A 56,355-nucleotide genomic window follows, 5' to 3' on the forward strand; every position below is an offset into this window, starting at 1 on the left:
CCCCTCCCTCCGCCCTCCACTCTCGCGCTCCCCGGCGCCCGCCCCCCCCCCCCCGCGCCCCCCCCCCCCCCCCCCCCCCCCCCCCCCCCCACCACTCCACCGAGAGTGATCGGATGACCGTCCCCGGCCGCGCTCTCCCCGTTGCTCGTGTTGCGCTCAACGGGCCCCCAGCCATTGGCCGTTGACATCCACGGAAGGTCACCGAGGTACGAGGTGCCCGCAGGGGGAGCGATCACCACGGACGCGGTGAACGGCAGGGTGCTGGTGACGCGCGTACCGCTCGGTGAGCGGTAACTCGCCTTCAACGTAAGTTCGTACGACCCGGTGGGCGTCCCGGCGGGAGCCGTCACCGTCCACTTCGTGCGCAGCGTCCGGCCCGTTCGTACGGCCTTGGCGGTCGTCGACGACTTGGCCCGCACCTTCCATCCGGCGGGCCCGGTCAGGCTCACCGAGACCCGCTCGGCGGTCGTACGGCCGAGGTCGGTCACCGTCGTCGTGAGCGGGGTCGCGGTCGCCGCCTGGACCAACGGGGCGCTGTCCAGGCCGAGTTCGACGGCGGGCGGGTTCTTGACCGACTGACGGTCGGCGACGACCCGTACGAGGACCGTGCCGTGGGCTGGGACGGTCGCGGAGATCGTGCCCGCGGTGTTGTAGCTCCTGTGCTGCCAGAGGTCGCGGAGGGTGTAGGCGCGGGCATTAGGGAGGCCGACGGCCGTGGCGGTGGTGGCGATGCGCTGGGCGCTGCCGGACTCGTTGAAGAGCGCGACCGTGCGGCTGCCGTCCTTCATCTCCTTGGCGACGACCCAGCGTCCGCCCTCGGAGGTGACAACGTTGCCCTGCTTGCCCAGCGGGTCCTGGTCGACCGCGATGACCTCCTTGTTGTCGAGGATGTCGAAGGTCGCGTCGGTCGCCTTGCGCAGGTCCGAGCCGATGAGGAGCGGTGCGGCCATGATCGACCACATCGAGAAGTGGGAGCGGTACTCGGTGTCCGTCATCCCGCCGTTGCCGACCTCCAGCATGTCGGGGTCGTTCCAGTGCCCGGGTCCCGCGTACGGCGCGAGGGGGAGGTTCTGCTTGAGGATCGACAGCATCGAGCCCCAGTTGTCGCTGATGTCACCGGTGGTGCGCCACAGGTGACCGACGTCCGAGGCCCACTCCCAGGGCTTGTTCTCGCCCCATTCGCAGATGCTGAAGACGATGGGCCGGCCGGTCGCCTTCAGTGCGTCGCGCATGGTGGTGTAGCGCGACTTGGCGTCCACGCCTTGGTTGTTGCAGTTGTCGTACTTCAGATAGTCCACGCCCCAGTCGGCGAACTGCCGCGCGTCGCTGTACTCGTGGCCCAGGCCGCCCGGGAACCCGGCGTCGTTGCAGGTCTTGGTGCCCGCGCTGGTGTAGATGCCGAGCTTGAGTCCCTTGGAGTGCACATAGTCCGCGACGGCCTTGATGCCGTGCGGGAAGCGGACCGGGTCGGGGACGAGCCGGCCGTCGGCGTCACGGGAGGGCAGGGCCCAGCAGTCGTCGAGGTTGACGTACTGGTAGCCGGCCGCCTTGAGGCCCTTTGCGACGAACAGGTCCGCGATTCCCTCGACCATGGACTCGTTGAACTCGGCACGGCAGTTGGTGGAGTTCCAGTTGTTGAAGCCCATCGGAGGGGTGAGCGCCTGACCGTCGGCCAGGGCGGGGGAGGCGGGGTTCTGTACGGGAGCGGCGATCGCGGGAGCGGCGAGGCCCGCCGCGCACAACAGTCCTGCTGCGAGCGCTCCTGCCACTCTTCGGCGGGGTGTGCGGGTGTGGGGATGACGCATGGTGACCTTCCTCCGGACTGGCGAGAGATGGGATCACTTCCTGTGCGTGCCATGTGCGCGATTACGTTAGGACGTGTCCAACTCTGTTGGAAGAGGTGCGTATTGATTGTTCGACTTTCCATCCCATGACTTTTGAACACGTTCAACTTTCTGCGCTAGGCTCACTCCCGAACAGAAGGGGGAGCCCAGTGAAGATCGTCATTCCCGGTGGTACGGGACAGGTGGGCGCGATCCTCGACCGCGCCCTGACCGAGGCGGGCCACGAGGTCGTCGTCCTCACCAGGCGGCCGAAGCGCGAGGGCGAGGTGTGGTGGGACGGTGAGCACCTGGGCTCCTGGGCCCGGGAGATCGACGGCAGTGACGTCGTCATCAACCTGGCGGGCCGCAGCGTCAGTTGCCGCTACACCCCCGCCAACCTCAAGGCCATGATGGACTCGCGCGTGCACTCCACCCGCGTCGTCGGCGAGGCCGTCGCCGCCGCCGCGCACCCGCCGCGCGTCTGGCTGCAGATGAGTACGGCCACCGTCTACGCCCATCGCTACGACGCCCCCAACGACGAGGCCACCGGCCTGATCGGCGGCGCCGAACCGGGCGTCCCCGACTACTGGGCGTACAGCGTCGAGATCGCCAGGAACTGGGAGCGCGAGCAGGAGCGCGCCGACACCCCGCACACTCGCAAGGTCGCCCTGCGCGCCGCCATGGTGATGAGCCCCGACCGGGGCGGTGTCTTCGACGTGCTGCTCGGGCTGGCAAGGCTGGGGCTCGGCGGTCCGGTCGCGGGCGGCGCCCAGTACGTCTCCTGGATCCACGACCAGGACTTCGTCCGTGCCGTCGAGTTCCTCGTCGCGCGCGACGACATCGCCGGGCCGGTCAACCTCGCCGCCCCGGGGCCGCTCCCGCAACGCGCCTTCATGCGCGTCCTGCGCGCCGCCCGGGGCATCCCCGTGGGCCTGCCCGCCACGAAGTGGATGGCCGAACTGGGCGCCTTCGCGCTGCGCTCGGACACCGAACTCCTGCTCAAGAGCCGGCGGGTGGTCCCGGGGCGGCTGCTCGCGGAGGGGTTCACCTTCGACCATCCGCAGTGGCCCGAGGCGGCCGTGGATCTCGTACGACGGTCGCGCGGCGGAGCGGTTTCCACCCGGCGGCCGGTCCGGGCGTGACCCCGGCGCGCTTCCTCAGTTGAACGGGGCATGAAGAAGCGCAGCATGCTGGCCATCGCCTCCCTCGCCACCGGTTTCGTCGTCGCCGCGATCACTCCGTCGCACTCCCACGACCACGACGTACTCGGCGATCTCAACGTCAAGGACACCGTGGGTTCCATGGACCACCTCGTCAGCGACGGCAGCCTCGCCGTCGACGAGGGCGCCCTCGGAGAGAACAGCTGATACCGGTCCAAAGCCAACGGCGCCGGTGCCTCGTCGGAGGGGGTACCGGCGCCGTCGTATGTGCGCTCTCAACTGGGGCTGGTTTCCGTGGCAGGGTGGAACGGGCAAGCCTCAGGGGGCCAACAGAAGAGGGGGACCTGTGACCGTCGTCTGGATCAACGGCGCGTTCGGTGCAGGCAAGACCGCCACCGCACGGGAACTGATCGACCTGATCCCGAACAGCACGTTCTTCGACCCCGAGATCATCGGAGGGGCACTTCCGAACCTGCTCCCGGCCAAGCACCTCGCGGAGGTCGGCGACTTCCAGGACCTGCAGATCTGGCGACGGCTCGTGATCGAAACGGCCGCCGCCATGCTCGCCGAACTCGGCGGGACCCTCGTCGTCCCGATGACCCTGCTGCGCCAGGAGTACCGCGACGAGATCTTCGGCGGTCTCGCGGCCCGCCGGGTCGCGGTCCGGCATGTTCTCCTTGCACCGGCGGAAACGATCCTGCGCGAGCGAATAGCCGGCCGGGAGATCCCACCGGACCTCCCCGACGGCGAGCTGCGGATGCAGCAGTGGGCGTACGACCACATCGAGCCGTACCGCGCCGCACTCGCCTCCTGGCTCACCGCCGACGCTCATCTCGTCGACACCAGTGCCCTCACCCCGTACGAGACGGCCTGCCGGATCGCCGACGCGGTCGGCAGCGGTACCGTCCCGGTCTGCGACATCGTGCAGACCCCGGAGCCCACCTCCGAGACCGTCGCGGCCGGCGTGCTCCTCTTCGACGAGCAGGACCGGGTCCTCCTCGTCGATCCGACCTACAAGGCCGGCTGGGAGTTCCCCGGTGGCGTCGTCGAATCCGGCGAGGCGCCCGCCCGGGCCGGCATGCGCGAGGTCACCGAGGAGACCGGCCTCGTCCTCGACGACGTACCCCGGCTGCTGGTCGTCGACTGGGAGCCACCCGTTCCGCCCGGCTACGGCGGCCTGCGCCTCCTCTTCGACGGTGGCCGGCTGGGTGCCGCCGAGGCGGACCGACTGCTGTTGCCCGGACCGGAGTTGCGCGGCTGGTGCTTCGCCAGTGAGCAGGAGGCCGCGGACCTGTTGCCGCCGGTCCGCTACGAGCGTTTGCGGTGGGCGTTGCGGGCCCGGGAACGCGGGGCCGCGCTGTATCTGGAGGCGGGCGTACCGCTCGGGTGACGACACGTCAATTTGCGGTCTGATCAACGATGTTGAACGGGACTTTGCCTTTTCGGGGACACCACCTGGCGATTTTGCGGGGCATGGGTCATTCCGATAGCAAAGCGAGGGCGAATTGTCGCCGTCCCGGTATGAACAGGAACGTGAAGAAGGTACATCGGAGCTCTAACGTCTTTGCGCAGCTCAGTTCTCTCGCGGCCGTCGGCCGCCTCGACGGGACCGGACATTTCGCCGGTCGAAGGAGAGGAACATGCGCGCGCCATCCTCGGCCCTCACCCGGGCCCTCACCCTCGCCGCCGGGCTCACCCTGGTGCTCACCGCCTGCAGCAGCGGCGGTGGGGGCGGCGGCCCGAGCAAGGGCAGCTCGGCCGGACTCACGTCCTGCAACACCGTGGGCAAGGCCAACACCTGCAACTCGGCAGCCACCAAGTCCGGCGGAACGTTCACCTATGTGCTGGAGAAGAACATCCAGCAGTGGAACGTGCAGGACGTCAACGGCAACACCTTCGAGAACGCCGAGGCGATGGAGGTCGTCCTGCCTCAGGTGTTCATACCCCAGCCGGACTTCACCGTCACTCTGAACACCGACCTGGTGACCTCGGCGACGCAGACCAGCACCAGCCCGCAGACCATCGTCTACAAGATCAACCCCAAGGCGGCGTGGAACGACGGGACGCCCATAACCGCCGACGACTTCGTCTACTACTGGCGCACCAACGACGGCAAGGACTGTCCGCCGCCGCCCGCCAGCGACTCCACGCAGACCAAGGGCTGCCTGCCCCAGAGCACCGCGGGCTACGACCGGATCAAGTCCATCACGCCGTCCGACAACGGCAAGACCTTCACCATGGTGATGTCCAAGTCGTACTCGGACTGGAAGTCGCTGTTCGGCGGGGGCTATCCGCTCTACCCGGCCCACACCGCCGAGAAGATCTCCGGCGCCAAGGCCGGTGACGCCGCCGCCATGACGGCCACGCAGATGGCGCAGGCCTGGCAGTACTTCCTGAAGACGCCGCCCACCAAGTACCCAACCGCGGGCGCCTACAAGATGCAGCAGTGGGTCGACAACGACCACGCCACCTACGTGCCCGACCCCAAGTGGACCGGTGCGAAGAAGGCGACCCTCCAGCGGCTGATCTTCAAGGTGATCTCGGACGCCACCCAAGAGCCAACAGCGTTGAAGAACAACGAGGTTCAGGGCATCTACCCGCAGCCCGAGGTGGACCTGGTCAACCAGGTCAAGGACATCCCCGGCGTCACCTACACCATCGGCAACGGTCTGACCTGGGAGCACTTCGACCTGAACCTGCACAACCCGGTGATCGGCAAGTATCTGGCGCTCCGGCAGGCGATGTTCACCGCGATCAACATCAAGGACATCATCGCCAAGACGGTCGGTCAGTTCGACCCGGCCGTGAAGCCGCTCGGCAGCCACAACTTCGTTCCCGGGCAGGCCGGTTACAAGGACCTGGTCACCAGCACCGGCCAGGGGTCGGGCGATCTGACCAAGGCCAAGAAGTACCTCACGGACGCCAAGTTCACCGGGGTGGGCACGGCGTTGAAGACGCCGGACGGCAAGGCCGTCGGACCCTTCAACTGCCGTTACACCACCGGCAACCAGATCCGGCAGAGCGAGTGCCAGATCCTGCAGAGCAACCTGGCGAGCCTCGGCATCAAGGTCACCATCAAGCCGATCGGCGCCGCCGACCTCGGCACGGTCCTCGCGGGGCACCAGTACGACATCATCGTGTTCGCGTGGGTCGCGGCACCGTTCCCGACCAGCAACGCCCAGCAGAACTGGTTCACCGGCGGTGGCGGCAACTTCGGCGGCTACAGCAACAAGACGGCCGACTCCATGATCTCCCAGGCCGTGGGCGAGACGGACGCGACCAAGGCCGCGGCCCTGCTCAACCAGGCCGACCAGCTCATGGTGAACGACGCCTACGTCCTGCCGCTGTACCAGAAGCCGACGTTCCTCGCCGTGCAGACGCGGTTCGTGAACATGCGGAACAACGCCACGAACGTGGGCCCGGCGTACAACACCGGCGAGTGGGGCCTGAAGAAGTAGCCCCACAGCCTGGGAGAACAGCTCCACCGGCACGCCCGTCGAGCCCGGCCCCGGCGACACCGGGGCCGGGCCCCGACCAGGGACGGCATCCCCGAACCGCCGGCCTCCGAGAGAAGACCGCATGCTCGCCTACACCGTGCGCCGCATCCTCGTCTCCATACCCGTCCTCATCGTCTCGACGTTCATCGTGTTCCTCGTCGTCGTCAACTCCGGCGACCCGGTGGCCAATTTCGCCACCTCACGCCAACCCGCCCCCAGCAAGGCGGCGGTGGCCGCCTTCGCCCGGCACATCCACGCCAACCAGCCGGTGATGGAACGCTATTGGAACTGGATCACCGGCGTCCTGCACGGCGACTTCGGCCCGTCCGTGCAGGCCAACCTGGACATCGGGCACGACCTGTTCACCCGGTTCAAGGTGACCATCACCCTGGTCGCCGCCGCGATGATCCTCGCGCTGATCATGGCCGTCGTCTTCGGCGTGTTCAGCGCCATCCGCCAGTACTCCGCCGCCGACTACACCATCACCTTCTTCGGCTTCCTGTTCCTCGCCATGCCGGTGTTCTGGTTCGCGGTCCTGCTCAAGCAGGCCGGAATCTGGTTCAACGAGAAGACCGGCAGCCAGTTCCTCGGCACCATCGGCGAGAAGTCCCCGTACCTCGAAGTCGACACCACCTGGAACCAGTTCACCGATCACGTGGGCCACCTCATCCTGCCCACCATCACCCTCGCCCTGGTCTCCTTCGCGTCCTGGACCCGCTACACCCGCGCCTCCATGCTGGAGGTCCTCAACAGCGACTACGTACGGCTCGCCCGCGCCAAGGGACTTCGGCGCGGCAAGGTGATGATCCGGCACGCGCTGCGCACCGCCCTCATCCCGCTGGCCACCGTCACCGCGCTCGACATCGCGATCATCCTGGGCGGCGCGGTGATCACGGAGACGATCTTCCAGTGGCACGGCATGGGCGAGATGCTGGTCCAGGCGGCGACCACGCTCGACGTCTACCGCACCATGGCCTGGCTGCTGCTCTCCGCCGTCGTCGTCATCGGGTTCAACCTCATCGCCGATCTCCTCTACGCCGTACTCGACCCGAGGATCCGCTATGACTGACATCGAGGCACCGGGATCAGCGGGCACTCAACTGCCGCCCCGCGACCGCGAGTTCACCGTACGGCGACGCACCCAGACCCAGCTGGTGCTGCGCCGATTCGTGCGGCACCGCGCCGCGATGGTCAGCCTGGTCGTGTTCGTGCTGATCGTGCTGTGGGCGTTCATCGGCCCGCACCTGTGGCACTACTCGTACGAGAAGTACACCGAGGACAACTCCAAACCGCCGTCCTGGAAGCACCCGTTCGGCACCAACTCCTCGGGATACGACGCCTACGCACAGGTCATGCGCGGCACCCAGACCTCACTCAAGATCGCCATCATGATCGCGCTCGGGTCCACCCTGGTGGGCGCGATCTGGGGCGCCATCGCCGGTTTCTACCGGGGCATCGTCGACGCGGTCATGATGCGCGTCGCCGATCTCGTGCTGACGCTGCCCCTGTTCGCGATCGCCCTGGTCATCTCCTCGCGCACCGGCGGCTCCTGGTACTGGATCGCCATCGTGATCGCCGGACTGACCTGGGCGTACGTGGCCCGGGTGGTGCGCTCCTCGGTGCTGTCGCTGCGCGAGAAGGAGTTCATCGAGGCGGCGCGGGCGCTCGGCGCCTCCGACGTGCGGATCATCTTCCGGCATCTGCTGCCCAACGCCCTCGGCCCGATCATCGTCAACGCGACGATCCTGGTGGCGACCGGCATCCTCACCGAGACCGCGCTCTCCTTCCTGGGCTTCGGCGTCCAACCGCCCGACACCTCCCTGGGGTTGCTGGTCTCCCAGGCGCAGACCGCGGTCGACACCCGGCCCTGGCTCTTCTACATCCCCGGCGCGTTCATCATCGCCATCGCGCTGACCATCAACTTCATCGGCGACGGACTGCGCGACGCCTTCGACCCCCGGCAGCAAAGGGTGCGACAGTGACGACCACGAGTCATGGAGTGCGCGAGGTCCCCGTGACCTCCGCCGTGCTCGAAGTCGAGGACCTCAGCGTGGAGTTCGGCACGGAGGACGGGACGGTACGGGCCGTACGCGGCGTCGGCTACCGGCTCGACCGCGGCGAATCGCTGGGTATCGTCGGCGAGTCGGGATCCGGGAAGTCGGTCACCGCCCTCGCCGTGATGGGACTGCTGCCGACCGGCGCCAAGGTGCGCGGCTCGGTCCGCTTCGAGGGCACCGAACTCCTCGGCCTGTCCGACGCGCGCCTCTCCGACCTGCGCGGCAGCGGCATCGCGATGATCTTCCAGGACCCGATGACCTCCCTCAACCCCGTCTACGACGTGGGCTACCAGATCAGCGAGACCCTGCTCCGCCACAACCCCGAGATGAAGCACAAGGACGCCCGTAGACGGTCGATCGAACTGCTCGGCACCGTCGGCATCCCCAGCCCCGAACGGCGCGTCGACAGCTACCCGCACGAGATGTCCGGCGGGATGCGCCAACGCGTCGTCATCGCGATCGCCATGGCCAACGACCCGGACGTAATTATCGCCGACGAGCCGACCACCGCCCTCGACGTCACCGTGCAGGCGCAGATCCTCGAAGCCCTGGAGACCGCCCGCGCCGAGACCGGCGCGGCCCTCGTCCTCATCACCCACGACCTCGGTGTGGTGGCCGGCCACACCGACCGGGTCGCGGTCATGTACGCCGGCCGGATAGTGGAGACGGGGTCGGTCGAGGACATCTTCTACACCCCGCGCATGCCCTACACCCTGGGCCTGCTCGGCTCCCTGCCCCGCCTCGACCGCGAGGAGGCACGCCTCACCCCCATCACCGGCTCACCGCCGAGCCTGCTCAACCTGCCGCCCGGCTGCCCCTTCTCGCCCCGCTGCCCGATGCGCCGGGACGTGTGCGACACCGACGAACCCGTCCTGCGCAGGGCGGGCGGAGCCCTGCACCTCAGTGCCTGCCACTTCGCCGACGAACTCGTCGACACCGGTGCCGATCAGGTCTTCGACGCGGTCGGCGCGGACACCGAGGCCCTGGCCCGCTTCGCCGACGCGGCGCCCGCCACGAACCCCGAGGAGGACCCCGTATGACCGCGCCCGCGCAGGCCGACACCCCCCTGCCGCCGCTGCCCGGCCACGGCGGCACCGGCGAACCGGTCCTCCAAGTCCGCGACCTGGTCAAGCACTTCCCGGTCATGTCCAAGGGCGTCGTCCGCCGCCGCGTGGGTGACGTGCACGCCGTCTGCGGAGTCTCCTTCGACCTCTACGAGAACGAAACCCTGGGCCTGGTGGGGGAGTCGGGTTCCGGCAAGACCACGATCTCCCGAACCGTCCTCGGCCTGGAACGGGCCACCGCGGGCCAGGTCCGCTATCAGGGGCATGAACTCACCGAGCTGAGCAGACGTCAGATACGGCCCCTGCGAAGGGAGTTGCAGATCGTCTTCCAGGACCCGTACGCCTCGCTCGACCCCCGGATGACCGTCCACGAGATCGTCGCCGAACCGCTGCGCATCCACGGGCGGTACGGGTCCGGGGCGGGCGCCGAGGTGAGCGAACTCCTGCGGCTGGTCGGACTCAACCCCGAGCACGGCAACCGCTTCGCCCACGAGTTCTCCGGCGGCCAGCGTCAACGCATCGGCATCGCAAGGGCGTTGGCGCTGCGCCCGAAGGTCGTCATCCTCGACGAACCGGTGTCGGCCCTCGACGTGTCGATCCAGGCGGGCGTCCTCAACCTGCTGATGGACCTGCAGAGCGAACTGAGCCTGTCCTTCCTGTTCGTCGCCCACGACCTGTCGGTGATGCGGCATGTCGCCGGCCGGGTGGCCGTCATGTACCTGGGCCGCCTGGTCGAGATCGCCCCCGCCCGTCAGCTCTTCGCCCGCCCGGCGCACCCGTACACCCAGGCCCTGGTCTCCGCCATCCCGCTGCCCGACCCGCGCAAGGAACGCGCCCGGAAGCGGATCACCATCCAGGGCGACGTCCCCAGCCCGGTTCGGCCGCCCAGCGGCTGCCGCTTCCGCACGCGCTGCCCCAAGTTCGCGAACCAGCTGACCGAGAGCGAACGTACGTCCTGCGTGGAGGAGGTGCCGGCGCTGGTCGACCGGGGTGGGGGGAACCCGGTCGCCTGCCACTACGCGGAGAGTGTGGAGCTGTTGTAGCCGAGTTCCTCGGCGGACGGGTACGGCGTCAGCCTGCACTCGTCCATGAAGCGTCGGTTGAAGTCACCCACCGTCAAGGCGAGTTGGGCGTACCGGGAGATGAGTTCGGCGGCGGCCTCGGGGATGCCCTCGGGCCGCTTGCCGTCGTCGGCGCACGCGCGGATGAACTCCAGGCGTTCGCCCGGCCCGTAGCCGTATTGGTCGACCACGAGCCAGTGCACCAGGTAGGAGAAGGCGTAGGCGCGGTCGTAGTGAAGGTGGTTGTCGTAGAAGTCGCGTTCGTCCGCGGCGAGCCGGAAGCGCGGGGAGAGGGCGAGGCCGTAGTCGGCGAGGTAGAGCTGCTGCCCGTCGGTAAGGATGTTCCCGAAGTGGACGTCGAAGTGCAGGAGTTGCCGCTCGCGGAGGAAGCCGGTGACTGCTTCGAGGCCCTGCTCCACGAGGGCGCAGGCAGTGTCGGGGGCGTCGCCGCGCAGCTGTCCGGGGAGCCAGTCGTGGAGGGTGTGCGGCAGGTGTTCCATGAACAGCGTCAGGCTCGCGGACGCCGTGCGCAGGGCCTCGATGTGCTCACGTCCGGTGCCCCAGTAGGCCACGGTCCGCTCCACGTCGGCGAGTTCGTCGGGCAGTGGCTGGTCCGGGTCGGGCAGGACCCGCCAGTGATGCAGCAGCGGGAAGCCCGCAAACCGGTCGGACAGCACCCAGTTGGTCGTCATCTCGTGGACGGCCAGCTCCCGCCAGACGCCGAACCCCGGACTGGGGAGCGCGCCGATGCCGTAGTGGCAGTAGGCGGGCGCCCCGAACACATTGGCCGTGGACCGTACGTTCTCCGCCCGCCGCTCCACATCCGTGAGCGGCATCCGCTTCACGAACACCTTTCTGCCGTCCACCTCGACCAGCGCCGAGCGCCCTCCGATGCCGGACCCCAACGGCGTTGCCGCGTCGACCAGTTCGGCGAGCTCGTGGTCGGAGAGGCGGGCGAGGGACGTGGCGATGTCGCTGTGGGCGGCGAGGCGCGCGGTGCGGGACATGCCCCCATCCTCGTTCAGGCGGCGCCGAGTCGGACGGTCATCTCCACGGTCACCTCGTCGTCCGCGCCGAGACCGCGCGGCTTCCGCACCGCGTTCTTGAGCGGCAGCAGGTAGCCGCCGTCCTTGGGGAAGAGCGAGGTCGTGAACACGGCTTCGCCGATCCGCGCCTCGACGGGGATCACTCCCCAGCCGTACGAGGCCAGGGTGGCGACCTCGCGTATGTCCGCCGACTCCTCGTCCGGCACGGGGACGAAGTAGTACGGCGCGGGGCCGCGCCACTCGATCACCCGGCCGGTGAAGACGAACCGCATGGACGCGCTCAGCTGCCCGCGTAGTTCTGGAGGAACACCGCCTCAGCCACCGACAGCCGCTCCAACTCCTCAGGGGACACGCTCTCGTTGACCGCGTGGATCTGCGCCTCGGGCTCGCTGAGGCCGATGAGGAGGATCTCCGCCCGCGGGTAGAGCGCGGCGAGGGTGTTGCACAGCGGGATGGAGCCGCCCTGGCCGGCGTACTGCATCTCCTGGCCGGGGTAGGCGACCGCCATCGCGTCGGCCATCGCCGTGTACGCGGGGCTGGTCGTGTCGGCGCTGAAGGGCTGGCCCTGGCCGATCTGTTCGGTGCTGACGCGGGCGCCCCACGGGGTGTGGGCCTCCAGGTGGGCCTGGAGCAGCTTGGTCGCCTCCGTCGAGTCGACGCCCGGCGGGACGCGGAGGCTGACCAGCGCGCGGGCGCCGGCCTGCACGGAGGGGGTGGCGCCGACGACCGGCGGGCAGTCGATGCCGAGGACCGTGACGGCCGGGCGCGCCCAGATGCGGTCGGCGACCGCGTCGGAACCGATCAGCTCGACGCCGTCCAGCACCTTGGCGTCCTGGCGGAACTGCTCCTCGTCGTACGACAGTCCGTCCCAGGTCGCGTGGGCGGCGAGCCCGTCGACGGTCGTCGAGCCGTCCTTGGCGCGCAGCGAGTCCAGGACGCGGATCAGCGCGGCGAGCGCGTCGGGCGCGGCGCCGCCGAACTGGCCCGAGTGCAGGTTGCCTTCGAGGGTGTCGATCTGGACGCGCACCAGGGTCATGCCGCGCAGGGTCGAGGTGACGGTGGGCAGGCCGAGGCGGAAGTTTCCCGTGTCGCCGATCACGATGGTGTCGGCGGCCAGGAGTTCGGGGTGTTCCTCGGCATACCGCTCCAGGCCGCCGGTGCCCTGCTCCTCCGAGCCCTCGGCGATCACCTTGACGTGCACCGGGATGCCGCCGTTGGCCTTGAGGGCGCGCAGGGCGAGCAGGTGCATGATCAGGCCGCCCTTGCAGTCGGCGGCACCGCGCCCGTACCAGCGGCCGTCGCGCTCGGTCAGTTCGAAGGGCGGGGTCGTCCAGGCGGACTCGTCGAGCGGGGGCTGTACGTCGTAGTGGGCGTACAGGAGCACGGTCTTCGCGCCCTCGGGGCCGGGCAGGTAGCCGTAGACCGACTGTGTGCCGTCGGGGGTGTCGAGCAGGGCCACGTCCTGGAAACCGTCGGTGCGCAGCGCGTCGGCGACCCAGTTCGCGGCGCCCTCGCTCTCGCTCTTCGGGAACTGGTCGAAGTCCGCCACCGACTTGAAGGCCACCAGCTCGCCGAGCTCAGTTCTTGCCCTGGGCATCAGCGAGGCGACGGTCTCGGCGACCGGATTCGACGACATGGGCACGCTCCTTGTGGGTGCGACGTTGTACGAATGATGCCGTCGATCCTCCCACAACGGCCTGTGGCGATGTCCGCCGTAGGATGCGGGGGACAGGTGCGGCAGCGGCTTGATCGGGAGCAGTAGACCATCGTGAGCAGCGAGAACTCTTCGGCGGACGACGTGCAGCGGGTGTGGGACGTCGTCGTGGTGGGCGCGGGACCCGCGGGGGCCTCGGCCGCCTATGCGGCGGCCGTCGCGGGACGGCGTGTGCTGTTGCTGGAGAAAGCCGAGTTGCCCCGCTACAAGACGTGCGGCGGCGGCATCATCGGCCCCTCGCGGGACTCCCTGCCACCCGGCTTCGACCTGCCGTTGAAGGACCGGGTGCACGCCATAACGTTCTCTAACAACGGGCGTTTCACCCGCACCCGCCGGTCCCGGCAGATGCTGTTCGGGCTGATCAACCGGCCCGAGTTCGACCAGCAGCTCGTCGAGCACGCGCAGAAGGCGGGCGCCGACCTGCGCACCGGCGTCACGGTGACACGAGTCGAGCAGCACGGCTCGGCGGTGCCGGACCGCCGTACGGTCGCCGTGGTGCTGAGTGGCGGCGAGACGGTCCTCGCGCGGGCCGTCGTCGGCGCCGACGGCAGTGCCAGCCGCATAGGAGCACACGTCGGGGTCAAGACCGACCAGGTGGACCTGGGCCTGGAGGCGGAGATCCCGGTGCCGGAGACCGTCGCCGAGGACTGGAAGGGGCGGGTGCTCATCGACTGGGGCCCGATGCCCGGGAGTTACGGCTGGGTCTTCCCGAAGGGGGACACGCTCACGGTCGGAGTGATCTCCGCGCGCGGTGAAGGCGCCGCCACCAAGCGGTACTTGGAGGACTTCATCGCCCGGCTCGGCCTCGCCGGCTTCGAACCGAGCATCTCCTCCGGGCACTTGACCCGCTGCCGGGCGGACGACTCGCCGCTCTCGCGCGGGCGGGTGCTGGTCTGCGGGGACGCGGCGGGACTCCTGGAGCCGTGGACCCGGGAGGGCATCTCGTTCGCGCTGCGCTCGGGACGGCTCGCGGGGGAGTGGGCGGTGCGGATCGCCGAGGCGCACGACGCCGTGGACACCCGCCGCCAGGCGCTGAACTACGCGTTCGCGATCAAGGCGGGGCTCGGCGTGGAGATGAGCGTCGGCAAGACCATGCTCGCGGCCTTCGAGCGGCGCCCCGGACTGTTCCACGCCGCCCTCACCGGCTTCCGGCCGGCCTGGAAGGCCTTCATGGACATCACCCGGGGTTCGACGACGCTGGGCGAGCTGGTGCGCAGCCACCCGATGGCGCAGCGCGCGCTGACCGCCTTCGACCGCAGGACCGCGGAGCCGGTGGAATCCGCGGAGGGTGAGGCCGGCTCCTGACCGCGAGGTCAGCTCCTGACCGTGACGTGGAAGACGGGGTGGTCGGGGGCGATCCGGCGCAGTTCGTCGTCGGAGGAGTCGGGGCCGACTCCTCCGAAGAACACGCCGACCTCGGCCTTCCAGCGCTTGAGGTAGGCGCGCAGCAGCGGCACCTTGTCGTCGCCGGTGACCTCGGTCGCGGTGAACACGTCCACCTTCTTGCCGAGCCGCAGCTCGCCGCCGCCCGCCGCGCGCATGTTGTGCGTCCACTGGACGTGCCCGCGCGGGGCGACGAGGTACTGCTGGCCGTCCACCGTCAGCAGGTTCACGGGGGTGGTCCGCCACTCGCCGCTCTTGCGGCCGCGGACCGCCAGCACCCGTGAACCCCAGACACTGAGGCCGCGGCGGGTGAACCAGGCGACGGCGCGGTTGAAGACGTTGACCGTGAACCAGCCGGGCTTCTGGACATGCGTGCTCATGACGACTCCTGGGTTTCGGAGAGCGCGGCTCCCTTTTGTGAGCACTGCTCTCGCTCTCGGGAACAGTCTGCACCGGTTCGGCGATCCATTGCAAGAGCGGTGCTCTCTTTTTTGTTCGCCGCTCTCGTTTGTGTGCACTGATCTGGATCCATGCCACACTTGCCCGTATGAGCACCACACAAGGCGCCCGCGCCCGAGCCAGGATCGAGGTCACCGCGGCCATCAAGGACGAGGCGCGCAGACAGCTCGCCGCCGAAGGCGCCGCGAAGCTCTCGCTGCGCGCAGTGGCCCGTGAACTGGGCATGGTCTCCTCCGCCCTGTACCGGTACTTCCCCAGCCGCGACGACCTGCTGACCGCTCTCATCATCGACGCGTACGACTCCCTGGGCGAGGCCGCGGAGACCGCGCACTCCGAAGTCGCCGACGCCGCCCCGCTGCTCCGCTGGACGACCGTGTGCGAGGCGGTGCGCACCTGGGCCCTCGCGAACCCGCACGAGTACGCGCTGATCTACGGCTCACCGGTCCCCGGGTATGTCGCCCCCGAGACGACCGTCCCGTCCGCCGCCCGCGTCGCCCTCCTCGCCATCGGCGCCGTCCAGGACGCCCACCGGGCCGGCACCCTCACCGAGCCCCCGCTCCCGCCCGGCCTGCACCCCGAGGCGGACCGCATGATCGCGGACTTCGCCGGCGGCCTCCCGCGCGGGTCGGCCATCGCCCTCGTCGCGGCCCTGGCCGAGGCCTACGGCCTGGTCAGCTTCGAACTCTTCGGCCAGTTCCACCGCGTCGTCGAGGACCGCGAGCAGTTCTTCAACCACGCGGTACGACGCCTCGCGCTCGGGGTGGGGCTCACGGAAGGCTGACCTGGGGGACGTACTCCCGGGGAAGTACGCGTGATCACCCCGTCCGGCTGACGCCCCCGGCGCCGCTCGGCGTCTAGCGTGACGTGCATGGACGAGCAGCGCGTACGCGGCGCAGGACCGCCCCAGTGGTGGCGCCACGGACCGCCGTGGGACGGGGCGTCGGCTCCGACGCGGTGGCCGTGGCGCTCCACGCTGCTGGTCACCGTGGTCGTGCTGATCGGCAGCAGCTTCGCCTCGCACAGCCAGCCCGATCGCGTCCCACTCGACCCCTACGCGCGCGTGCTGCTCATCTTCGGCTCGGTGCTGCTCCTGTGGCGCCACCGCTACCCCGTAGCGGTGGCCTTCGGGACCGTGCTGGCCGCCGTGCTCTATTTCGGTGCCGGATACCCGTACGGCCCCGTGTTCCTGCCCGTCGCGCTCGGCTGCTTCGGCGCTGTTGTCGCCGGGCGCCGCTGGGCGGCGTGGACCGCGCTCGGCGCGCTCTGGGTTTCGCACCTCCTGATCGCGCACTGGCTCTACCGGTGGCTGCCCCCGCAGCACGACCACGCGATGCCCTGGGGCCGTGAACTGGCCGTCGCCACCTGGCTGGTGGCCGTCGCCGCGATCTCCGAACTGGCCCGCACCCGCCGCGACCAGTGGGTCCGCGAGCGGGCCGAGCGCGCCGAGGCGGCCCGCCGCCGCGCCGACGAGGAGCGGCTGCGGATGGCCCGCGAACTGCACGACGTCCTCGCGCACAGCATCTCCGTCATCAACGTCCAGGCGGGCGTCGGCCTCGCGCTCCTCGACTCCGACCCCGAGCAGGCCCGTACGGCCCTGACCACCATCAAGGCCGCCAGCAAGGAGGCGCTCGGCGAGGTCCGCCAGGTCCTGGACAGCCTGCGCACCCCCGGCGACGCGCCCCGGGCCCCGGCCCCCGGCCTCGACCGGCTGCCCGAACTGGTGCAGCAGGCGGCGAGCGCGGGCCTCGCGGTGGAGGTCGAGGGAACGCCGCCCCGCCTCCCGCCCGGCATCGACCTCGCCGCCTTCCGCGTCGTCCAGGAGGCCCTCACCAATGTCGTACGGCACTCGGGTTCTCGGCACGCGCGCGTGCACGTCGACCACGATGCCCGGGAGCTGCGGCTGCGCGTCGACGACGACGGGCCCGCGACCGGTGCGGAGGCCGGGGGCAGCGGCAACGGGCTGGCCGGGATGCGGGAGCGGGCCGCCGCGCTCGGTGGCACCATCGAGGCGGGCCCGCGCCCGGACGGGGGCTTCCGGGTGCTCGCCGTACTGCCGTTGAAGGTCACACCGAAGGAGGACGACCGGTGATCCGGGTACTGCTCGCCGACGACCAGTCGCTGGTCCGCGCCGGGTTCAAGGCGCTGCTGGACGCGCAGCCGGACATCGAGGTCGCGGGCGAGGCCTCCGACGGTGAGGAGGCGGTGCGCAGGGTGGGCGAACTGCGCCCGGATGTCGTCCTGATGGACATCCGCATGCCGCTGCTCGACGGCCTTGCGGCCACCCGGCGTATCACCGCGAACGGCGACTTCAAGGACGTGAAGGTCGTCATGCTGACCACCTTCGAACTCGACGAGTACGTCTTCGAGGCGATCCGCTCCGGCGCCTCCGGCTTCCTGGTCAAGGACACCGAACCGGACGAACTCCTGCGCGCCGTAAGGGCGGTGGTCGACGGCGACGCACTGCTGTCCCCCGGAGTGACCCGCCGGCTGATCGCCGAGTTCGCGGCCCGCTCCAAGGAACCGGCGACGGCCGACGCCCTCACCCAACTCACCGAGCGGGAACGGGAGGTGATGGCCCTGGTCGGCATCGGCCTCTCGAACGAGGAGATCGCCCGTCGCCTGGTCGTCAGCCCGCTCACCGCGAAGACCCATGTCAGCCGCACGATGGTGAAGCTGGGCGCCCGGGACCGGGCCCAACTGGTCGTGCTGGCCTACGAGTCGGGGTTGGTCCGCCCCGGCTGGCTGGGCTGACCCGCCGCCTGCCGATAGCGGTACAGCACGGTCGCCACGCGCACGAAGAACACGACGGGCAGCAGCACGAGCCCCGCCCATGTCAGCACTGCCTCCACCGTGCCCGGCAGCGCGAACAGCCACACCGGACCGGCGACCGCCCCGAACACGACGACAGCCGCGAACACCGCGCTGACCAGCGCGTACCCGATCTCGACGGTCATCGCGTCCCGCTCGGCCTGTGTGCGCCGTCCCCCGGTCATGCTCATCCCACGAGTCTCACACGTGTGCGCCCGACGGAGCAATCGGCTCCGCCGGGCGCACACTCGGGGAGGCGTCCCCCTAGTCGCGGACCGAAACGCGATCCGCTTCCGCCTCCTTCACAGTGGACCTGGCGACCACGATGGTCTGTTGGTCACGTCGGCCGCGCAGTCCCGGCAGGGTGATCAGCAGCCCGGCGAGCGCGATGAACGTCACCACGATGAGCCCGGGCCGGTAACTGTCGAGCACCGCCTGCGGGGTGGCGTGCGCGGGGGCGTGCGCGGTGACCACGGCCGTGACGACGGCCAGGAAGATCGCGCCGCCGACCTGCACCGAGGTGTTCAACAGCCCCGAGACCATGCCCTGTTCGTGGTCCTCGACCCCGTTGGTGGCCTGGATGTTCAGCGAGGGGAAGACCAGCGCGCAGGCCGCGCCGATCAGCAGCATCGACGGCAGGATCACCGCCGCGTATCCCGGATCGAGGCTGACCCGCAGGAACAGCGCGTACCCGACGACCATCAGCGCGAAGCCCGTAGCGATCAGCCGCTGTGTGCCGAACCGGTCGACGATCGAGCCGACCTTCGTCGAGGACACGGCCACCACCGCCCCGGCCGGCAGAAAGGCGAGCGCGGTGTGCAGCGCGGACCAGCCGAGCAGCGACTGCATGTACAGCGTGACGAGGAACTGGAATCCGACGTACGACCCGAAGAACGCCATCGCGCCGAGCTGGGCGCGGATCTGGTTGCCGGAGCGCAGCACACCGAGCCGGATCAACGGCCCGGCGGAGCGCCGCTCGACGTACACGAAGACGCTCAGCAGGACGGCAACCGCCAGGAAGGACAGGAGAGTTCGGGCCGATGCCCATCCGGCGTCGGGAGCCTGTACGACGGTGAAGACCAGCAGCAGCATCGACGCGGTGCCGAGGACGGCGCCGGGGACGTCGTAGCCGTTGTGGTCCTTCTCGCGCTCACTGCGCGGCAGCAGCTTCAGGCCGGCGAGCAGGGCGATCAGCGCGATGGGCGCGGGAAGCAGCATGGTGAGCCGCCAACTGGCCTCCGTGAGCAGGCCGGAGAGCACCAGGCCCATCGAGAAGCCGGTGGCCGCGCAGGTGGTGTAGATGGACAGGGCGCGGTTGCGCAGCGGGCCCTCGGCGAAGGTCGTCGTGATGATCGACAGACCGGCCGGTGCGGTGAAGGCGGCGCTGAGGCCCTTGATGAAGCGGCTGGCGATCAGCAGCGGACCCGAGTCGACGAGCCCGCCGAGCAGCGAGGCCACCGCGAAGACTCCCAGGGCGACCAGGAAGACCTGGCGTCGGCCCAGCAGGTCGGCGGTCCGGCCGCCGAGGAGGAGCAGTCCGCCGTATCCCAGGATGTAGCCGCTGACGATCCATTGGAGCGTCGAGGTGGAGAGGTCGAGTTCGGAGCCGATGGAGGGCAGGGCGACGCCGACCATCGACACGTCGAGCGCGTCCAGGAACATCGCGGCGCAGAGCACCAGCAGGGTGCCCCAGAGCCGGGGAGTCCAACGTCCCTCGGACAGGGAAGGGGAGAGCGGAGAGGTCATGCCGCAGAGACTACATGCGTATGCATCGAATGCAAGCGCATTTAATTACGGTGCAATAAATCCGCTTCTCTGCTACGGTGCGCTCTCATGGCGGCGAAGAAGGCCGAGCAGGCGCTCGTGGACCAGTGGCGGGAGATGCTGGCGCTGCATGCCCGCACCCAGTGCGAACTCGACCGCACCCTGCACCAACACGGCCTGTGCGGCAGCGACTTCGAGGTGCTTGACGTGCTCGCCGGTGACGCCTGCGCGTATCGCGTCCAGGAGATCTCCGAGCGCGTCCACCTCAGCCAGAGCGCCCTGTCCCGGCTGATCGCCCGGCTGGAGAAGGACGGTCTCGTCGAGCGCGGCATGTGCGCGGAGGACCGCAGAGGCGTGCGCGTGACCCTCACGGAGAAGGGGCGCGACCTGCACGGCGAGGTACTCCCGTTGCAGCGCGCGGTGCTGACGAGGATGCTGTCCGGCTGACGGGCCGTCAACTCCAGGTGATCGCCGACTTCTCCCGCCACAGCGCGGCGAGCGACGTGTCCCCGGAGACGGCCGGGAACGGCCTCCGGTTCCACAGAGCGAGGTACAACTGCCCAGCGGGACCGGCCAGTTCGCAGTCGGCCTCCCCCGAGCCGCCCCGCTCGGCGGCGGGCGGCTCCTGAGACAGCCGTACGGTCCACACGGCGTCGTCCGCGTCCGTGGCGCGCACCCGCAGCACCCGGGGCTCGGCGCTGCGCACCCTGCTTCGGCTGCGGGCGTGGAAGCCGCGCAGCAACTCGTCGATGCCGTCGGCCGCGAAGTCCGGGGCGATCACGGTGGGGGTGCCGCCGCGTGCCGCCTCCGCGTCCAGCCGGTGCACGGTCGTCTCGTGCGCCTGACGCCGCGCCCAGAAGGCGAGCGGTGACGGCGCCGGCAGGAAGTACCAGCACTCCACGTCGGGCGGGGCGGCGGCAAGGGTGTCCACGAGGGAGCGGTGCCCTGCCCGGAACCAGGCCACCAACTCCGCGCCGTCCAGCTCCGGCAGACCGCCGTCGGGGTGGTACGCGGTGTGTCCCTCGGCGACGAACGCGGTCGCCCAGCGATGCACCATCCCTGTGTGCCGCAACAGGTCCCGCACCCGCCACTCCGGGCAGGTCGGGACCTCGGCGTCGACCCCCGCCGCCTCGGCGGCCGAGGCCAGCAGGCCGCCCTCCCGGTCCAGCGTCCGTACCAACGCGTCGGTGTCCATGGGGGCGAGTGTGCCGTACGGAAGGCGGGGCGGGTGCTCCCGCGATCAGTCGGTGGCGAGTGCCTTGCGCAGTGTGGTGACGGCCAGGGTGATGGCGGCTTCGGCGGCGTGGGTCTCGCGCAGGGCGTTGAGCATGACGAAGTCGTGGATGATGCCCTGGAATCGGACGGCGGTGACGGACACACCGGCTTCGCGGAGTTTGTTGGCGTAGGCCTCGCCCTCGTCGCGCAGGACGTCGGCCTCGCCGGTGATGACCAACGCCGGGGGCAGGCCGGTGAGTTGCTCGGTCGTGGCGCGCAGCGGGGACGCGGTGATCCGGGCGCGTTCGGTCTCGTCGGTCGTGTACTGGTCCCAGAACCACTGCATGCCGTCGCGGCGCAGGAAGTAGCCCTCGGCGAACTGGTGGTAGGAGGCGGTGTCGAAGTTCGCGTCGGTGACCGGGTAGAACAGCACCTGCTGCACCAGGGGGACATCGCCCCGTTCCTTGGCCATCAGTGTGAGTGCGGCGGTCATGTTGCCGCCGACCGAGTCGCCGGCGACGGCGATGCGCGTGGCGTCCAGGCCCTTGGTCGCGCCCTGCTCCACAACCCACTTGGCCACTGTGTAGTTCTGCTCGATGGCGACGGGGTAGCGGGCTTCGGGGGAGAGGTCGTACTCCGGGAAGACGACCGCGGCCTGTGTGCCGACGGCGAGTTCGCGCACGAGCCGGTCGTGGGTGTGGGCATTGCCGAAGACCCAGCCGGCGCCGTGGATGTAGATGATCACGGGGAGTGTGCCGGTGGCCCCGGCCGGGCGGACGATACGGGCCTTGACCTGGCCGGTGGGGCCGCCGGGGACGGTGATCCACTCCTCGTCGACGGCGGGCTTGGGGATGTCGCCGGACTGGACCTCGTCGACCGCCTTGCGGCCCTCGGCCGGAGTGAGGTCGAAGAGGTAGGGCGGGTTCGCGGTCGCCTCGGCGAAAGACTGGGCCGCGGGTTCGAGGACCGGGCGGGGCGCGGTGTTGTCGGTCATGACGATCTCTCCTCCGAACGGGTACCGCGGACGGCTCCGGTGGGGTCCGGGCCGTTGGTGCGGCACGAGCATGAGAGTAGCGCGCGATTAAGTTGTGCACAACTAAAGCGTGCTCGATAGAATCGATCGGACCTGAACGATAAGGTGGTGATTGCCCTGAAGAGCACCGGAGCGAGGAGTCGCACCATGAGCCCAGCCGCCGCGGAACCGGCCGAGGGATCGCTGCTCCTCGACGACCAGCTGTGCTTCGCGCTGTACGCGGCCTCCCGCGCGGTGACCGCCCGTTACCGGCCGCTGCTCGACGAACTGGGCCTGACCTACCCGCAGTACCTCGTCATGCTCGTCCTCTGGGAGCAGGACTCGATCTCCGTACGGGAGTTGGGCGCCGCGCTCCAACTGGAATCCAGCACGCTCTCCCCGCTGCTGAAGCGGCTGGAGGCGAACGGACTGCTGCGCCGCGAACGCCGGCGCGACGACGAGCGCTCGGTCGCCATCCGGCTCACCGACACCGGCGCGGGGATGCGGGAGCGGGCCGCCGCCGTGCCCGTGTCGATCGGCGACGCGATGGGCCTGACCCCTGACCAGGACGCCCTGGCGAAGCAGCTCCTCCGGCTGATCACGGCCAACGTCGCCGCCGGCTGACCGGCCTCCCACCTGCGCGTTCACGCCTCGCGGAGCAGTGTGTCGTCGCCGCTGTTCAGCTTAGGTTGCAGGTCCAACGGCATCTCCAGGACCGGGTCACCGGTATACGGTCCGAAGCGATTTCCCGAAAGGAAATGGCTTACGTCAATGGAGATTCAAGCCGAACACCCACGTCAGCCTCCGGGCCCCGGGACACGACTGACGGAGTCGGCACCGTCACCCCCGCCGTAGCCGCGCACATCACGCCACGCGCAGTTCACACCCGGTCAATCCGCCCCGTTCGACGTCGAAGAGGTGCCATGCCGACCCTGGTTTCCGAAGTCTCGCCTCCGTCCCCCCAGCCGGACTCCCCGTCCCGTCACGTCACCGCCACCATCGTGCTGGCCTGCCTGGGAGTCTTCGTCTCCTATCTGCCGGTCGTCGGTGTGTCGGTGGCGCTTCCGGTGATCCAGCAGGCCCTGAACGCCTCCACCACCGGGCTCCAGTGGATCACCGACGCGTTCATCCTGCCGACCGCCGCCCTGCTGCTGACCTGCGGTGTCATCGGTGACCTCTTCGGCCGCAAGAAGATGTACCTGATCGGTCTGGCACTGTCCTGCGTCGGCTGTCTGGTCGCCCTCACCGCGCACAGCGTCGTCCAGGTCTGTGTAGGCCAGGCGCTCACCGGAGTCGGCACCGCCGCACTGCTCCCCGCGACCCTCGGCCTGATCAGCCACGTCTGCCCCGACCACCGCAAGCGGGCGGGCGCGATAGCCCTGTGGACGGCCGCCCTCGGCCTCGGCCTGACCCTCGGCCCCCTCTTCAACGGCCTGATCGTCGAACACGCAAGCTGGCGCTGGATCTTCCTGCCCACCCTGGCCATCGGCGCCCTGACGGTCCTGGTCGGCGCCTTCGTCCTGGTCGACTCCCGTTCCGACCGCGAACGCCACCTCGACATCCCCGGCCAGCTCCTCGCGATCGTCGCCATCACCGGCATCGTCTACGGCGTCATCGAGGGCGGCGGCGCTCCGGGCTGGGGCTCGGCGGAGGTCGTGACGGCGTTCGTCGTGGCCGCACTCGCCCTGCCGGCCTTCGTGGTCGTCGAACTGCGGTCCCGCTGTCCGATGTTGGACATGCGGCTGTTCAAGTCCACGGCGTTCTCCGGGGCCGCGTTCGTCATGGCGCTCACGCTGTTCGCCCAGGTCGGTCTCGTCTTCTCGCTCAGTGAGTACTTCGGCCTCGTCCATCACGCCTCGACCTGGGACATCGGGGTGCGCCTGATCGCCCTCAACGGCTTCACCGTCGTCCTGGGCCCGGTCGTCGGCCGGCTGATGCACCGCTTCTCGCCCGGCCTCGTGCTGGTGACCGGCCTGCTGGTCGGCGGTATCGGGGCGCTCCTGGTGAACCTGTTCGACGCCACCACCGGCACCGGCGAAGCGGCCCTGGTCATCGCGGTGTTCGGCATCGGTATCGCGCTGGCGATGGCCCCGATCACCACGATCGCCATGAACAGTCTGCCGCGCCGCCTCGGCAGCACCGCCGGCGCCGCCAACAGCGCGCTCCGCCAGATCGGCAGCGCCCTGGGCCCGGCCATCTTCGGCGTCATCCTCACCAACCGCACCCTGGAGACCCTGCCCGGCCACGTCGCCGCGTCCGGCCTGAGCCCGGCCGACCAGGGCCAGGTCATCGGCACGGTGAACGGCGTCGGCATCCAGGCGGGCGCCTTCCTGCACCTCAACTCCGGCGAGGCGACCGGCCAGGCCCTGGCCGCCTACGGCGCGAGCTTCACCGACGCGCTCCACACCTGCGCCCTCGTCGGCGGAGTCGGCATGCTCGTGGCAGCCGCCGTGGCCCTCGTCACGATCGGCGTCCGCGCCCGCGCCCCGCACACGGAGACGGAGCCCGCGGTCGCGACCCAACCGGCCGCCGGGGCAGCGGCCGTTGGCGAGGCCGGTTGACCAACAGCCGCTGTTCCAGGGGTGGTTGACCCTCGGCTACGACACCGACGGCCAACCACCCCTGCTGTACGGCCCGTTCAGGAACTGTCGTTGTCCAGCGCTGGCCCGAGGAGATGACAGAGCGAGTCGGCCAGCAGACGCAGCGGGTCCTTGGTTTCCAAGGGCCACTCGACGGCGATCCAGGCGGAGAAGAACGACTCGGTCTGCAGTACGGCCATCAGCGCACGCTGCCGGGCCTCCGCGGGATCGACTCCTCGCCACCGCCCGTAGTCGCCGACCAGCATGCCGACATACCGCTCGTGCGCCTCGACGTACTGCGTCCGCCCTTCGCCCGGGCTGCGCAGTGCCGACGGGGCCGCCGCGTTGGCGACCCGGCGGATGGGCGCCATCTCCCGCCAGCGGACCGCCGCCTCGTCGAGCCACGCCCGGATGCCCGCCGGCGTCCACCGGGGCAGCGCGGCCAGGTCGGCGTAGGCCTCGCCCATCAGGTGGTACAGGCGGTCCACCAGCGCGTCCACGATCTCGGCCTTGCCGGGGAAGTGGGCGTAGACCGTCACCCGGGTCACCCCCGCGGCCTGGGCGATGTCCTCCATCCGCGCCTCGAGAAAGGGCTTCTCGGTGAACACCGTGACGGCCGCTTCGAGCAGCCGGCGATGGGTGAGGATCTTCTGCTCTTCGCGCAGGTTCCTGCGGGGCGTCGGCTCCATCCGCCCAGTCTCTTGCATGACGCGACTATACGGCGGGTGGGGCGCGGTCTGCTTGGCGATGCTGCCCTGACCTGGTGTTTTGCTGAGGCCGACCGCTACGGCCTGTGGAAGGGCTGGTAGATCTTCCACAGCGCCGACGCCGCCATGACCGACTCCGCCGAGGGAGTTGGGGTGTGCGGCCATGGTGTTCGGGGCGGGGGCAGGGACTCGACCCACCGTTCGTCGCGGGGCCGGCACATGTCGTGGCCGATCGTCGGCGTGTAGGTGTCGGCGAAGGACGTATCCGCCCCGGCGGCCACCGCGTGACGCTCCAGCGCCCGGTCGGCCTGCTTCGTCGTGTCCCGCAGACAGGCGAAGTCGCCCTTGGCGAAAGGGACTTCGGCGCAGGCGACGGCGTCGTCGGGGGGAGCGCCGGATATCCGACGACGATCACCTTCGCGTGCGGGCTGCGCCGCCTGATGTCGGTGAGCACGTCGTGGAAGCGCCCCTCCATGGTGGCGACGCGCTCCGCCAGTACGTTCTTGCCGTCCGCCGTGAAGTACCGCTCGCACGGACTGCCGTCCCGGTCGGACGAGGCGAGGCGTGCGCAGGTGGCCAGCGCACTGGAGAAGCCGACGTCATTGCCGCCCAGCGTCAGGGTGACGAGTCTCGTGTCGGGGGGTGAGGGCGTCGATCTGCGGAGGTTTGCTGCCCCGGGCGTTCCAGAAGTCGCGTGTGGTGGCACCGCTGCAGGTGACGTCCTTGAAGGCGTGACGCGGCCCGACCACGGCGAAGAACCGGGCGATCAGACTGGGGTAACTGCCGCTCGTACGGTCGCACTCCGCGTCCTTCACCCCGGCCGGCCCGGCGCCCGAGGCGTAGGAATCGCCGAGCGCGACGTAGGGGGAACCACCGGTCTCGGCGGGCGTGGACGCGGCGGCCGACGTGACCACAACTGCCGTGGCGATACGGAGCTTTCGTGACCGTCGGCCGGGGAAACAACGCCTCCGCGCTCTCGTGGAACGGGATCGCCGCGGCGCGCTGTGCTGCCGGCGCCACCGCCTGCCGGAGAGCGGGCGGCCGGCTCCGTCGAGGGGCCGCGCGCTTTCTCGATGTGATCGAGGCTATGGCGAGGGCGGGGCGCCGTCCTCGTGCCGCGGGACGATCACCGGGTCCAACCGGAGACAGAGGCCTCCGTCGCGTCAGCTCGGTGTGGCCTGGAGATTGCGGGTGAGCAGTTCGACGGACTGCGGTACGCCGACGCGGTCGTCCCCCGTCTCCGGGAGTCGTCCGTCCGTCACTTTGAGATCGGTCAGAGCCCTGTCCATCGCCTCGTGCGCGGCAAAGAGACAGGGGGTGCTGTAGATCGCGACATCCACACCGAGTTCCGCCAACTCGCCCAGTGACAACCTGGGGGAGCGGCCACCGGCGATCTGGTTGAACAGCAGCGGCTTGTCGCCGATGGAGTCCCGGATCCGGCGGATCGCGTCGATGTCGCGCACTCCGTCCACCAGCACCACGTCGGCGTCGGTGGCGGCGAGCGCCTTGGCACGTGTGAGGATCTCGGCCTCGTCGGTCGCGTCGGTCCGGGCGACCACGGTCAAGTCGCCGGTCCGGCAGGCCAGTACGCGTTCGAGCTTGTCGAGGTACTCGTCGAGCGGGAGCAGCTGCTTGCCCGCCACATGACCGCACCGGCGCGGGCGCTTCTGGTCCTCCAGGATCACCCCCGAGGCACCGGCCCGCTCCAGCCGCCGTACGACATGACAGGCCACCTCCGGGTCGCCGTAGCCGTCGTCGATGTCCACGAGCAGGTGATGACGGGGGAAGGCCCAGCGGAGCCGTTCCGTGAAGGCCACCATGTCCGGCCAGGCGATGAAACCGATGTCCGGCAGGCCGTAGAAGGACGCGGCGAATCCGAACCCGGAGACGAAGAGGCCGTCGTAGTGCTGGGCGGCGATCGACGCCGAGTACATGTCGTACACACCGATCAGAGGAGTCGTGCCGGAAGCGGTGATCGCGCTGCGCAGTGCGCTGCCGTGAGGCATTGAACGGGTCCTCTTGTCTCTTGCGGCGGTTGTGATGTGCGCTTATGCAACGATCGTTATGTTTTGGGGTTACGCGGGCGTGCGGGACACCTGGCGGTAAAGGAGTGGCGTGGTGTCGCGCGTGCCGGGAAACTGCCTCGGTGACCCGCACCGTGCCGCCCCAACTGCTTCGGCCCCGGGCCCTGTTGTCCGGGGATCTCGTCGTCGTCGCCTCGCTGTCCGGGCCGTTGCACGCCGTCTACGAACCCGACCTCGAGCGGGCGGTGGTCGTGCTGGAGCGGATGGGGTTCCGGGTGCGGCGGGCGCCGCTTCTGCGGGCTGGGCGCCAGCGCTGGTGGAGTGCGGCTCGGCCGGTGGAGATCGCCGAGGAGTTCAATGGGCTGCTGCGAGATCCCGACGTGCGGGCGATCGTCGCGCACGACGGCGGTCAGACGGCGCTCGGTTACCTCGACCTGATCGACTTCGAGGCGGTCGTCGCCGACCCCAAGCCGATCCTCGGCTACAGCGACATCTCGCTGCTGCACCTGGTGCTCTACGCCCGCACCGGACTGGTCGGATTTCACGCCGACTTGGCCACTCCGGGACTCGGCGGCCACTGGCAGAGAGAGTCCGCCGCGCGCCAAGTCGTGCTTGAGCGGCTCTACTTGAGGCTGCTGACCGGGGGCGAGGCGATCGGTGCGCTGCCGGCCACCCCGCCCTGGGTGCTGGCGGGCCGGCCGTGCCGAAGGTCCGCTGGTCGGTGGGGTGATCAATCGCATCGTGCTGGCGCAGGCGACGCCGTACGCGCTGCCGCTCGAACGGTTCGACGGCGCCGTGCTGTTCTGGGAGGAGACGGGTGGCCAGGCGGCGTATGTGTGGAGCTATCTGCAGGTGCTGCGGCACTGCGGCGTTCTCGATCGGATCGCCGGCATGGTCGTGGGCGTCCCGCACGAGATCGACGGGCTGGGGACGCCCGGCGACGAATCCCCGACCCTGCGCGAGATAGTTCTCGATGTGCTCGGCGACCGTGACATCCCGGTCCTGGGCAATGTCGAGTTCGGGCATGCCGGGCCCAATCTGCCGATGCCGGTCGGTGTCCGTGCCCAACTGGACGCCGGGCAGCGGACGTTGTCGTTGCTCGAACCGGCGGTCGCCGTTTCGCAGGCCGATTTCTCGTCCGCCGCGAGGTCTGAGGGGTGACGTGACCGAGGCGTCACTTCGATCGTCATGCGTCATGCAGGGGAACAGCGGTAGATCCCACTGGAGTTGGTGCAGCGCCTCGCTGTCGGCGACGTCGAAGACGCTGATGTCGGCGTACTGACCGACGCACCGCCAGACGTGCACCCAGCGGCCCAGAGCGCTGCGACCGGGAACTCTGGGCGGGCGGTCTGCACAGTTCATCTCCGTCAAGGCCGTCCAGTACCACCTGACGCATGCCGACTCGAAGCTCGGCATCCACTGCCGAAGCGAACTCGCCGCGCAATTAAGGGAGTTGCCGTCGAGCGACTGACGTCGTCAGCGCAACACGGCCCAGGCAGCCGCGAGTTCCCGGACGTAGACCGTCGCCCGGACCTCCGCGCAGGCGCGTGACATACGGGCGCGCAGGGTGTCGAGGTCCGCTTTCATGAAACGCGCTGTCCTCGATGAGCTCGGAGGAACAGCGGGCGGTCGAAGCCATTGAGACACCGGCTTCGACCGCCCACGTGAGTCCACGGACATGGCCGGGCTGCCACAGGCGGCCGCCTGCACTGTGCACGGCTCGCCGGCGTCTGCCGAGGCGGCACGGTTCTCGGCGTGGCCCGGCGCACCCGGCCGGCCGGATGAGTCGGCCGGGCGCTGGGGAGAGGGGGCTGTCAGCCCATGTCCGTCAGGAGGGCGCTCAGTTCCTTCTCCTGCTGCGCAGGTGGCATCGGCGGGTTCGAGTGATCGATGCCGAAGGTCCCCAGCACCTTGTCCATCTGAGCGTCGATGGAGGTCCAGCCGGTGTTGTCCAGCGGCTGCAGCGATGCCTGGTCGGCATCCCACAGGTCACGCAGCGACTGGGCGGCCGCGTGCGCTCCCTTCTCGTTCCCGGAGCGTGCGTCCTTGAGCGAGGTGGAGGCGAGGTTCTTCAGCGCGGCGACCTTGGCGGGCGGGAACTTCTTCACAGCCTGGCCGGGAGCCATCTGGACGGCGGAGGTGTTGTCGGCCTCCGGCGCCGGGCCGGTGTGCGGCTGGTTGTGGGCCCAGATCAGCAGGCCCATGGTGGCGACGGCGAGCAGTCCGAAGCCGGCCAGACCGACGCGCTCCTTTCGCAGGTCGCCGGTGGCATGGGTGGCGTGGGCGGCCTCGTAGGTCTCGGTCACGTCCGAGCGCGTCACCGTCAGGTAGACCACGGTGGCCAGGATCAGGCCGAGGAAGATCAGGCTGGTGGTGAAGGTGCCCAGCGCGAGGCCGGTCGGCTCGCCCGGCTGAGCGACCTTCGGGGAGGCGAGCCAGTCGCCGATGTTCGCGCCCAGCGGGCGGGTCAGGATGTAGGCGAGCCAGAAGGACAGCACCGGGTTCGCGCCGGACTTCCACAGCAGCGTGATCGCCGCGATGAGGCCGAGCGGCAGCATCACCGAGGCACCCGGGCTCCAGCCGGTGAGCTCCAGGGTCCAGTCCCCGGTCGCGGTGCCGAGCGCGAAGGTGACGAGAACCGCGAGCCAGTAGAACGACTCACGCGGAAGCGTCGTGACCGAGTGGATCGAGAGGGTGCGCTCACGCAGCCACCACACGCCGAAGACCACGGCGAGCAGCACCGAGAACACGGCGGAGCTGATCCACAGCGGCACATTGAGCTGGTCGGTGAGGATGTCGGTGTACAGGGTGCCCGTGACACTGACAACGACCACGGTCAGCCAGTACGGGAACGGGACGTACCGCTTGAGCCGCATCTGGACGGCCAGGACCACGACGAACACCGCGGTGAAGATCCAGGCCGTGTTCACCAGGCCGACGCCCAGCTTCATGTTGATCCAGTCGGCGAAGCTCTCACCTACGGTGGTGCACAGGATCTTGATCACCCAGAACCAGATGGTGACCTCGGGGACCTTGTTGAGCATGAGGCGCCCGCTGCGTGGGCGTGCTTCCGTTGTCGTCGTCATGCAGGGAGGTTTACGGAGGGAACCTGCAAGCAACCTGACTACGTGGCCGCCTTCGCGGCCGGGAGGGTCACCTGGACGTGACCGCGGCCGTCCGCGATCGCCCGGACCTCCACGCCGGCCGAGGCGGCGATGCGCCGGACCACAGGCAGCCCCAGCCCGTACCCGTCCCCGCCGGTCACGCCCGCTTCGAAGACCCGGTCGACCTCAGCGGGATCGAACCCTGGGCCGTCGTCCAGGACATCCACCACGACGGCCTCGCCCTGGCTGCGCGCGGTGATCCACACACGGGACTTCGCATGCCGCAGGCTGTTCTCCAGCAGGGGTGACAGCAGCGCCACAGCGACGTCGGGCGCCAGAGCCACCTCGACCTTCGCCGGGAAGGCGACCTCGACCGCGCGGCTGCCGATCGCCTGCCGCGCGGCGGAGCGCAGATCACACCGGGTGCCCTCCTCCGTCCGTGCGCGCGCTGCGCGCAATATCGTCGTGATCGCCGCATTGAGGCGGTCGACCTCGCTCAGCACCACCTCCGGCACCACAGGCTCCCCGGACAGCTGCGCCAGCTGCGCCTCGCCCCGCAGGACCGTGAGCGGTGTGCGCAGCTCGTGGGCGATCTCGTCGGTGAGCCGCCGTTCGTCCGCCAGCGCGTTGTCAACGCGCTCCAGGAGCCGGTCCAGGGTCTGTCCCAGTTCCCCGAACTCGTCACGGGGGACTCCGAGGTTGAAACGGCGCCCGGGCTCGTGATGGCCCCAGTCGTCGGCGAGGGCGGCCATCTCGTGCACGACGCGCAGCGCGCGGTGCACCACGAGGTGCGCGACACCGCCGGCGAGGAGGATCGTGAGGCCGCCCAGAATCAGCGACAAGGTCAGGCTGCGCTGCTCGGACGTCTCGTACGGCGTGAGGTCCACCCGGACGATCACCATGACGTGGTGGCCGCCGGTCGGAACCGGCCGCGCGAACAGGAGGTAGTCGCCGACGGTCGCGGTCTGTGATCGTCCCGAGTCCGCCAGCTCCTCGACGCGCCCGACCACGCTCGGCGGCACGTCCCCGTCGACAAGACGGCCATCGGCATACACCCAGGCGACCTCGTCCAGCGCCTCGCTGCTGTTCTCCGTGAGCACGACACGGCCGCCCTTGACGCTGACGTTCGCCGCGACCGCCTCGGCGCGCGTACGGGCCAGATCGTGCGCGTCGGCATCCGTCACCCTGCTCAGCAGCACGTGCGAAACCACGACCAGGATCGCGACCACCGCGGTGGCGATCAGCACGGTGAGCGCGACGACGCTTCGGCGGAATCCCGTCATTGCCATCGGTAGCCCACGCCGCGGACGGTCGCCAGCCGCTCGGCCACACCCAGCGGACCGAGCTTGGTCCGCAGCCGGCGCACATAGGAGTCGAGGGTGTTGTCGCTGACCTGGGCCCCGTGCGGCCAGCCGGCGGCGACGAGGGCGTGTCGGCGTACCGCGTCGCCCTGCGAGGCGATCAGGCGGCCCAGTAGCCGGAACTCGGTCGGAGTCAGGCTCATGCTCACCGCGTCGTGGGTCACCACGTGCTTCGCCGGATCGAGGACGACCTCGTGCGGTGCGGACGCCACGGTGGCCCGGCGCAGCAGCGCCCGGACGCGGACCAGCAGTTCCGGGATGTCGAAGGGTTTGGTCATGTAGTCGTCGGCGCCGGCCTCGAAGCCGCCCACCTTGTGATGCAGGCCGTCCAAGGCGGTGAGCATCAACACCGGCACGTCGACGCCGCGAGCCCGCAGGGCCAGGCAGACATCGCGGCCGTCGGCGTCCGGCAGCCCGAGATCCAGGACGACCAGCTGCGGCGCCGGTGCCAGCTGCCGCAGCAGGCTGTCGGCCGTGGCGGCGACGGAGACGGTGTGGCCGTCGTGCTCCAGGGCGCGCTTGAGGATGCCGCGGACCGCCGCGTCGTCTTCGCACACCACGATGAAAGCCACGCGCTGACCCTAACCTCAACGAACCCGTCCAGGCCGCCGAGGCCGAGCACGGCCGTGGTCATGTGCACGCCTTGTGCACTGGCTCAGGTCACACGGAGCGTCCGAGCAGGTCAAACACGACGGCACTGTCTCCCATCGCTATACGCCATGTATGGTGAGGCGATGTCGCTATACGCCGTGTATAGCGAGCTGGTCGCTGGGGGTTCGTCGGATGAGCACGGCAGTGAACGGGGCGAGCCCCACGGAGACGTCCCCCGCGGCCCGCCGGAAGGTGTTGAAGGCGCTCAGCGGGCTGCTGCTCGCGCTGTTCGTGTCGACCCTCAGCAGTACGGTCGTCTCCAGTGCGCTGCCGAAGATCATCGGGGCGGTGCACGGATCGCAGACCCAGTACACGTGGGTCGTCACCGCGACCCTCCTCACCACCACGGCGACGACACCGATCTGGGGCAAGCTCGCCGACCTGTTCAGCAAGAAGATCCTCGTGCAGGCGTCCATCGCGGTGTTCGTACTGGGCGCCGTGGCCTCCGGGATCAGCCAGACCGCCGGGCAGCTCATCGCCTCGCGGGCCCTGCAGGGCGTCGGCGTCGGAGGCGTGCAGGCCCTCGTCCAGATATCACTGGCGGCGATGATCCCGCCCCGCGAGCGCGGTCGCTACAGCGGCTACCTCAGCAGTGTCACCGCGACGTCCACCATCGGCGGGCCGCTGCTCGGCGGGGTCATCGTCGACACCTCGTGGCTGGGGTGGCGGTGGTGCTTCTTCATCGGCGTGCCGATCGCCGTCGTATCACTGTTCCTGCTCCAGCGGACGCTGAATCTGCCCGTCATCCGCCGGGAGAACGTCAAAATCGACTACCTGGGAGCGACCCTGATCGCCGCGGGAGTCAGTGTGCTCCTGGTGTGGGTGTCCTTCGTCGACAACTCCTTCGGCTGGGGCTCCTGGCAGACCGGGGCCATGGTGGGCGGCGGGCTCGCGCTGATCGCCGTGGCCGTGCGGGTGGAGTCGCGGGCCGCCGAACCCGTCGTACCGCTCGACATCGTGCGGCAGCGGACGACGGCCCTGGCGATCGTCGGGAGCCTCGCCGTCGGTACGGCGATGTTCGGCGCCGCCGTCTTTCTCAGCCAGTACTTCCAGCTCAGCCGGGGGCACAGTCCGACCGAGGCCGGTCTGCTGACCATTCCGATGATGGCCGGCATCCTCGTCGCCTCCACCGTCGCGGGGCGGCTGATCAGCAGTACCGGGAAGATCAAACCGTTCATCATCACCGGCGCCGCCCTCCTCACGGTCGGCTTCGCCGGTCTCGGCGCCCTCGACTCCAGGACGCCGATCCTCCTGCTGAGCGTGGAGATGCTCTGCGTCGGGATGGGCGTCGGCATGACGCTGCAGAACCTGGTGCTCGTCGTGCAGAACACCGTGCCGTTGAAGGACATCGGCGCGGCCAGCTCCACGGTGTCCTTCTTCCGCTCGCTCGGCGGCACGATCGGTGTCTCCGTACTCGGCGCCGTACTGGCCCGGAGCGTCCAGGACCAGATCGCGCACGGTCTCGCCGACGCGGGACTGCGGAGCACCGCCACCGGATCGGACGCCATCGCCGTGCGGGACATCGTCCGTGCCGCCTACGGCGACGCCACCGCACAGATCTTCCTGCTCTCCGCCGGGGCGGCCCTGCTCGCGGTGATCGCCGCGATCCTGCTGAAGCCGGTCAGCCTGCGCAGCAGCCTCGACCTGACCGATAAGAGCGGGGAGGCGGCGGTGCCGGCGGAGGCGGGGTGACCGGCCCTTGGGTGTCCCGCTCCGCCCACCCGGCACTGGCTAAACTGGGCGGACACCGCAAGCCTTGAGGGGGAGTGGGGATGCCGCCGCACAGCTCTTCTGCGGCCGGGGTTCCGGACGAGGGCGACGAGCTGAGCGTGCCGCCCGTCCGGCAGGCGCTGTCGGACAGTGTGTACGAGAGCATCAAGGCGATGGTCATGGACCACGAGATCGCCCCCGGCGCACGGGAGTACATGGACTCGCCGACGGCGACGGGGATGCGGGTCGCCGCCGCGAGCCGGGTGTGCCCACTGATGTCGTCCGCGGGCAGCGGCTCCTCCAGCCAGTACGGGTCGTACGGCTCCAGCGCCGCCGCGAGCCGCAGCACCGAGGATCCCGTCTGCGACTGGTTGGCGTCGGTCATGATGTGCAGCGCGGGGCCCACGGCCTCGCGGACCGCGCGCAGGCGTTCCGCGTCCTCGGAGGGATGGGGGCGGCCCACCTTGATCTTTACGCCGGCCCAGCCCGACTCCTGGGCGCGCAGGGCGCCTTCGACCAGTTCCTCGGTGCTCAGGTGGAGCCGGCCGCCCTCGGTGTCGTAGACCGGCGCCTCCTGGCGGTGGGCGCCGGCCAGTCGCCACAGGGGCTCGCCCGTCCGCTTGGAGCGCAGGTCCCACAGGGCGGTGTCCACGGCGGCGAGGGCGAGCGAGGTGATGGCTCCGGTGGTGGTCGCCCGGGTCAGCGCGAACAGCCGCTGCCACAGCGCCCCGATATTGCGGGCGTCCTGTCCGACGAGGGCGGGCAGCAGGTGGTCGCGCACCAGTGCCAGTACGGAGGTGCCGCCGGTGCCGATGGTGCAGGAGTAGCCGGTGCCCGTGCCGCCGTCCCAGGTCTCCACGTCGACCAGGATCGTCTCCTGGTTGACGAACGACTGGACGGCGTCGGTGCGGTCCTGTTCGACGGCGATGTCGATCAGCCTGGCGGTCGCGGTCGTGATGATGCTCATCCGGCGGTTCCGATTTCTGTCGTGGGGATTGTGGGGGGCGGTCAGCCGAAGTTGAGGATCTTGTCGGCGAACTGCTGCTTCAGCTCTGCCGTCTTCGCCTTCCGGACGGTGTCGCAGGCCGAGACGTTCGCCCTGTCGACGACGAACGAACCGGAGTCCACCCGCACGCCGGGCGCGCGCATGGAGCACTGCTTCGTCCGCAGCAGCGCCAGCGCCCAGGCGCCGATCTCGGCCTGGCCGACCGGGCTCTGGACCACGGTCGCCGTGACCGTGCCCTGTCCGATGCGGCTGAGGATCTTGGCGTCGCCGTCGATGGCGACGATGCCCGTGATGGTCTGGAGGAGCTTCACCTTGCCGCCCGTCTCCCGCACGGCCTGGCCGACGCCCTCGCGGCTTTGCGGGCGGCTGGTTGGACGTCAGTCGAGAGGCAGAAGTCCGCCTCGTCCTTGTCTCCGGGCCGGGCAGGAACCGAGCGAAGCCACCGGGAAACCCTGGGACTTGAGGTCGGCGAAGGTCGAGTTGATGTCGGTGGGGGAGACGCCGAACACCCCGAACGCGTTGTAGCCGCGCGCCGCCACGGCGCCGAGGTCGTACGTCTTCCTCGCGGCGGCGCCCGCGCGGTCTTCCAGGGCTGAAAGTAGGGGTGCGCGCCGCCCGGCACCAGGGCCGACGAGGTCGAACCGGCCGACTGGGCACCCGAGTTGCGGTAGGTGAAGGCCGTCGTCCCGGCGCCGAGCAGCGCGACGGCGACAACTCCGGGCAGCACGGATCTGGTGGGGAAGCGCATGCCCGGCCCTCGCCGAATCACATAGGAAATGGATGCAGCGGTCGTGAGGCAGGAACCCTTGTGCGTCAAGGCTTGCGGCAACGGCAGGCGGGAATGGAGGTACCTCTGATCTTCGAAACGCCCGGCGGCCTAAAAAATCGTATGGGAAAGCAAACCTTTGAGCGCGGCGAGTTGACAGCCAAGAGCACCTAAGATGACTGGCCGTAGCGTTCGTCCCCACACAACGTCGCGTGCACCGCAGGGAGATCGACCATGGGTTCCGACGAGGTCTTAACCACACCGCCCGACAGCGCGCTCCTGGACGGCCGTTCGGCCGGCCCCACCGTGCCGCGTCTGGTCCTGGGCGCGCGGCTGCGCGAACTGCGGGAAGCGCGGCAGATTTCCCGTACGGCGGCGGGCGAGGTCATCCGCGCGTCAAGGTCCAAGATCAGCCGGATGGAGGCAGGCCGGCACGGATTCAAACTCCGTGACGTGACCGACCTGCTCACGCTCTACGGCGTCCGGGACGAGGGCGAGCGCGCCACCCTGCTGACCCTGGCGGAAGAGGCCAACGCCCCCGCCTGGTGGCAGTACTTCAACGATGTGGTGCCCACCTGGACGCAGGCCTACCTCGGGGCCGAACAGGCGGCGAGCCTCATCCGCTGCTTTGAGGTCCAGCGCGTGCCCCAGTTGCTCCAGACCCCGGACTACGCGCGCGCCTCCCTGCGGCTCGCCCACTCGGACGCTCGCGGGGAGGAGCTCGACCGGCGGGTCATGCTGCGGATGACCCGCCAGCGGATCCTGCGCCGCAGGCCGGCGGCGCAGCTCTGGGCCGTGATCGACGAGGCGGCGCTACGGCGCCCGGTGGGCGGCATCCGTACGATGCGCGCCCAGCTGAGGCATCTCATCGAGATCTGCCGGCTCCCTCAAGTCACCGTCCAGATCATGCCGTTCGTCGCCGGCGGCCACGCCGGGGAAGCCGGTCCGGTGACGATCCTGCGGCTGCCCGGCGGCCGGCTGCCCGACATGGTCTACCTCGAACAGCGCGTCACCGCCCTCTATCCAGACCGGCCGAACGAGATCGAGTGCTACTGGGACGTCATGAACCGTCTGGTGGTCGAGGCGGAATCGCCGGAGGAGACTCCGACGATCCTGCATCGCATCCTTCAGGAGACCTGAGCGGGGACGTGGACCGGGCCGGGCGGCGTCAGCGCTTGAGGGCTACGCCGCCGTACTGGTGCACCTCGGCGGGCAGGCCCCAGGCGCTGTCGTCGGGACGCCAGCGCGAGCACGAGGCCACACCCGGTTCGAGCAGTTCCAGGCCCTCGAAGAAGCCCGCGATCTGCTCGGGGCTGCGGAGGATGTACGGGATCGAACCGCCCTCGTTGTACTGCCGGATGGCGTCGACGTAGTCCTCGCTCGTGTTCGTGCTGTCGTACTGCACGAAATAGCTGCCGGCGGGCAGGGCCGCGACCAGCCGCCGCACGATCGAGCGGGCCTCGTCGTAGTCCTCGATGTGGCCCAGGATGCCCATCAGCATCAGCGCGACGGGCTGGTCGAAGTCCAGTGTCCTGGCCGCCTCCCGCACGATGGTGTCCGGGTCGCGCAGATCGGCGTCGACGTAGTTGGTGACGCCTTCCGGGGTGCTGGTGAGCAGGGCGCGGGCGTGTGCCAGCACCAGCGGGTCGTTGTCGACGTAGACGATGCGGCTCTCGGGGGCCACCCGCTGGGCGATCTCATGGGTGTTGTCCACGTTGGGCAGCCCGGTGCCGACGTCCAGGAACTGCCGGATGCCCTCCTCGGCGGCGAGATGACGTACGGCGCGGGCGAGGAAGTAGCGGGCGGCGCGGGCCCCGGTCTCGATGCCGGGGAAGATCTCGCGGAAGGCGTCGCCTGCGACGCGGTCCACTTCGTAGTTGTCCTTGCCCCCTAACCAGTAGTTCCAGATCCGGGCCGACTGCGGCACCGTCGTATCGAACTTGGAGAGCGCTTCCTGCTCGGAGCCGACTGCCTCGTCCGTCATGGTCACTCCTGTGTGTACGTGGTGAGAGCCACCGCGGTCGGAACCACCGCGGTGGGAGCCACGAAACCGTCGAACACCGGTCGTGGAGGCCCACGTTATTCCCCCACGCCTCGACTCATGCGCCCCGCCGGCCCCAACCACCCTTGTTCGGCCGCCCGTTGGCTTGTTTGCCACCCCGGGTGAACGGGAGTCAACGCTCTGCCGCGTGCCGGGTGAGGAATCCGATGAGCGCGGCCGTGGCGGCCAGCACCGCCACGCTGGTGAGGGCGGTGGGCAGCGAGTACCAGTCCGCCATGAACCCGATGGCGGGCGGCCCCAGGAGCATGCCGCCGTAGCCGAGGGTGGAGGCGATGGCGACTCCGTCGGGGCCGGCGAGGGTGCCGGCGCGTTCGACGGCGACGGGGAAGAGGTTGGCGAGGCCGAGCCCGGTGATCACGAAGCCGAGGACGGCCGCCCACAGGGTGGGCGCGAGCGCGCCGAGCAGCATGCCCACGGCGGCGGTCGTGCCGCCGGCCACGAGGGTGCGGGTCCGGCCGAGGCGTTCGAGCAGCCGGGTGCCGCTGAGCCGGCCGGCGGTCATGGCCAGCGCGAAGCAGGAGTAGCCGATGGCGGCGGCGCCGGCGGTGGCGTGGAGGTCCTGCTGCAGATGCAGGGCGCTCCAGTCGGCGAGGGCGCCTTCGCCGAAGGCCGTGCACAGGGCGATCAGGCCGAAGGTGACGACGAGGCCGCGGGTGCGGGTGTTCAGGCGGCGGGGCGCGGCCTCCTCCTTCGGTGAGTCCTCGTGCGATGCCGGAGGCTGGAGGCGGAGCAGGGGGCGGCCGATCAGGGCGGTGACGAGGAGGCCGAGCACGGTGAGGCCGAACAGGTGCTGCGTGGGGGTCAGGCTTCCCGCGACCAGCCCGCCCAGGCCGGCGCCGACCATGCCGCCGAGGCTGAACGCGGCGTGGAAGCTGGGCATGATCGGCCGCCGCATGGCCCGGACCAGTTCGACCGCCGCGCTGTTGAACGCGACGTTGATCCCTCCGTAGGCGGCGCCGAAGACCAGCAGGACGAGGCCGAGGGTGAGCGCGGAGTGGGTGAGCGGGGGGAGGGAGACGCTGAGGGACAGCAACACGGCGCAGGCGACGGTGACTTGGTGGTTGCCGTAGCGGTGGCAGAGGCGGCCGGTGAGCATCATGGTGACGACGGCGCCGGCGGAGACGCCGAGGAGGGCGAGGCCGAGGGTGCCGGCCGTGGCGCCGGTCTGCTCCTTGATGGCGGGGATGCGGACGACCCATCCGGCGAAGATGAAGCCGTCGAGGGCGAAGAAGGCGGTGAGGACGGCTCGGAGCCGGGTGAGGTCGGTGGGGGTGCCTGGCACGGCATTGTGCGTCCGGGGTTTGTTTATTTGCGGCACAAATTCAGGTTAGGTGGGTGCCGTGGCTGGGGCAAGGGACGTGGGGTGCGTTGAGGGATCGGCCCGGTGGGCGGTGGGGTCACGAGCGGTGGCCGTTGGGCGAGGTCTGCTGGTGGGCGGCGGTGTGGCGTTCCTGCGAGCCTGGCCGTCAGTTCACCGGCGGGGGAGTCCTGCCGGCGTCGTTCTGGACGCCACCGCCCTGGACGAAAGCGACATGCCGGCCATCAGGGCCGCCCTCGGGTACGTCGAACCGTACGTCGACGAGATCACCATCGCCGACCTCGCGGAGGCGCACGCCGCGACCGAGCTGTCGGCGCGCCGACGATGTGTCCGGCGCGCCGGGACCTCCTGGGTCCGATCGGCGTCCCGCTCCGCACACCACCCGGGCGCTGCACCTGGGGCGATCGCACTCTCGGCACCGCTGTCGCGGCTCACGATCCGCCGTGATCCGAAGGCGACCTCGACCGCTTCATGGCCACGCGCTTCATCAACGCCGTCCGAGCCTGCCTCAAGGAGGGTGGCTGGGCCCGCAAGGACTCCGAGCAAGAACAGGCGGGCGTCTTCCTCGTCGGCATCCACGGCCGTCTCTTCGAGGTCCACGACGACCGTCAAGTGGGCTAGCCCGCCGGGGGATACGCCGCTGTGGGCTCCGGGGACGACCTGGCTCTCGGCGCCCTCCACGCCGCCGCCGGGCTCGGCCTCGAACCGCGCGAGCGCCTGACTGCCGCCCTGCGTGCCGCAGATCATCGCAGCGCAGACGTCTCCGCCCCGTACACCTGCGTCAAGTCACCCCGCTGAACCATTCCCCGGCATGTGCGTCACTCCGTGCTGCGCAGGGCGAGCCAGGTCTCGTGGCCCACGATGCCGTCGGCGTCCAGCAGCTTGTCGCTCTGGAAGCTCCGCACCGCGGACTCGGTTCCGGCACCGAAGTCGCCGTCCACGCCTGTGCTCCCGACGCCGTAGCCGCGCTTCGTCAGCATGCACTGCACCTGCAGCACACGCTTGCCGCTGTCTCCCAGGCGCGTGCGTCCGTTCCCGTTGTAGTACGTGCAGTCCGAGATCCAGGCCGGGGTCGCGGGCTCGGTGGTGGGCGGACTGCTCGGGGACGAGGAGGGAGTAGCGGCGGCCGAGGCGCTGGGATCGGCATCGGGAGCGGAGGGAGTGCCGTGCACCGCCGGTGCGGCGGAGCCGGAATCCCGGGGGTTCGAGGCCGCGCCGTTCGGGTTCGCGGCGCCGTCGACGCTCTTGCCGGACGCGGCTCTCGCGTCCGAGGCTCCGGGTATCGGTGACAGGACGGGGCCGCCGGGCACGGTGCGGTCCGTCGTCGTGGCGGACCCCGGGCCGGATGCGGCGGGCGGAGCGTCATGGCGACTGAGCACGAAGACCCCCGCGGCCACCGCGCAGACGGCGATGCCCACGGCTACGGTCCGCACCGACTTCCTCCGTGCCCAGGTGCGGACCCCGCTCTCCTGAGGGCGTGCCGATGGTGTCCCGGAGGCGGCGTCGGCGGCCGCCGCCGGTGGTTCGAGAACGGGCGGACCGGGTCGGCCGCCCTGCCCGGCCGGTGCCGACGGCATCGCCATCGGCCGTTCGTCCGGAGACCCTAATCGGGCTTGCGATGCGACAGGGAGGTGGTACAGCACCTCGTACGCCCGCTGCCTGGCCAGCAGTTGGCCGGCGAGCGGCTCGGGCCACACGGTCGTTTCGGTGCGTTCCCCGGCGGCATCGGTCAGGTCCTGCCCTGTGGGCCGCCGTTCGGGCTCTTTGGCCAGGCAGGCGGTCAGCAACGAGCCGAGTGCCTCGTCCGCGGCCGAGATCTCGGCGATCAGCTCGGGATCCGGCTCCTCGAACGCCACCCGGTGCATCACGTCGACGCCCGTACCGTCGCCGAACGGGGCACGCCCCGCCGCCGCGTACACCAGGGTCCCGGCGAGTGAGAACACGTCCGACGCCGTGTCGGATCTGCCGGTCCGCAGGTGTTCCGGCGACATGTAGGCCGGAGTTCCCACCCGGACACCCGTGCCGGTGATCGTGCTGGCGTCCATGGCCTTCGAAATGCCGAAGTCGATCACATGGGCGCCCCCGACGGACAGCAGCACGTTGGACGGCTTCAGATCCCGGTGCACGATCCCCGTGGCCGCGAGGTCGGCCAGCGCCTGCCCCAGCTCCGCCACCAGACGCCAGACCGCGGCCGTCTCCAGGGCGCCGTGCTCACGTACGGCATACGCGAGATCGAGCCCCGGGAGGTACTCGGTGGCCATCCACAGCAACTCGTCCTGGAAGCCGGTGCCGCACAGTCTCGGTGTGTGCGAGGTGCTGACCCGTTCGTGCACCGACGCCTCACGCTCGAACCGGCGCCGGAAGCCCGGATCGTCCGCGTACTCCGGCCTGATCACCTTCACCGCGGCCAGACCGGGACCGCCGTCCGCCGGACGTGCGAGATAGACCCGTCCCATACCGCCGCTGCCGAGCAGCGCCAGCGGCACATAGGGGCCGATGTGGTCCGGGTCGCCGAGGCGCAGGGGTGAGGCACCGGTCTGCCGCACCGCGGCGGCCTCGTTCGTTGCCAAGTCCGGTGGCATCGGCCGCTGTTCTGACAAGGAACCCCCGAAGTGATGTGCGCCGTACGTCAGTTCGGCCCCAAGGAATCACGAGGCTAGCCGAGCGGTGGCGTACGTTCTGGGTTTCCCGCACTTCCGTTGACGGCGGGGATGCGGACGACCCGTCCTCGGCGGTCGCGGGCAACCTTCTAACAAAACAATCATCAAAATTGTCAACAATCCTGGGCCTCCTTGCCTACAGTCAGGGACTCGACCGAGCCGCACAAGCAACCCGCTGTACAAGGAGGTCTACGGGTGGAGATCAACCGCAGAACCGTTATCCGGGGCGCAGCCGTCATGGCCGCGTTCGGAGTCGCCGAGGGCGCGGCGGGCACGGCGTTCGCCGGTACCTCGTCGTCCGACAGCTCGTCGACCGCGTCCTCGGCGTACTCGCTGGAGTTCGATTCCACCGCCTGGTCGTACGACGCGACCAACGACGTGTACTACCAGCTCGGGAAGGTGTACGTCGCCAACCCGGCCGCGACGGACTACGAGAACCTGTCGATCTATGTGCCGGGCGCCTATCTGACGGCCACCGCGAACAGCGACGGCACCACATACACCGCGAAGCTCAACCGCAAGGGCACCGTCGGCCAGTACTCGGGAGGCACGGCGCCGATCGTGATCCCGGTCAACACCCCGGGCTACGCCCAGCAGGCGCCGGCCACGTCCTACAGCTACAGCAGCGTGTCGCAGTACCTCAAGGCCGGGCTCGTCTACGTGTGGCCGGGCCTGCGCGGCCGGGACAGTTCGACCAGCACCCGCTCCGACGCGGCACCCTGGGGCGTGACCGACCTGAAGGCCGCGATCCGGTTCCTCCGCTACAACGAGAGCGTCCTGCCCGGCAGCACGGACGACATCGTGCTATTCGGCATGAGCGGCGGCGGCGCCCAGGACACCGTGGCGGGCACCTCCGGTGACAGCCCCCTGTACCACCCCTACCTGCGCACGATCGGCGCGGCGATGGAGGACGCCCAGGGCCGCCCCCTCAGCGACGCGGTCGCCGGCGTCATGGCCTGGTGCCCGATCACCAACCTGGCCGAGGCCAACCTGTCCTACGAGTGGAACATGGGCCAGTTCGCCTCGACCGGCACCCGCGCGTCCACCACCTGGACCAGCGCCTACTCGGCCGACCTCGCGAAGGCCTGGCCCAGGTACCTCAACCGCCTGGGGCTGCGCGACGAGCACGGCAGGCGCCTGGAGCTCACCGAGTCCACCAGCGGCACCTACCTGGCCGGCAGCTACTACGACCACCTGATCGAGGTGATCACCACCTCGCTGAACAACTTCCTGTCGGACAACACCTTCCCGTACACCATCACCACGCAGGGCGGCCCGCCCGGATCGGGCCAGACGGGGACCTCGACGACGTACGAGACGGTCGACGACTACATCGCCTACCTCAACACCGGCAGCACCTGGGTCACTTACGACGCCACGACCAACACCGCGACGGTGTCCGGCCTCGAAGGCTTCGTCAACAGCCAGAAGAACGCGAACAAGCCGGTCGGCGCCTTCGACGGGGTCTCCCGCGGGCAGGGCGAGAACAGCGTCTTCGCGATGGGGCTGGGCGTCCCCTCGCACTTCGCGCCGCTCACGCGTGACGTCGTCAAGGCGAACGAGACGACGTACGCCACGTACTCCGACTGGGACTCCGCCTACGGCGCCGCGGCCTACGACACCGACTTCGCGAAGAAGGACAGCGTCGGCAAGGACATGGCCTGGCGGGCCGACGCGTACAACCCGCTGTACTTCCTCTCGCCCGCCTTCCCCGGCTACCGGCAGTCGAAGGTGGCGCGGCACTGGCGCATCCGCACCGGCATCATGCAGGGCGACACGGGCAACACGACCGAGATCAACCTCCGGTTGGCCCTGCGGAACTACGGCATCCGCGACGTCGACTTCGCCACGGTGTGGGCCATGGCGCACACCATGGCCGAGCGCACCGGTGACGCGACGACGAACTTCATCAGCTGGGTGGAGTCCGTCGTCAAGAAGTGACGAGCGGTTCTGACACACCGGGTGCCCTACCGACGAGCGTCGGCCGGGCACCCGGCGGTGTGTTCTCGCCCGGCCAGGGCCACGGCCGTGATCGAGGGCCACCGATGAGTTTTGCCGAAGGGGCCGGTCTACCAGGACGTACATCATCGAGCCACTGACCGGAGACCCATCATGACCACTCCCGCACACCCCGGCCGCATGCTGTTCCTGAACATCCCCGTGGTGGACCTGGAGCGCAGCAAGGCGTTCTTCGCCAAGCTCGGGTTCAGCTTCAACCCGAAGTTCACCGACGAGACCGCCACCTGCATGCTGGTCGGCGAGCAGGCCTTCGTCATGCTGCTCACCCGCGAGAAGTTCGCGGAGTTCGCGAAGCTGCCGCTGGCCGATCCCACCACCCACACGCTGGCGCTCTACTGCTTCAGTGTGTCCTCCCGCGAGGAGGTCGACGCGGTCAGCGCCGCCGCACTCGCGGCGGGCGGCACCGAGGTGGACGGCGCCGAGGACTACGGTTTCATGTACTCACGCAGCTTCTACGACCTCGACGGCCACGGCTGGCAGGTCATGTGGATGGACCCGGCGGCGGCCGAGCAGGGCCCCGAGGAGTTCGCGGCCTCCGCGCAGGACGCCGAGGTCCGGGCCTGACCCGAGAGGTCGGAACCCTCTTTCGGAGTTCGGTGGTCCGCGCATGTCGAGAACGGGCCACCGACTCCGTCCCAGGGACGGCAGCGGTCGCCACCGGCCGCAAGAGGAAGAGGGAGAGAGCCGGCATGGCGATTCAGCGGATGGACAACGTCGGCATCGTCGTCGAGGACATGGACGCTGCCATCGCGTTCTTCGTGGAGCTCGGAATGGAGCTGGAGGGCAGGGGAGAGGTCCAGGGCCTCTTCGCCGACCAGTGCACCGGACTCGACGGCGTCCACTGCGACATCGCGATGGTCAGGACCCCGGACGGCCACAGCCGGCTCGAACTCGCGAAGTACCGCAGCCCCGCGGCGATCAGCGACGGGCCGCGCAACCGGCCGCACAACATCGTGGGCACCCACCGCGTCATGTTCGCCGTCGACGACATCAAGGACACCGTCGCCCGCCTGCGCCCGCACGGTGCCGAACTCCTCGGCGAGATCGCCCGGTTCGAGGACATCTACCTGCTCTGCTACGTCCGCGGCCCGGAGGGCATCATCGTCGGCCTGGCCGAGCAACTGGGCTGAGAGCGGATCCGAGAACGGACGCCTGACCTGCGATCACCTCACCCAGGTGCGGGAATGGCCGGTGACCTGCCCCGCGTTGCCACGACCATGACGACGAACTCGCCCCGGCCAGAGGTGCTGCGCTACACCGCCTTCTCCAGCGACCCGTCCGGCGGGAACCCCGCCGGCGTCGTTCTGGACGCCACCGGCCTTGCCGACAGCGACATGCTGGCCATCGCCGCAGAGCTCGGATACTCGGAGTCCGCGTTCCTGACCGCGCCCCCGGAGGACCTCGCCGCTCGGGAGGGGCGGTCGTACCGCATCCGGTACTTCAGCCCCAAGGCCGAGGTGCCGTTCTGCGGACACGCCACCGTCGCGACCGCCGTCGCACTGGCCGAACGGATTGGCACGGGTGAGCTGGTGTTCGCGACACCCGCAGGCACCGTCCCGGTCGAGGTGACCGAGGAGAACGGGACGCTCCGCGCCACACTCACCAGCGTCGAACCGCACACCGAGGAGATCGCCGACGCCGACCTCGACGAGGCGCTCGCCGCGCTCGACTGGCCGAGAGCCGATCTCGACCCCGCCTTCCCGCCCCGTATCGCCTTCGCCGGCGCCCGCCATCTCGTGCTCGCGGCGGCGACCCGCGCCCGACTCGCGGATCTCGCCTACGACTTCGGGCGCCTCGAAGCCCTGATGCACCAACTAAACCTGACCACGGTCCAGTTGGTGTGGCGGGAGTCGCCCACCGTCTTCCACGTCCGTGACCCCTTCCCCGTCGGCGGCGTCGTCGAGGACCCGGCGACGGGCGCGGCGGCCGCCGCGTTCGGCGCGTATGCGCGCGAACTCGGCCTGGTCCCCGAGGACTCCATCCTCACGCTGCACCAGGGCGAGGACCTGGGCCGCCCCGGCGAACTCACCGTGACGCTGCGCGCCGGCGACCCCCGCGTCCGGGTCGGTGGCGAGGGAGCACGCATCGGCTGACGCGCGGGCCGTCATGACGGCGCACGGGTCCGTCCATCCCCGGTGTTCGGCGGCCAACGAGCCGATACGCTGCAAGACAGCCATGTCGGGGGCGGGGCTGGGGGCGTGGACATGGATCCGCGAATGCAGTTGTCGGTGGGCGGGTACGTTCCCGAGCGCGAGCTGGGCCGCGGCGGACAGGGCGTGGTGTGGCTCGCTAGGGACCGGGCGGGACAGCAGGTCGTGGTGAAGTTCCTGCTGCCGGGCAAGGAGTACGACGAGGTCGCGCTCGCCCGGGTACGCCGGGAGTTCGGCGCCGCGAGCCGGGTCGGTGAACTGGCCACGGCCCGGGTCCTCGACGCGGACCTCACCGGCCGGCATCCGTACATCGTCAGCGAGTTCGTCCCGGGGCCGACGATCCACCAGCACGTGACCGCAGGTGGCCCGCTGTCCTCGGGGCGGCTGCAGTCCCTGGCGCTGGCCGTAGCGCACGCGCTGGCACAGGTGCACCGAGCCGGTGTCGTGCACCGGGACATCAAACCGTCCAACATCCTGCTCTCCCCGGACGGACCGCGGATCATCGACTTCGGCATCGCCCGCGACGACCGTCTGCTGGAGTCGGCGCTCACCACACCGGGCAGCGTGCTCGGCTCACCCGCGTACATGTCACCCGAGCAGGTCAAGTCACTCCGCGTCACCAGCGCCACCGACGTGTTCTCCCTCGGCGGCGCGCTGTACTTCGCCGCCACGGGGAGACACCCCTTCGAGGGGGAGAGCGACTACGAGGTCCTGGTCGCCGTGTCCACCCGCGACGCGGATCTCACGGCGGTACCGGAACCGGTCCGCTCGGCCATCGCCGACTGCCTCCGCAAGGACCCGGCGGAACGCCCCACCGCCGCCCAACTCATCACCCGGCTCGCGGAAGCGGCAGAAGCGGTGGAGTCGGCGGACGGCGCGCGTACGGAGACGAGCACGCCACAGCCCGGACACGGCGGCGAAAGCAGTGGCTCCGGTCCCGCCGCCGACCCCGTTCCCGCCCCCGGCAGAAGCGCCAAACAACTACGTCTGTGGGGTTTCGCGGCCGGCAGTGCCGCGGTGGCCGTCCTGCTCGCCATCGTGCTCAGCACCACCTCGGGAGGATCGGCGACGGAGAACGGCCCGCAGACGCACGGCTCCGGGAGTTCCACTGGCTCCCAACCCCTCACGTACACCGACGACTTGACCGATTCGGGCGACTGGTCGTACAAGGACCCGACCCTGGCGAAGATCACGCACAAGGGCGGGACCATGCTGGTGGATCCCAAGTCCGAGCTGGAGGTGTGGCCGCAGGCCCCCTTCGACCCGTCGTCCTTCGCGGTACGGCTGAGCACCCAGACGGAGTGGTACGGCGGTGAGGGCGGGGTCGGGTTGTGGTGCGACGGCTCGGGGGACTTCCGCAAGGGCTCCCGCTGGGCTACCTATCTGACGACAGATCAGGAGGCCCTGATCGTGCGGGAGTTCAGGTACAAGGGAGCCTTCCAGCACGACCGGGTCGTCGAGGTCGACCTCGCGGACCTGGGCCTGGAAGTGGAGACCGGGCAGGAGGTCGACATGGCGATGACCTGTTCCTCCGCCGGCACGGGCCGGATCAAGGTGGAACTCGCCGTCAACGGCACCCGGGTGGCCTCGTACACGGGCGTCGCCTTCGACGCGCGGGGCTGCGGGGTTGCCGCCTTCCACTACAGCGCGACCGACCCGCGCGGCACGGCCTTCCACGCGGGCTTCGAGCGCTTCATCGCGTCGGAGCTGCCGACGAGTTGACCCTCCGATCCACTCGCCCGACTGACGGTCCATGACCTGTCGGTGCCCCATGGCACGATCACCGGCATGACATCGATCGACGGGCGGATCGTCCTGGAGACGGCCGCCGAGTACGGCGTTCCCGGCCCCGTGGCACGGGAGTTGACGGCTCGGGCCCGGCTCTGCCCGTACCTGCTGGAGCACAAGGAAGTGTCCGTGTCCCAGCGGGAGTCGGCACGCCCGGCCGCGCGGACCGGCCCGCGACATCCTGGACGTTGAGGGAACCGAGGAGGCCCTGGAGATCGTGGGCACACGGGAGGACATCGCCGCCGGACGGTGGACGAGACCAAACGGTTCGTCCGTCCCCAGGCCGGCTGCATCTCTGCTGCCTGCTCCTGCTCGAGCTCGCGCTGCTCACCGTGCTGGCAACGACCCCGCCCTTCTTTCTTGCCGAGCTCTTCCCTCCCCTTGATGAACCTCGACGCCTCCTTTCACCTCTACAAGATGTAGTAGGGGTTGCCCCGGCGTGAACCACGGGCCGACGAGGGTGGAACGAGGAGGAGAAGGACGCCATGGATGACGGTCCCCGCGCCGGCGGTGGTCTGCGACTGCGGCGCCGTGACACGCCCGCCACCGCCGGGCCGCCGCTGACCCGGCCGCTCACCACCGGGCCCGCCGCGCCGCAGCAGCTGCACCGGGGGATGACGCTGATCGCCACGATCAGCCTGTTCATCGGCACCCGCGCCGCCTGGACGGACGCGATGAGCTCCCGCCCGCCCGTCGCCGGGATCATCTCCGTCTGCTACGCCGGGATCCTGGTCGCCGGCGTCCTGGCCCTCACCGCCCGCACCCGGCGCGCCCTGACCAGGGTCGACGCCGGCGTGCTGCTGCTCGCCGCCGTCCTGGTGCTCTGCGGCTACTGGCTCAACCACGCCGGCACCGACGAGGGCGTGCTCACCGCGCAGGCCGCGAACCAGATCCTGCACGGCCACCCCGTCTACGGCCAGCCCTGGCCCTGGCTCTTCGGCTCCTCGTCCGTCGGCATCACCAAGACGATGGCGGGCAGCGCGGACTACACCTACGGCTACCCGCCGCTGACCGCGCTGCTCGCCGCCCCCGTGCACGCCATGATCCACTCGACGGCCGCCGCCACCCTCGTGACCACCGGCGCGCTCCTCACGGGCGCCGTCCTGCTGTGGCTGCTGCTCCCGGCCCCCTGGCGGTCCGCCGCCACGGCCGTGTGCCTCGGCTTCGGCTTCCTGCCCGGCTACGCCTACTCCGGCTACCCGGCCGTCCTCGCCCTGGTGCTCCTCATCCCGGTGGTGGTCAGGTGGACCGACACCGGGGCCGGCGGCCGGCTCGGACTCCCCGGAGTGCTCCAGGCCCTCTGCCTCGGCGCGGCCTGCGCCACCCAGCAACTCGCCTGGTTCCTCACGCCGTTCCTCCTGGTCGGCCTCTACGCCGTCCGCCGCGGCGACCTCGGCCCCCGGCTCGCCCTCGGCGTGGTCGCCCGCTACACCGGCACCGCCGCACTGACCTGGGCCGCGATCAACGCCTACTTCGCCGCCGAGAACTTCTCCAGCTGGCTGCACGGACTGCTGCTCCCGATCACCCAGAAGGCGATCCTGCACGGCCAGGGCCTGATGGGGATCTCGTACTACTTCACCGCAGGCAGCAGGCACCTCGACTACTACTCCTACGGCAGTCTCCTGCTCCTGTTCGGCCTGCTCGCCGCCACGCTGCTCTTCGTGCGGCGGCTCGGCCCGGCGATCACCGTGCTGCCCTGGCTGAGCTTCTACCTCGCCACCCGGTCCCAGGACGGCTACTTCCTGATGATGACCCCCCTGTGGCTCGCGGCCGCCGCCACCGTCCCCGCCTCCGCGTTCGCCTCGGCCTGGCAGCCGCGCATCCCTCGCCTGACCGCACGCCCGGCGCGGGCCGTGCTCGCCGCGGGACTCCTCGTGCCCGCCGTCGTCTGTGTGACGATCGCCGCGGCCAGTCCGCCGCCGCTGCGCATGAACGTCACGGCGGACATGGTGGAGCGCTCCGGGCACCGCGACATCACGCAGCTCGTCGCCCGGGTCGTCAACACGACCGGCACCCGGCTCACCCCCCACTTCGCCAGCCGCCTCGGGCAGGGCGCCTCCGACTGGTGGACCGCCTCCGGCGGCCCGGAGTCCCTCGCCCCGCACGCCTCCGCGACCTATGTCGTGAAGCCGCCCGGCGGCCTGAGGCGGGTGCCGGGCGGCTCGCATCCGCGCTTCTATCTGATCGCCGTCACCGGTACCCCGATGACCATCACCACCGCCCGCATTCCCACCAGTTGACCGACCTTGACGCAAAATGAAAGTCCGTAAATGAGAAAGCCCCTGCGGTGTTCTCATCTGAGATTGTTATATTGCGCAACCACGCAAGCGAGACGGAAACCCCGACTCGTCCGACCTGACATGGCCGCGCGCCCCTGGCCGCAGCACCGACGGCCTGAACGGCCCGACCGTTTTGTGGGAGTGCCAGATGACCGACCTCGGGGACGGCCCCGTGGGCCACGCCACGCGCAGCCGCACACGAGGGGTGCCCCGACCGCGGGCGGGTGAGGCCGACGAGCCGCTGCCCACCGGTGGCCGGGCCGCCTCCCGCGCCGCGGCCCGCCAGGCGCAGCGCGGCGGATCCCGGGCGGCCGGCCGTGCCGCCTCGCGCCGCAAGCAGCCCCCGCGCGGCAGGCGGGTGCTGAAGATCAGCGCGATATCCCTGTCGGTGGTGATCATGGTGACCGCGGGCGCCGGCTGGTGGTTCTACGAGCACCTGAACGGCAACATCAACAGCGTCCCCATCGACGACGGCGCGGGCGGCAAGGAGAAGGCCGACGCCTTCGGCCGTACGCCGATCAACCTCCTGGTGATGGGCAGCGACGCCCGGTCCAGCACGACCGACTGCAAGCTCGGCGGCGGCTGCTCGACGACCGGTGTGCAGTCCGGGAACGGCAACGCGGACGTGGAGATGGTGGTGCACATCTCGGCGGACCGTTCCAACGCCACCGTGATGAGCATCCCCCGCGACACCATGACCCAGGTCCCCGCCTGCAAGGACCCCAAGAGCGGCCAGTCGACGTCCGGCTACTACGGGCAGATCAACAGCGCGCTCCAGTACGGGCAGGAATGCCAGGTCAAGACCGTGCACGCGCTCACCGGCATCACCATCGACCACTTCGTGCAGATGGACTTCTCCGGTGTGGTGAAGATGTCCGACGCGGTCGGCGGTGTCTCCGTGTGCGTCGACGCCGACGTCTACGACACCTACTCGCACCTGAAACTGGCCAAGGGCACCCACACGCTCAAGGGCACCGCCGCGCTGGAGTTCGTCCGCTCCCGGCACGGCTTCGGCGACGGCAGCGACCTCGGCCGTACCGTCTCCCAGCACCTCTTCCTCAGCGCGATGATCCGCAAGTTCAAGAGCGCGGGCACCCTCACCAACCCCTCGGCGGTCTACAACCTGGCCGACGCCGCCACCAAGGCGCTCACCGTCGACACGGGCCTCGGCACCGTCAAGAAGCTCATCGGGCTCGCCGCGGACCTCGACAAGGTGCCGACGAAGCGCATGACGTTCACCACGATGCAGACCGGAGCCGACCCGACCAACGCCAACCGGGTCGTGCCCGCCGCCGCCGCGAAGAGCCTGTTCGCGACGATCGCCAACGACCAGTCGCTGACCAGCTCGTCCGGCAAGAAGTCGGCGGCGGCCACCGCGACCGCCACGGCAGTTGCCGTACCGGCCGCGCAGATCGCCGTCACGGTGGAGAACGGCACCAGCATCAGCGGCCGGGCCTCCACCGTCGCCACCGGCCTGATAGACGGCGGCTTCAGCTCCCGCACCACCACCGGCAACGCCTCCGTCAGCGCGACCACGACCACCCTCACCTACGGCACCGGACAGAAGGCCGAGGCCCAGACCGTGGCCAAGGCGATCGGCCTCTCCTCCTCCCGCCTCAAGCAGGGCACCGGCACCGGCCTGACGCTCGTCATCGGCACGGACTGGCCCAGCGGCACGACGCTCCCTGGCGGCTCCTCGTCCCCGGCCCCGGCCGACACCAAGGCAGCCACCTCCAACGCCCAGGCCTCGACCGCCGACCAGTCGAAGTCCTGCGCCAAGGTCAGCCCCTACAAGACGGTCAGCCTCAACGGCGTCGCGATGACCCCGACCCAGGCCTACCGGGCGGCGACCAACAAGAAGGACTCGGCGTCCTGACCCACGGCTAACCGACGGCGGCGGTCCAGGTGATGCGCGGGGGATCCACCCGCGCGCACAACGGGCCGCCGTTCGCGTCGGTCAGACCGAGGCGGCCGACCAGCAGCCCGTCGCTCGCGGCGGCGGCCAGGACGTCGGCGGGCACGGAGTCGAGCATGAGCTTGGCGCGCCGGAACATCGTGAAGACACCGTCCCCGTCGACCGTCCCCCAGGACAGATAGACGAACCGCAGGCCCATCCGGTGCTGCACATAGGGGCCCGTGACCACGACGCCGTCCGGGGTGACCTCCGCCGCGCACTCCAGCGTCCAGGTCGCGGACGCGGCGTCCCCCGGCTGCGGATCGAGGAGTTCGGCCGGCCGGTCCCGGCGCTGCACGGCGACGTGTACGTCGTCGTACGTCGGGACGGGCTTGCCGGCGGGGGCGGGGAAGGTACGGCCGGGCAGGTCGACAGCGTCGATGCGGAGGTGCATACGAGCCATCATGCCGCGCCCGCCCTCCGTACCCTCAGTCGATCAAGGGGAAATGGCAGGCTGTCCGGCGTCCGGAAGCCGTCAGGGTCAGCTGGGGGCGCTCCAGCGCGCAGAGTTCACGCGCGTAAGGACAGCGGGTGCGGAACGGGCACCCCGTCGGCTTGTCCACCGGGTTGGGCACCTCGCCGGTCAGCACGATCCGTTCCCGGCGCGGCGCGTCCACACCGTCGTCGATGTCCGGGACCGCCGACAACAGGGCCTGCGTGTACGGATGGGCCGGCTCCTTGTACAGGGCCTCCGTCTCGCCGAGTTCGACGATCTCGCCGAGATACATGACCGCGATCCGGTCCGACACGTGCCGGACCACCCCGAGGTCGTGCGCGATGAAGACGTAGGTGAGCGCGAACTCCTCCTGGAGATCCGCGAAGAGGTTCAACACCTGTGCCTGGATGGACACATCGAGCGCCGACACCGGTTCGTCGGCGACGATCAGCTTCGGGTTGGTCGCCAACGCCCGTGCGATCCCGATGCGTTGGCGCTGTCCGCCGGAGAACTCGTGCGGATAGCGGTCCAGATGGGCCGCCGCCAGGCCTACGACGTCGAAGAGCTCGGCGACCCGACGACGTACGGCGGCGGCGTCGCCGTACCGGTGGACGAGCAGCGGCTCCGCCACGATGTCCCCGGCACGACGACGCGGGTTGAGCGAGGCCTGCGGGTCCTGGAACACCAGCTGCATCCCCGGACGTACGGGACGCAGCCGCCGCGTGGACAGGGTGCTGATGTCCTGGCCGTCGAACTCGACCCGGCCGCCCGTGAGTTCGGTGAGCCGGACCAGACAGCGGCCGAGCGTCGACTTGCCGCAGCCCGACTCGCCGACGATGCCGAGCGTCTCACCGGCGCGCACCTCCAGCGACACCCCGTCCACGGCACGGAGTACTTTGCGGTGCCGGGAGAGCCCGTCCGCACGCAGGGGATAGTGCTTGGTGACGTCCGAGGCGCGCAGCAGAACCTCTGACGGTGTCGTTGGCGCGGTCACGGTGTCGCCTCTCGTTCCAGGTCCGGTACGTCCGTCGCCGCGACGCGTGCGGTCAGGCGCAGCGAGGCGCGGTCGTCATCGGGAAGCCAGCAGGCGTCGCGGTGCGCGCTGCCACCGAAGTCCCTCAACTCCGGTCGCTCCTCGCACTGTTCGTGCCGCAACCGGCAGCGGGGGGCGAACGCGCACCCCTCCGGCAGGTCTCCCGGCGCCACCGGCATCCCAGCGATGGTGGGCAGCCGCCGCAACCGGGGCCCGCCCACGCGCGGCACCGAGTCGAGCAGTCCCCAGGTGTACGGATGTCGCGGTCCGTGGAACACGGCCCGGCGCGGGCCCTCCTCGGCCGCCCGGCCGCCGTACATGACCAGGACCCGGTCGGCGATCTGCGAGATGACCCCCATGTCGTGCGTGATGAGGACGACCGCCGAGCCCTCCGCGTTCAACTCCCGCATCAGGTCGAGTATTTGGGCCTGGACCGTCACGTCGAGGGCCGTCGTCGGCTCGTCGGCGATCAGGAGTGCGGGACCGCACGAGAGGGCCATCGCGATGACCGCGCGCTGCCGCATGCCGCCGGAGAACTCGTGCGGGTAGGCGTTCGCGCGCGAGGCCGCGTCGGGGATGCCCACGTCGGAGAGCAGACCGACGGCACGCGCGTGGGCCTCCTTGCGGGACACCTTCTCGTGGGCCCGGATCTGCTCGGCGATCTGCCAGCCCACGGTGTACACGGGAGTGAGCGCGGTCATCGGGTCCTGGAAGACCATGGCGATCTCCCGGCCCCGTACCGCCCGCATCTCCTTGTCGGGGAGGGTGAGCAAGTCCCGTCCACGGAAGCGGACTTCGCCCTCGACGGTCACGTTCGGACTGGTCAGCAGACGCAGTACGGCAAGCATCGAGACGCTCTTGCCCGAGCCCGACTCGCCCACCACGCCCAGGATCTCACCGGGCGACACCGAGAAGGACAGGCCGTCGACGACCGTGACGGAGCCTCGGCGGGTGCGGAAGGACACCCTCAAGTCACGTACGTCCAGCAGGGGTTGGTCAGGCATGGCGGGCCCTCGGGTCGAGTCGGGCGTACAGGATGTCCACCAGGGCGTTGGCGAGGACCACGAAGAACGCCGCGTACAGGACCGTGCCCATGATCACGGGCAGGTCCAGGTTCTGGAGGGCGTCGAAGGTGAGCTTGCCGATGCCGGGAAGGCCGAAGACCACCTCGGTGAGCAGCGCGGCCCCGCCCACCAACGCGCCGAAGTCCAGGCCGAACAGCGACACGATCGGGATGAGCGAGCAGCGCAGGGCGTGGCGGATCAGGATGCGACGCTCGGAGAGACCCTTGGCGCGGGCGGTGCGTACGTAGTCCTCGTTCAGCGCGGTGACGACCTCGCCGCGCAGCAGCCGGGCGTAGATCCCGGCGTACAGCAGCGCGAGGGTCAGCCAGGGGAAGAGGAGGTGCAGGGCCCACTGGCCGGGGTGGGCGAGGCCGACGTAACCCGGTGGTGGCACCCAGGAGAACACCGAACCGTGCAGCTGCTTCTGGGTGATGAGGTTGACGACCTCGCCGAGCCAGTAGGCCGGCAGTGAGACCCCGACCACGCCGACGAGCATGATCAGCGGGTCGGCCGCCTTGCCGCGCAGGGCCGCCGCTGCCGTGCCCATGACGATGCCGGCCACCATCCAGATCAGCGCGGCGCCGACGACGAGCGACAGGGTCACCGGGGTGGCCTGCACGATCTGCGGGATGACGCGGGAGCCGCGGTTGACGAACGACTCCAGGTCGCGGTCGATCAGCAGGTGCCGCATCATCAGCATGTAGCGGATGGGCATGGGCCGGTCGAGGCCGAAGGAGTGCCGCACCTGGGCGAGCGTCGCCGGGTCGGCGTTGCGCCCGGCGATGCGTGCGGCCGGGTCGACTCCCGGGGTGGCGAAGAAGATCAGGAACACCAGCACACTGATCGCGAACATCACCAGCAGGGCGGACGCGAAGCGTTTGACGATGAACTGGAGCATGTGGCCCTCACACCCCTCCGCGCAGCCGGGCGCCCGGGTCGAGCGCGTCGCGCACGCCGTCGCCGAGGACGTTGAGCGCCGCCGTGGTCAGCGCGATCAGCAGGCCGGGCGCGATCGTCACGGCGGGCCGGGTGTAGAGCAGCCCGAGTCCGTCCTCGATGATCGTGCCCCAACTGGCGTCCGGCGGCTGGACCCCGACCGACAGGAAGGACAGCGCCGACTCGGTCAGCATGGCCAGCGCGGTCATCAGCGGCACGAACACGATCGCGGTCGGCAGTACGTTCGGCAGCACCTCGCGGCGCAGGATGCGCACGGTCGGCGCCCCGGAGCCGATCGCGGCCTGGATGTACTCCTTGTTGCGCAGCACCAGCACCTGACCGCGCAACGGGCGGGCGATGTACGGGACATAGATCGCCGCGATGATCGCGACGGGCAGCCAGAGGCTTCCCGCCTCCACGGTGAGCGGCCCGAGGTGCAGCCCGTCGGTGAGCAGCACGACCGAGAGGCAGATCGCCAGCAGGTACACCGGGAAGGCCCAAATCACGTCCAGGACACGGGAGATGACGGCGTCGACGACACCGCCCGCGTAGCCGGCGACGACTCCGACGACCGTACCGAGGGCGCAGGTGAGGAGCGCCGCCGTGAACCCGATGAACAGGCTCGTCCGGCCGCCGTAGAGCAGCCGGGCCATGACGTCGCGGCCCTGGTTGTCGGCGCCGAGGA

Annotated in this window: 54 protein-coding genes and 3 pseudogenes (1 of these 57 only partly in view); 29 read left to right on the top strand and 28 right to left on the bottom strand. The window is 70.0% G+C overall.

Features of this window, described 5'->3' with window-relative positions; all coding sequences use genetic code 11:
* Positions 1-1,805 (bottom strand): NEW3 domain-containing protein (locus tag ACFXC1_RS27835; protein ID WP_463294364.1); only part of this gene is annotated, 1,805 nt, incomplete at its 3' end.
* A 188-nt stretch (positions 1,806-1,993) separates the two neighbouring features.
* On the opposite strand from ACFXC1_RS27835, the gene ACFXC1_RS27840 reads away from it, so the two are divergent.
* From ACFXC1_RS27840 to ACFXC1_RS27875, 8 genes are all read left to right on the top strand, one after another.
* A complete protein-coding gene (locus ACFXC1_RS27840; protein ID WP_381247124.1) occupies positions 1,994-2,965 on the top strand; it encodes a TIGR01777 family oxidoreductase in 972 nt (323 codons plus the stop codon).
* Positions 2,966-2,995: 30 nt separating this feature from the next.
* On the top strand, positions 2,996-3,190 hold the full coding sequence (locus tag ACFXC1_RS27845; protein WP_019069460.1) for a hypothetical protein: 195 nt from the start codon (positions 2,996-2,998) through the stop codon (positions 3,188-3,190).
* A gap of 139 nt (positions 3,191-3,329) precedes the next feature.
* Positions 3,330-4,373, top strand: coding sequence for an NUDIX hydrolase (locus tag ACFXC1_RS27850; RefSeq protein WP_381247127.1), 1,044 nt, complete (start codon positions 3,330-3,332; stop codon positions 4,371-4,373).
* A gap of 250 nt (positions 4,374-4,623) precedes the next feature.
* A complete protein-coding gene (locus tag ACFXC1_RS27855) occupies positions 4,624-6,441 on the top strand; it encodes an ABC transporter family substrate-binding protein (RefSeq protein WP_381247130.1) in 1,818 nt (605 codons plus the stop codon).
* A gap of 121 nt (positions 6,442-6,562) precedes the next feature.
* Positions 6,563-7,549 carry an ABC transporter permease gene (locus ACFXC1_RS27860; RefSeq protein ID WP_381247132.1) on the top strand — a complete coding sequence of 329 codons (987 nt, stop codon included), beginning with the start codon at positions 6,563-6,565 and terminating at the stop codon, positions 7,547-7,549.
* Positions 7,542-8,462 carry an ABC transporter permease gene (locus ACFXC1_RS27865; protein ID WP_381247135.1) on the top strand — a complete coding sequence of 307 codons (921 nt, stop codon included), beginning with the start codon at positions 7,542-7,544 and terminating at the stop codon, positions 8,460-8,462. Before ACFXC1_RS27860 ends, ACFXC1_RS27865 begins: the two co-directional genes overlap by 8 nt.
* Positions 8,459-9,577 carry an ABC transporter ATP-binding protein gene (locus ACFXC1_RS27870; RefSeq protein ID WP_463294369.1) on the top strand — a complete coding sequence of 373 codons (1,119 nt, stop codon included), beginning with the start codon at positions 8,459-8,461 and terminating at the stop codon, positions 9,575-9,577. Before ACFXC1_RS27865 ends, ACFXC1_RS27870 begins: the two co-directional genes overlap by 4 nt.
* Positions 9,574-10,644 carry an ABC transporter ATP-binding protein gene (locus ACFXC1_RS27875; RefSeq protein ID WP_381247137.1) on the top strand — a complete coding sequence of 357 codons (1,071 nt, stop codon included), beginning with the start codon at positions 9,574-9,576 and terminating at the stop codon, positions 10,642-10,644. The genes ACFXC1_RS27870 and ACFXC1_RS27875 overlap by 4 nt, the downstream gene beginning before the upstream one ends.
* Here ACFXC1_RS27875 and ACFXC1_RS27880 read toward each other — a convergent pair.
* From ACFXC1_RS27880 to ACFXC1_RS27890, 3 genes are read right to left on the bottom strand one after another with little or no spacing between them, the layout of a single operon-like run.
* Positions 10,617-11,669 (bottom strand): protein kinase family protein, encoded by a 1,053-nt coding sequence (locus tag ACFXC1_RS27880; RefSeq protein WP_381247140.1) that lies wholly within the window; start codon positions 11,667-11,669, stop codon positions 10,617-10,619. The two genes, ACFXC1_RS27875 and ACFXC1_RS27880, sit on opposite strands and share 28 nt — an antisense overlap.
* A gap of 14 nt (positions 11,670-11,683) precedes the next feature.
* Positions 11,684-11,980, bottom strand: a complete 297-nt coding sequence (locus ACFXC1_RS27885) for a DUF1905 domain-containing protein (protein WP_381247142.1) — start codon at positions 11,978-11,980, stop codon at positions 11,684-11,686.
* 8 nt (positions 11,981-11,988) lie between these two features.
* A complete protein-coding gene (locus tag ACFXC1_RS27890) occupies positions 11,989-13,344 on the bottom strand; it encodes a dipeptidase (RefSeq protein ID WP_381247144.1) in 1,356 nt (451 codons plus the stop codon).
* 132 nt (positions 13,345-13,476) lie between these two features.
* Here ACFXC1_RS27890 and ACFXC1_RS27895 point away from each other — a divergent pair, with 132 nt between their 5' ends.
* Complete coding sequence (locus tag ACFXC1_RS27895; RefSeq protein WP_381247147.1) at positions 13,477-14,727, top strand: geranylgeranyl reductase family protein; 1,251 nt, start codon at positions 13,477-13,479, stop codon at positions 14,725-14,727.
* 8 nt (positions 14,728-14,735) lie between these two features.
* Here the strand turns inward: ACFXC1_RS27895 and ACFXC1_RS27900 are convergent, their stop codons facing one another.
* Positions 14,736-15,185 carry a nitroreductase family deazaflavin-dependent oxidoreductase gene (locus ACFXC1_RS27900; protein WP_019069471.1) on the bottom strand — a complete coding sequence of 150 codons (450 nt, stop codon included), beginning with the start codon at positions 15,183-15,185 and terminating at the stop codon, positions 14,736-14,738.
* Between the two features lie 167 nt (positions 15,186-15,352).
* On the opposite strand from ACFXC1_RS27900, the gene ACFXC1_RS27905 reads away from it, so the two are divergent.
* The 3 genes from ACFXC1_RS27905 to ACFXC1_RS27915 all read left to right on the top strand — a co-directional run bounded on the left by ACFXC1_RS27905 (position 15,353) and on the right by ACFXC1_RS27915 (position 18,015).
* Positions 15,353-16,045: a TetR/AcrR family transcriptional regulator gene (locus ACFXC1_RS27905; protein ID WP_381247150.1), complete on the top strand. Its 693-nt coding sequence runs from the start codon at positions 15,353-15,355 to the stop codon at positions 16,043-16,045.
* 87 nt (positions 16,046-16,132) lie between these two features.
* Complete coding sequence (locus ACFXC1_RS27910) at positions 16,133-17,353, top strand: sensor histidine kinase (RefSeq protein ID WP_381247153.1); 1,221 nt, start codon at positions 16,133-16,135, stop codon at positions 17,351-17,353.
* Entirely contained in the window at positions 17,350-18,015 is a 666-nt protein-coding gene (locus tag ACFXC1_RS27915) for a response regulator (RefSeq protein WP_381247156.1), read from the top strand. Before ACFXC1_RS27910 ends, ACFXC1_RS27915 begins: the two co-directional genes overlap by 4 nt.
* Here the strand turns inward: ACFXC1_RS27915 and ACFXC1_RS27920 are convergent.
* Entirely contained in the window at positions 17,976-18,263 is a 288-nt protein-coding gene (locus ACFXC1_RS27920) for a DUF6332 family protein (protein WP_381247159.1), read from the bottom strand. The genes ACFXC1_RS27915 and ACFXC1_RS27920 overlap by 40 nt on opposite strands.
* A gap of 73 nt (positions 18,264-18,336) precedes the next feature.
* Positions 18,337-19,818 (bottom strand): MFS transporter, encoded by a 1,482-nt coding sequence (locus ACFXC1_RS27925; RefSeq protein ID WP_381247162.1) that lies wholly within the window; start codon positions 19,816-19,818, stop codon positions 18,337-18,339.
* A gap of 87 nt (positions 19,819-19,905) precedes the next feature.
* Here ACFXC1_RS27925 and ACFXC1_RS27930 point away from each other — a divergent pair, with 87 nt between their 5' ends.
* Positions 19,906-20,283 (top strand): MarR family winged helix-turn-helix transcriptional regulator, encoded by a 378-nt coding sequence (locus tag ACFXC1_RS27930; protein WP_381247165.1) that lies wholly within the window; start codon positions 19,906-19,908, stop codon positions 20,281-20,283.
* A gap of 7 nt (positions 20,284-20,290) precedes the next feature.
* On the opposite strand, the gene ACFXC1_RS27935 is transcribed toward ACFXC1_RS27930, so the two are convergent.
* Positions 20,291-21,031, bottom strand: a complete 741-nt coding sequence (locus tag ACFXC1_RS27935; protein ID WP_381247168.1) for a maleylpyruvate isomerase family mycothiol-dependent enzyme — start codon at positions 21,029-21,031, stop codon at positions 20,291-20,293.
* 45 nt (positions 21,032-21,076) lie between these two features.
* Positions 21,077-22,045: an alpha/beta hydrolase gene (locus tag ACFXC1_RS27940; protein ID WP_381247170.1), complete on the bottom strand. Its 969-nt coding sequence runs from the start codon at positions 22,043-22,045 to the stop codon at positions 21,077-21,079.
* A gap of 186 nt (positions 22,046-22,231) precedes the next feature.
* Between ACFXC1_RS27940 and ACFXC1_RS27945 the strand changes: the two genes are divergently transcribed.
* The gene (locus ACFXC1_RS27945) at positions 22,232-22,687 is read left to right on the top strand and encodes a MarR family winged helix-turn-helix transcriptional regulator (protein WP_381247173.1); all 456 of its coding nucleotides are present in this window, start codon (positions 22,232-22,234) and stop codon (positions 22,685-22,687) included.
* Positions 22,688-22,986: 299 nt separating this feature from the next.
* Positions 22,987-24,624 carry an MFS transporter gene (locus ACFXC1_RS27950; protein ID WP_381247176.1) on the top strand — a complete coding sequence of 546 codons (1,638 nt, stop codon included), beginning with the start codon at positions 22,987-22,989 and terminating at the stop codon, positions 24,622-24,624.
* Positions 24,625-24,701: 77 nt separating this feature from the next.
* Here ACFXC1_RS27950 and ACFXC1_RS27955 read toward each other — a convergent pair whose 3' ends face one another.
* From ACFXC1_RS27955 to ACFXC1_RS27970, 4 genes are all read right to left on the bottom strand, one after another.
* Positions 24,702-25,349: a TetR/AcrR family transcriptional regulator gene (locus tag ACFXC1_RS27955; RefSeq protein ID WP_381247178.1), complete on the bottom strand. Its 648-nt coding sequence runs from the start codon at positions 25,347-25,349 to the stop codon at positions 24,702-24,704.
* A 77-nt stretch (positions 25,350-25,426) separates the two neighbouring features.
* Positions 25,427-25,630 (bottom strand): SGNH/GDSL hydrolase family protein, encoded by a 204-nt coding sequence (locus ACFXC1_RS27960; RefSeq protein WP_381247181.1) that lies wholly within the window; start codon positions 25,628-25,630, stop codon positions 25,427-25,429.
* Between the two features lie 318 nt (positions 25,631-25,948).
* Entirely contained in the window at positions 25,949-26,263 is a 315-nt protein-coding gene (locus tag ACFXC1_RS27965) for an SGNH/GDSL hydrolase family protein (protein WP_381247184.1), read from the bottom strand.
* A gap of 249 nt (positions 26,264-26,512) precedes the next feature.
* Entirely contained in the window at positions 26,513-27,355 is an 843-nt protein-coding gene (locus tag ACFXC1_RS27970; protein WP_381247186.1) for an isocitrate lyase/PEP mutase family protein, read from the bottom strand.
* A 44-nt stretch (positions 27,356-27,399) separates the two neighbouring features.
* Between ACFXC1_RS27970 and ACFXC1_RS27975 the strand changes: the two are divergent.
* Both ACFXC1_RS27975 and ACFXC1_RS27980 read left to right on the top strand, forming a co-directional pair.
* Positions 27,400-27,861 (top strand): annotated as a pseudogene (locus tag ACFXC1_RS27975) (LD-carboxypeptidase); the annotation flags it as partial.
* 238 nt (positions 27,862-28,099) lie between these two features.
* Positions 28,100-28,534: a hypothetical protein gene (locus tag ACFXC1_RS27980; protein ID WP_381247189.1), complete on the top strand. Its 435-nt coding sequence runs from the start codon at positions 28,100-28,102 to the stop codon at positions 28,532-28,534.
* Positions 28,535-28,621: 87 nt separating this feature from the next.
* On the opposite strand, the pseudogene ACFXC1_RS27985 reads toward ACFXC1_RS27980, so the two are convergent.
* The 4 genes and pseudogenes from ACFXC1_RS27985 to ACFXC1_RS28000 all read right to left on the bottom strand — a co-directional run.
* Positions 28,622-28,789 (bottom strand): annotated as a pseudogene (locus tag ACFXC1_RS27985) (muconolactone Delta-isomerase family protein); the annotation flags it as partial.
* 398 nt (positions 28,790-29,187) lie between these two features.
* Complete coding sequence (locus tag ACFXC1_RS27990; protein WP_381247192.1) at positions 29,188-30,459, bottom strand: COG4705 family protein; 1,272 nt, start codon at positions 30,457-30,459, stop codon at positions 29,188-29,190.
* Between the two features lie 38 nt (positions 30,460-30,497).
* A complete protein-coding gene (locus ACFXC1_RS27995) occupies positions 30,498-31,760 on the bottom strand; it encodes a sensor histidine kinase (protein ID WP_381247195.1) in 1,263 nt (420 codons plus the stop codon).
* Positions 31,757-32,410, bottom strand: coding sequence for a response regulator transcription factor (locus ACFXC1_RS28000; RefSeq protein ID WP_381247198.1), 654 nt, complete (start codon positions 32,408-32,410; stop codon positions 31,757-31,759). The genes ACFXC1_RS27995 and ACFXC1_RS28000 overlap by 4 nt, the downstream gene beginning before the upstream one ends.
* A 211-nt stretch (positions 32,411-32,621) precedes the next feature.
* Between ACFXC1_RS28000 and ACFXC1_RS28005 the strand changes: the two genes are divergently transcribed.
* On the top strand, positions 32,622-34,181 hold the full coding sequence (locus ACFXC1_RS28005) for an MFS transporter (RefSeq protein WP_381247201.1): 1,560 nt from the start codon (positions 32,622-32,624) through the stop codon (positions 34,179-34,181).
* Here ACFXC1_RS28005 and ACFXC1_RS28010 read toward each other — a convergent pair.
* Together ACFXC1_RS28010 and ACFXC1_RS28015 are read right to left on the bottom strand one after the other, a co-directional pair.
* Positions 34,111-35,166, bottom strand: coding sequence for a mandelate racemase/muconate lactonizing enzyme family protein (locus tag ACFXC1_RS28010; protein WP_381247203.1), 1,056 nt, complete (start codon positions 35,164-35,166; stop codon positions 34,111-34,113). The genes ACFXC1_RS28005 and ACFXC1_RS28010 overlap by 71 nt on opposite strands.
* A 41-nt stretch (positions 35,167-35,207) precedes the next feature.
* Positions 35,208-35,953 (bottom strand): annotated as a pseudogene (locus tag ACFXC1_RS28015) (hypothetical protein).
* A 252-nt stretch (positions 35,954-36,205) separates the two neighbouring features.
* Between ACFXC1_RS28015 and ACFXC1_RS28020 the strand changes: the two are divergent.
* Entirely contained in the window at positions 36,206-37,111 is a 906-nt protein-coding gene (locus ACFXC1_RS28020) for a helix-turn-helix domain-containing protein (RefSeq protein WP_381247206.1), read from the top strand.
* Between the two features lie 28 nt (positions 37,112-37,139).
* On the opposite strand, the gene ACFXC1_RS28025 is transcribed toward ACFXC1_RS28020, so the two are convergent.
* The 3 genes from ACFXC1_RS28025 to ACFXC1_RS28035 form a co-directional block, all read right to left on the bottom strand.
* The gene (locus tag ACFXC1_RS28025) at positions 37,140-37,955 is read right to left on the bottom strand and encodes an SAM-dependent methyltransferase (RefSeq protein ID WP_381247209.1); all 816 of its coding nucleotides are present in this window, start codon (positions 37,953-37,955) and stop codon (positions 37,140-37,142) included.
* Positions 37,956-38,145: 190 nt separating this feature from the next.
* Positions 38,146-39,315, bottom strand: coding sequence for an MFS transporter (locus ACFXC1_RS28030; protein WP_381247211.1), 1,170 nt, complete (start codon positions 39,313-39,315; stop codon positions 38,146-38,148).
* A 184-nt stretch (positions 39,316-39,499) separates the two neighbouring features.
* Positions 39,500-39,646 (bottom strand): hypothetical protein, encoded by a 147-nt coding sequence (locus ACFXC1_RS28035; RefSeq protein WP_381247214.1) that lies wholly within the window; start codon positions 39,644-39,646, stop codon positions 39,500-39,502.
* Between the two features lie 176 nt (positions 39,647-39,822).
* Here ACFXC1_RS28035 and ACFXC1_RS28040 point away from each other — a divergent pair, with 176 nt between their 5' ends.
* Positions 39,823-39,972, top strand: coding sequence for a hypothetical protein (locus ACFXC1_RS28040; protein ID WP_381247217.1), 150 nt, complete (start codon positions 39,823-39,825; stop codon positions 39,970-39,972).
* Positions 39,973-39,993: 21 nt separating this feature from the next.
* On the top strand, positions 39,994-40,149 hold the full coding sequence (locus ACFXC1_RS28045) for a hypothetical protein (RefSeq protein ID WP_381247219.1): 156 nt from the start codon (positions 39,994-39,996) through the stop codon (positions 40,147-40,149).
* A 20-nt stretch (positions 40,150-40,169) separates the two neighbouring features.
* On the opposite strand, the gene ACFXC1_RS28050 is transcribed toward ACFXC1_RS28045, so the two are convergent.
* Positions 40,170-41,933, bottom strand: a complete 1,764-nt coding sequence (locus tag ACFXC1_RS28050; protein ID WP_381247222.1) for a protein kinase domain-containing protein — start codon at positions 41,931-41,933, stop codon at positions 40,170-40,172.
* A 273-nt stretch (positions 41,934-42,206) separates the two neighbouring features.
* Here ACFXC1_RS28050 and ACFXC1_RS28055 point away from each other — a divergent pair, with 273 nt between their 5' ends.
* From ACFXC1_RS28055 to ACFXC1_RS28090, 8 genes are all read left to right on the top strand, one after another.
* Positions 42,207-43,952: an esterase gene (locus ACFXC1_RS28055; protein ID WP_381247225.1), complete on the top strand. Its 1,746-nt coding sequence runs from the start codon at positions 42,207-42,209 to the stop codon at positions 43,950-43,952.
* A 171-nt stretch (positions 43,953-44,123) separates the two neighbouring features.
* Positions 44,124-44,594, top strand: a complete 471-nt coding sequence (locus tag ACFXC1_RS28060; protein ID WP_381247228.1) for a VOC family protein — start codon at positions 44,124-44,126, stop codon at positions 44,592-44,594.
* Positions 44,595-44,719: 125 nt separating this feature from the next.
* On the top strand, positions 44,720-45,160 hold the full coding sequence (locus tag ACFXC1_RS28065) for a VOC family protein (protein WP_381247230.1): 441 nt from the start codon (positions 44,720-44,722) through the stop codon (positions 45,158-45,160).
* An 87-nt stretch (positions 45,161-45,247) separates the two neighbouring features.
* Entirely contained in the window at positions 45,248-46,123 is an 876-nt protein-coding gene (locus ACFXC1_RS28070; RefSeq protein ID WP_381247766.1) for a PhzF family phenazine biosynthesis protein, read from the top strand.
* A 111-nt stretch (positions 46,124-46,234) separates the two neighbouring features.
* Positions 46,235-47,902, top strand: coding sequence for a serine/threonine-protein kinase (locus ACFXC1_RS28075; protein ID WP_381247233.1), 1,668 nt, complete (start codon positions 46,235-46,237; stop codon positions 47,900-47,902).
* Between the two features lie 66 nt (positions 47,903-47,968).
* The gene (locus ACFXC1_RS28080) at positions 47,969-48,160 is read left to right on the top strand and encodes a hypothetical protein (protein WP_381247235.1); all 192 of its coding nucleotides are present in this window, start codon (positions 47,969-47,971) and stop codon (positions 48,158-48,160) included.
* Between the two features lie 293 nt (positions 48,161-48,453).
* Positions 48,454-50,208, top strand: coding sequence for a hypothetical protein (locus ACFXC1_RS28085; protein ID WP_381247238.1), 1,755 nt, complete (start codon positions 48,454-48,456; stop codon positions 50,206-50,208).
* A gap of 187 nt (positions 50,209-50,395) precedes the next feature.
* A complete protein-coding gene (locus tag ACFXC1_RS28090) occupies positions 50,396-52,123 on the top strand; it encodes an LCP family protein (protein ID WP_381247240.1) in 1,728 nt (575 codons plus the stop codon).
* Between the two features lie 7 nt (positions 52,124-52,130).
* On the opposite strand, the gene ACFXC1_RS28095 is transcribed toward ACFXC1_RS28090, so the two are convergent.
* From ACFXC1_RS28095 to ACFXC1_RS28115, 5 genes are all read right to left on the bottom strand, one after another.
* Positions 52,131-52,595, bottom strand: a complete 465-nt coding sequence (locus ACFXC1_RS28095; protein ID WP_381247243.1) for a DUF5990 family protein — start codon at positions 52,593-52,595, stop codon at positions 52,131-52,133.
* A 34-nt stretch (positions 52,596-52,629) separates the two neighbouring features.
* A complete protein-coding gene (locus ACFXC1_RS28100; protein WP_381247245.1) occupies positions 52,630-53,631 on the bottom strand; it encodes an ABC transporter ATP-binding protein in 1,002 nt (333 codons plus the stop codon).
* A complete protein-coding gene (locus tag ACFXC1_RS28105; RefSeq protein WP_381247248.1) occupies positions 53,628-54,674 on the bottom strand; it encodes an ABC transporter ATP-binding protein in 1,047 nt (348 codons plus the stop codon). The genes ACFXC1_RS28100 and ACFXC1_RS28105 overlap by 4 nt, the downstream gene beginning before the upstream one ends.
* Complete coding sequence (locus ACFXC1_RS28110) at positions 54,667-55,632, bottom strand: ABC transporter permease (protein ID WP_381247251.1); 966 nt, start codon at positions 55,630-55,632, stop codon at positions 54,667-54,669. The genes ACFXC1_RS28105 and ACFXC1_RS28110 overlap by 8 nt, the downstream gene beginning before the upstream one ends.
* Positions 55,633-55,639: 7 nt before the next feature.
* On the bottom strand, positions 55,640-56,355 hold part of the coding region annotated (locus ACFXC1_RS28115) for an ABC transporter permease (protein WP_381247253.1) (this coding region is incomplete at its 5' end). Its footprint extends 296 nt past the window's final position; 716 of 1,012 annotated nt are visible.

The organism is Streptomyces hokutonensis, assembly GCF_042751305.1.
Lineage (GTDB): Bacteria > Actinomycetota > Actinomycetes > Streptomycetales > Streptomycetaceae > Streptomyces > Streptomyces hokutonensis_A.

Coding starts and splice junctions, on each gene's coding strand:
- ACFXC1_RS27925 (WP_381247162.1), bottom strand. CDS start 19,818: ATGACCTCTCCGCTCTCCCCTTCCCTGTCCGAGGGACGTTGGACTCCC.
- ACFXC1_RS28080 (WP_381247235.1), top strand. CDS start 47,969: ATGACATCGATCGACGGGCGGATCGTCCTGGAGACGGCCGCCGAGTAC.
- ACFXC1_RS27955 (WP_381247178.1), bottom strand. CDS start 25,349: ATGCAAGAGACTGGGCGGATGGAGCCGACGCCCCGCAGGAACCTGCGC.
- ACFXC1_RS28110 (WP_381247251.1), bottom strand. CDS start 55,632: ATGCTCCAGTTCATCGTCAAACGCTTCGCGTCCGCCCTGCTGGTGATG.
- ACFXC1_RS28085 (WP_381247238.1), top strand. CDS start 48,454: ATGGATGACGGTCCCCGCGCCGGCGGTGGTCTGCGACTGCGGCGCCGT.
- ACFXC1_RS28075 (WP_381247233.1), top strand. CDS start 46,235: ATGGATCCGCGAATGCAGTTGTCGGTGGGCGGGTACGTTCCCGAGCGC.
- ACFXC1_RS27860 (WP_381247132.1), top strand. CDS start 6,563: ATGCTCGCCTACACCGTGCGCCGCATCCTCGTCTCCATACCCGTCCTC.
- ACFXC1_RS27880 (WP_381247140.1), bottom strand. CDS start 11,669: ATGTCCCGCACCGCGCGCCTCGCCGCCCACAGCGACATCGCCACGTCC.
- ACFXC1_RS27995 (WP_381247195.1), bottom strand. CDS start 31,760: ATGACGGGATTCCGCCGAAGCGTCGTCGCGCTCACCGTGCTGATCGCC.
- ACFXC1_RS27935 (WP_381247168.1), bottom strand. CDS start 21,031: ATGGACACCGACGCGTTGGTACGGACGCTGGACCGGGAGGGCGGCCTG.
- ACFXC1_RS27940 (WP_381247170.1), bottom strand. CDS start 22,045: ATGACCGACAACACCGCGCCCCGCCCGGTCCTCGAACCCGCGGCCCAG.
- ACFXC1_RS28060 (WP_381247228.1), top strand. CDS start 44,124: ATGACCACTCCCGCACACCCCGGCCGCATGCTGTTCCTGAACATCCCC.
- ACFXC1_RS27845 (WP_019069460.1), top strand. CDS start 2,996: ATGAAGAAGCGCAGCATGCTGGCCATCGCCTCCCTCGCCACCGGTTTC.
- ACFXC1_RS28050 (WP_381247222.1), bottom strand. CDS start 41,933: ATGCCACCGGACTTGGCAACGAACGAGGCCGCCGCGGTGCGGCAGACC.
- ACFXC1_RS27910 (WP_381247153.1), top strand. CDS start 16,133: ATGGACGAGCAGCGCGTACGCGGCGCAGGACCGCCCCAGTGGTGGCGC.
- ACFXC1_RS27905 (WP_381247150.1), top strand. CDS start 15,353: ATGAGCACCACACAAGGCGCCCGCGCCCGAGCCAGGATCGAGGTCACC.
- ACFXC1_RS27950 (WP_381247176.1), top strand. CDS start 22,987: ATGCCGACCCTGGTTTCCGAAGTCTCGCCTCCGTCCCCCCAGCCGGAC.
- ACFXC1_RS27890 (WP_381247144.1), bottom strand. CDS start 13,344: ATGTCGTCGAATCCGGTCGCCGAGACCGTCGCCTCGCTGATGCCCAGG.
- ACFXC1_RS27900 (WP_019069471.1), bottom strand. CDS start 15,185: ATGAGCACGCATGTCCAGAAGCCCGGCTGGTTCACGGTCAACGTCTTC.
- ACFXC1_RS28105 (WP_381247248.1), bottom strand. CDS start 54,674: ATGCCTGACCAACCCCTGCTGGACGTACGTGACTTGAGGGTGTCCTTC.
- ACFXC1_RS28025 (WP_381247209.1), bottom strand. CDS start 37,955: ATGACGGACGAGGCAGTCGGCTCCGAGCAGGAAGCGCTCTCCAAGTTC.
- ACFXC1_RS27885 (WP_381247142.1), bottom strand. CDS start 11,980: ATGCGGTTCGTCTTCACCGGCCGGGTGATCGAGTGGCGCGGCCCCGCG.
- ACFXC1_RS28090 (WP_381247240.1), top strand. CDS start 50,396: ATGACCGACCTCGGGGACGGCCCCGTGGGCCACGCCACGCGCAGCCGC.
- ACFXC1_RS27920 (WP_381247159.1), bottom strand. CDS start 18,263: ATGAGCATGACCGGGGGACGGCGCACACAGGCCGAGCGGGACGCGATG.
- ACFXC1_RS27930 (WP_381247165.1), top strand. CDS start 19,906: ATGGCGGCGAAGAAGGCCGAGCAGGCGCTCGTGGACCAGTGGCGGGAG.
- ACFXC1_RS28010 (WP_381247203.1), bottom strand. CDS start 35,166: ATGAGCATCATCACGACCGCGACCGCCAGGCTGATCGACATCGCCGTC.
- ACFXC1_RS28070 (WP_381247766.1), top strand. CDS start 45,248: ATGACGACGAACTCGCCCCGGCCAGAGGTGCTGCGCTACACCGCCTTC.
- ACFXC1_RS27970 (WP_381247186.1), bottom strand. CDS start 27,355: ATGCCTCACGGCAGCGCACTGCGCAGCGCGATCACCGCTTCCGGCACG.
- ACFXC1_RS27855 (WP_381247130.1), top strand. CDS start 4,624: ATGCGCGCGCCATCCTCGGCCCTCACCCGGGCCCTCACCCTCGCCGCC.
- ACFXC1_RS28020 (WP_381247206.1), top strand. CDS start 36,206: ATGGGTTCCGACGAGGTCTTAACCACACCGCCCGACAGCGCGCTCCTG.
- ACFXC1_RS28005 (WP_381247201.1), top strand. CDS start 32,622: ATGAGCACGGCAGTGAACGGGGCGAGCCCCACGGAGACGTCCCCCGCG.
- ACFXC1_RS27945 (WP_381247173.1), top strand. CDS start 22,232: ATGAGCCCAGCCGCCGCGGAACCGGCCGAGGGATCGCTGCTCCTCGAC.
- ACFXC1_RS27875 (WP_381247137.1), top strand. CDS start 9,574: ATGACCGCGCCCGCGCAGGCCGACACCCCCCTGCCGCCGCTGCCCGGC.
- ACFXC1_RS27865 (WP_381247135.1), top strand. CDS start 7,542: ATGACTGACATCGAGGCACCGGGATCAGCGGGCACTCAACTGCCGCCC.
- ACFXC1_RS27990 (WP_381247192.1), bottom strand. CDS start 30,459: ATGACGACGACAACGGAAGCACGCCCACGCAGCGGGCGCCTCATGCTC.
- ACFXC1_RS28040 (WP_381247217.1), top strand. CDS start 39,823: ATGGCCACGCGCTTCATCAACGCCGTCCGAGCCTGCCTCAAGGAGGGT.
- ACFXC1_RS28065 (WP_381247230.1), top strand. CDS start 44,720: ATGGCGATTCAGCGGATGGACAACGTCGGCATCGTCGTCGAGGACATG.
- ACFXC1_RS28095 (WP_381247243.1), bottom strand. CDS start 52,595: ATGCACCTCCGCATCGACGCTGTCGACCTGCCCGGCCGTACCTTCCCC.